This is a genomic window from Comamonas antarctica (genome assembly GCF_013363755.1).
GTDB classification, from domain to species: Bacteria; Pseudomonadota; Gammaproteobacteria; order Burkholderiales; family Burkholderiaceae_C; genus Comamonas; species Comamonas antarctica.
In genome coordinates this window covers 650593-707161 of record NZ_CP054840.1, presented here as the reverse complement: position 1 = coordinate 707161, position 56569 = coordinate 650593, and the positions used below count along the sequence as shown (strand labels likewise).

The window sequence follows — 56569 nt, the reverse complement described above, 5'->3', positions numbered from 1 at the left end:
TGCCCCCAGGTCCAGGCCTCGGTGGTATCGGGCAGGTATTCGACCAGCAGCAGATACCAGACCAGCAATTGCACCAGCAGCGGCACATTGCGAAAGACTTCGACATAGGCGCGGCACAGCGCGCGCACCGGCAGGTTGCGCGAGAAGCGCCCTATGCCCACGGCGGCGCCCAGCAGCGTGCACAGCACGATGCCGGCCAGCGCCACGCGCAAGGTGTTGAGCAGGCCGACGAGAAACGCGCGCCAGTACGGATCGCTGGATTCATACGCGATCGGCTGCTCGCCGATGTCGAATCCCGCCGTCTGGCCCAGGAAGTCCCAGCCGCTCTGGATGCCGCGCGCGGCCATGTTGGCCTGGGTGTTGAAGACCAGCCAGCAGAGCAGCACGGCCACGCCCAGGAGCGCCAGCAATTGCCAGACGCGCGCGCGCGTGGCCGGGTGGTGCCACGACCAGCCGGCGCGCGCACGCGGCGGCGCGGGCCGCGCGGCAATCAGGGGCGACGGGCGCTCGGCGGGCATGGCTCAGCGCACCGGCAGCGCGTACATCAGGCCGCCCTCGGTCCAGAGCTTGTTCTTGCCGCGCGCCAGGCCCACGGGCGTCTTCTCGCCCACGTTGCGCTCGTAGATCTCGCCATAGTTGCCCACGGCCTTGATCGCGCGCACCAGCCATTCCTTGTCCAGGCCCAGCAGCTTGCCGGTGTCCTCGGTCTTGCCCAGCAGGCGGCCGATGGTCGGGTCGGTGGTCTCGGCCTTGAGCTTGTCGACATTGGCCTGGGTGATGCCGTTCTCCTCGGCTTCGACCAGGCCGTGCACGACCCAGCGCACCACGGCCAGCCACTCGTCGTCGCCGCGGCGCACCAGCGGGCCCAGCGGCTCCTTGGAGATCAGGTCGGTGAGGATCACATGTTCCTTGGCATCCTTGGCTTCCTTGGCGCGCACCGAGGCCAGGCCCGACGCATCGGTCGTATAGGCCTGGCAGCGGCCCGCGAAGTAGGCGGCGTTGGCGGCGTCGAACTTGTCGAACACCACGGGCTTGAGATTGAGCTTGTGGATGCGCGAGAAGTCGGTCATGTTCTTCTCGGAGGTCGTGCCCGCCTGCACGCAGACCGTCGCGCCCTTGAGCTGCCTGGCGCTCGTGACCTTGGTCTTGGCCGGCACCATGAAGCCTTGGCCGTCATAGAACACCACGGCGGTGAACGCCAGGCCCATCGAGGCGTCGCGCGTCAGCGTGACCGAGGTATTGCGCGACAGCACGTCGACTTCGCCCGACTGCAGCGCGGTGAAGCGCTGCTGCGAGACCAGCGGCACCCACTTGACCTTGCTGGCGTCGCCCAGCAGCGCCGCGGCAATCGCCTTGCCCACGTCCACGTCCAGCCCGGTCCACTGGCCCTTGCTGTCGGCCGCCGAGAAGCCCGGCACGCCGCTGCTGATGCCGACGCTGATCTGGCCGCGCTGCTTGATGGTGTCGATGGTCTTGCCGGCATGGGCCGAGCTCAGCCCGCCCAGGGCCAGGGCCAGCAGCGAAAAACGGAGAAATTTCATGGATCCACCTGTCATGTGAGTCAAGCCAATGGCACGGAGCCGCCTGCGCGCAGGTTACCGCAATGTGCCGCGCGCCGCGCTATGCCGGCAGCCGCGTAGGGTAGCGCGGTTTGGCGCCAGCTCCTTGTGCGAAAAACGACTAAGAACGCCTCAGACGTTCGACCTCGGCCTGCAAGTCCTGTGCCCAGGCACGCCGGTCGCGGCCCTGCGCGGTCTGCGGCGTGCCGTAGACGACGCGCGCGACGATCGCCGGCGCGCTGATGGTGCGCCATACCGAAGCCAAAAGCGTGGTGTCGCCCGCATAGATCGGCGCCGCGCTGTCGGCGCCCGTGGCCGGATCGATGAAGCGCAGGCCCAGCGGCTGCACCGGCGCATCGGCCTGGATCGCGGCTTCGAGCAGATTGGCGCGAAACGGCAGCATCGCGCCGCCATCGCTGGTCGTGCCTTCGGGAAACACCGCCAGCACATCGCGCTGCGCCAGCGCATCGGCCATCAGCCTGACGATGCGCAGCGTGTCGCGGCGCGAGCCGCGGTCGATGAACAGCGTGCCCGCGGCGCGCGCCAGCGTCGACACCAGCGGCCACGACGCGACATCGGACTTGGAGATGAAGCGGCAATGGCGCGCCGCGTGCAGCACCGGAATGTCGAGCCACGACAGGTGGTTGGCCACCAGCAGCACCGGGCCGTTGGCCGGCGGCGTGCCCTGCACCTGCAGCTGCACGCCCACGCGCGGCAGCAGTCCGCGCGCCCAGGCCTGCACCAGCGCGTTGCGCTGCGTCACGTTCAGGCGCGGAAAGCGCCAGACAATGGTCCCCAGCCCGCGCAGCAGGTGGGCCGCAAGGCGCAGCAGGCGCAGGCCGGCGCGCGTGCCGCGCTCAAGCACGCTCGAAGGCGATGCGCCCGGCCACCAGCGTGCAAAGCACGCGCGCCGGCAGTTCGTAGCCGCTGAACGGCGTGCACTTGCCCTGGCTGGCGAGCGCCTCGGGCTTGACTTGCCAGCGCGTGTCGGGATCGACGATGCACAGGTCGGCCACGCCGCCCACCGGCAGCTGGCCGATCTGGTCCTTGAGCTCGCCCAGCGCCGCGCCCAGCAGGCGCGCGGGCGCGGCCGTGACCACATCCAGCGCGCGGTGCAGCGGCACCTGCTGCTGCTCGGACCACTTGACGGCCAGCGACAGCAGCAGCTCGACGCCGGTGGCGCCGGGCTCGGCTTCGGCAAACGGCAGCACCTTGGCGTCGTCATCGACTGGCGTATGGTCGGAGACCAGCGCATCGATGGTGCCGTCGGCGAGCGCGGCCGACAGCGCATCGCGGTCGCGCTGCTGGCGCAGCGGTGGGTTCAGGCGCGCGCTGCTGTCGAAATAGCCGATGTCGGTATCGGTGAGGTGCAGCGAATTGATGCTCACATCGGCCGTGACGTTGAGGCCTTCGGCCTTGGCGCGGCGTACCAGTTCGACCCCGGCGGCGCTCGACAGGCGGCACAGGTGCACGCGCACCGAGGTGCCGCGGATCAGCTCGAAGATGGTGTGCAGCGCAATCGTCTCGGCCGCCACGGGCACGCCCGACAGGCCCATGCGCGTGGCCAGCGGGCCGCTCGCGGCGACGCCCTTGCCCAGATGCGTTTCCTGCGGCCGCAGCCACACCGTGTAGCCGTAGGTGGCGGCGTACTGCAGCGCGCGCTGCAGCGTCTGGGTGCTGGCCAGCGGCACATCGGCCTGGCCGAAGCCGATGCAGCCCGACTCCGTCAGCTCGTTCATCTCGGTCAGCACTTCGCCCGACAGGCCGCGCGTGAGCGCGCCCAGCGGGAACAGCCGCGACTGGTGCAGCTTCTCGGCGCGGAACTTGAGCATCTCGACCAGGCCCTGCTCGTCGAGCACCGGGTCGGTGTCGGGCGGGCAGACCAGGCTGGTCACGCCGCCGGCCACGCTGGCCGCCATCTCGCTTTGCAGCATGCCTTCATGTTCATGGCCGGGTTCGCGCAGGCGCACCGACAGATCGACCAGGCCGGGCAGCACCCAGCAGCCGCTGGCGTCGATCACGCGCGTGGGCGTGAAACCTTCGGGCAAGCCGCCGATGGCAGCAATGCGGCCGTGGTCGATGGCGATATCGCAGACCTGGTCGAAACCGCGGCCCGGGTCCATGACGCGGCCGTTCTGGATCAGAATTTTCATGGTGTTTCAGGCTTCATTGCCGGCAACGATGGACATCACGGCCATGCGCACGGCAATGCCGAACGAGACCTGCGACAGGATCACGGCCTGCGGGCCGTCGACCACCTCGGAGTCGATCTCGACGCCGCGGTTGATCGGCCCGGGGTGCATCACGATGGCATCGGGCCGGGCCAGTCGCAGCTTCTCGGCCGTGAGGCCGAAGGCCTTGAAATACTCCTGGCTCGAGGGCAGCAGCGCGCCGGTCATGCGCTCGTTCTGCAGGCGCAGCATGATGATCACGTCGGCATCGCGGATGCCTTCTTCGAGCGTGTGGAACACGCGCACGCCCATCTGCGCCAGATCGGAGGGCACCAGCGTGCGCGGGCCGACCACGCGCACCTCGGCTGCGCCCAGCGTTGTGAGCGCATGGATGTCCGAGCGCGCGACGCGCGAGTGCAGCACGTCGCCGACGATGGCCACGCGCAGGTTGGAGAAGTCCTTCTTGTAGTGGCGGATGGTGTACATGTCCAGCAGCCCCTGCGTGGGGTGGGCATGGCGGCCGTCGCCGGCATTCACCACGTGCACATGCGGCGCCACATGCTGGGCCACCAGATAGGGCGCGCCCGACTCGCTGTGGCGCACCACGAAGATGTCGGCGGCCATCGCCGACAGGTTGGCAATGGTGTCGAGCAGCGACTCGCCCTTGCTCGCCGAGCTGCGCGCGATGTCCAGGTTGAAGACGTCGGCCGACAGGCGCTTGGCGGCGATCTCGAAGGTGGTGCGGGTGCGCGTGCTGTTCTCGAAGAACAGGTTGAACACGCTCTTGCCGCGCAGAAGCGGCACCTTCTTGACTTCGCGGTCATTGACGCTCACGAAGTTGGCGGCGGTGTCGAGGATATGCGTCAGGATGTCCTTGGACAGGCCTTCGGTCGACAGCAGATGGATCAGCTCGCCATTCTTGTTGAGCTGGGGATTGCGCTTGTACAACACGTTCAGGCCTCCTGAATGCGGAACTGGAAGCGGCCCTGCTCGTCCTGGGCCAGCGCCAGCGACTGCGTATCGGGCAGCGCGATGCGCGCCGCGGCGAAGTCGGCCTGGATCGGCAGCTCGCGGCCGCCGCGGTCGACCAGCACCGCCAGGCGCACGCAGTTCGGGCGGCCGTAGTCGTAGAGTTCGTTGAGCACGGCGCGGATGGTGCGGCCGGTGTAGAGCACGTCGTCGAGCAGCAGGATGTCGGCGCCGTTGACGTCGAAGTCGATCTGCGTCTGCGCGCTGCTGGCCATGCCGCGCTGCGCGAAGTCGTCGCGGTGCAGCGCCGAGGACAGCACGCTGGGCGTGCCGTCCAGGTTCAGGTCCTTGTGCAGGCGCTCGACCAGCCAGGCGCCGCCCGAGGTGATGCCCGCCAGCCGCGTCGAGGCTCCCATGAGGCTGCGCACGCCGCGCAGCAGTTCACGGTACAGCGCCTCGGCGTCAAGCACCAGGCTGCCGGTACCGGCAATCGGATCGTTCATGGAAGACTCCTCAGAAACTGTTCAAGAATGATGCAGGCCGACGCGGCATCGGCATCGCGCGCGCCACCGGACAAGGCTTCGGTGGTGCTGTAGCGTTCGTCGACTTCGAACACCTGCAGGCCGAAGCGCCCGCGCAGCTGGCGGCCGAACTTGAGCGCGCGCGCGGTGTTCTCGTGCGCCGCGCCATCGGGGTGGTAGGGCACGCCGATCACCAGCGCGTCGGGTTCGAATTCCTTGATGCGCGCGGCCACCTGCAGCATGCGCGCGTCGGCGCCCTCGGCCTTGATCGTCGCCTGCGGCGTGGTCAGCCCCAGCATGCGGCTGCCGGTGGCGACACCGGTGCGCTTGGTGCCGAAGTCGAAGGCCAGAAAACTCTGGAAATGCGCGGGCACCACGACCGGCGCGCGCGCGGGCGCAGCGGGCGCGGGCGCGCCCTGCGGTACGGCGTCGCTCATGCGTGCCCCACTTCCCGGGACAGCGTCCAGGCCTGCAGGCCCAGCAGCGCCAGCGCGCGGTCGTAGCGCTCGGCCACGGGCGCGTCGAAGATCAGGCCGATATCGGCGCCCACGGTGAGCCAGGTGTTTTCCCCCAGCTCGGACTCGAGCTGGCCCTCGCCCCACGAGGCATAGCCCAGCGAGACGAACACGCGGCGCGGGCCGGCGCCATTCGACAGGGCTTCGAGCACGTCCTTGGAGGTGGTCATCTCCAGGCCGCCGGGAATGGTCAGCGTCGAGGCGTAGATGGATTCATCGGAGGGAACGCTGCCTTCGGCCGAGAAAGCCTCGTGCAGCACGAAACCGCGGTCGGTCTGCACCGGGCCGCCCCGGTAGACCACGTCGGAGCGCAAATCTTCGCGTCCGAGGGAAAGATCGATCTTGTCGAGCAGGCCTTCAAGGCTCAATGGCATCGGCTTGTTGATGATCAAGCCGAGCGCGCCACGCTCGCTGTGCTCGCACAGGTACACCACGCTGCGCGAAAAAGACTCATCCTCGACGCCGGGCATGGCGATCAGAAAATGGTGCGTCAGGTTGATAGGCGCAGAATCAGCGGGCATTCTTTGATTTTAACGGTGAACCATGGCACTTTCGGGACCTGTGGGCTTGGTCTGGCTGCGCCGCGACCTGCGCGTGAGCGACCACGCCGCCCTCTACCACGCGCTGCGCAGCTGTGCGCAGGTGCATTGCGTGTTTCTTTTCGACGCGGCCATTCTCGCGCCGCTGCCGCGCGCCGACCGGCGCGTGGAGTTCATCCAGCGCAGCCTGGAGTCGGTCGATGCGGGCCTGCGCGCGCTGTCGGGCCACGCCGAAGCCGGGCTGATCGTGCGCCAGGGCCTGGCCGAGCAGGAAATTCCGCGCCTGGCGCAGCAGCTCGGCGCGAGCGCCGTCTTTGCCAACCACGACGATGAACCCGATGCGCTGGCGCGCGACGCGCGCGTGCGCCGCGCGCTCGAGGCCGCGGGCGTGGCACTGCACACTTACAAGGACCATGTGATTTTCGAGCGCAGCGAGGTGCTCACGCAGTCGGGCTCGGCGTTCAGCGTGTTCACGCCCTACAAGAACGCCTGGCTGCGCAAGCTCAACGCTTTCTATCTTTCGGCGTACCCCGTGGAGCGCTACGCGCAGCAGCTCGCGCCGAGGCCCGAGGGCGAGCGCCGGCGCGTGCCGTCGCTGGCCGACATCGGCTTCGAGCCCACGAACCTGCATGAACTGCCGCTGCCCACGGGCAGCGAGGGCGCGCAGCAGCTGCTGGCCGACTTCCTGCCGCGCATGGCCGACTATGGCGAGGCGCGCAATTTCCCGGCCGTGAAGGGCCCGAGCTATCTGGGCGTGCATCTGCGCTTTGGCACGGTGTCGATACGCGAACTCGCGCGGCTCGCATGGAACGCTGCGGCGCAGGAGCAGAACCCGGGCGCAGCGGTCTGGCTCAGCGAACTCATCTGGCGCGATTTCTACCACCAGATCCTGTCGCACCATCCGCATGTCGCGGTGCAGAGCTTCAAACCCGCGTATGACGCGATTGCCTGGGAGTCGGGCGCGCAAGCCGAGCGGCTGTTTGCCGCGTGGTGCGAAGGCCGCACCGGCTACCCGCTGGTCGATGCGGCCATGGCGCAGATCAACCAGACCGGCTACATGCACAACCGGCTGCGCATGGTGGTGGCCAGCTTTCTGGTCAAGGATCTGGGCATCGACTGGCGCTGGGGCGAGCGCTACTTTGCCGAGCAACTCAATGATTTCGACCTGGCGTCGAACAACGGCGGCTGGCAGTGGGCATCGTCGAGCGGCTGCGATGCCCAGCCCTATTTCCGCATCTTCAATCCCATCAGCCAGAGCGAGAAGTTCGATGGCGCGGGCCGTTTCATCCGGCGCTATCTGCCGCAGCTGGCCGGGCTGCCGGACAAGCTGATCCATGCGCCGTGGCTGGCCGGGCCCGTGGAACGCGCGGCCGCGGGGCTGGAGCTGGTGGCGGCCGGCACCGTGCCCGGGCCTGCAAGCTATCCGCGGCCGCTGGTGGACCATGCCGAGGCCAGGGAGAAGACGCTGGCGCGGTATGCGGTGGTGAAGGGGGCGGTGGTTTAGACCCGCTCTGGGTTTTGAGGCTGGGCCGTCCGTCCTTCGACGGGGCCGCCCAGGCAAGCTCAGGACGAACGGCCAAACGTCCATCCTTCGACGCAGCCGCCCAGGCAGGCTCAGAACGAACGGCTTCAGACGTTCATGGTTCGACAGGCTCACCACGAACGGTTCCGCCGCTCGCTCCAAGCTTGCCTGGGCGGCCCTGTCAAACCATAACGGCTCAACCGTTCGTCCTGAGCCCGTCGAAGGATGAACGGCCTGCCCTCAAGCCACCGCCAGCGCCGCGTAGTGCCGCACCAGCCCCAGCAGTTCCTCATCCGAATACGGCTTGCCCAGATAGTGGTTCACGCCGATCTGCTGCGCATGCTCGCGGTGCTTTTGCGCGATGCGCGAGGTGATCATGATGATAGGCAGGTCATGCAGCCGTTCATCGGCCCGGATCTGGCGCGCCAGGTCGAAGCCGTCCATGCGCGGCATCTCGATATCGGACAGCACCACGGCCGGGCGCGCGGACTGCAGCCGCTCCAGCGCCTGCATGCCGTCGGAGGCCACCTCGACGCGATAGCCTTCGCGCTGCAACAGGCGCTGCGTGACGCGGCGCACGGTGATCGAATCGTCGACCACGAGCACCAGCGGCACCTCGCCCGCGCCCGCAGCCTGGGGCTGGGCCAGCGCCACGCCATCGCCGCGCGTGGCCTGCGGCGCGGCCGCGGGCTGGGCGCGCAGCTGTTCGCGCACCTGCTCGCCATAGACCGTGGCCAGCGCCACCGGGTTGTAGATCAGCACCACCGCGCCCGAGGCCAGCACCGACATGCCGGTCAAACCCGGCAGGCGCGCGAGCTGCGGTCCGAGCGGCTTGACCACCAGTTCCTGGTTGCCCAGCACTTCGTCGACATGCAGCGCCAGCCGCTGCGAGGCGCTGCGCACGATCACCACGGCGCGCGTCTTGCCCACGCCCTCGACGCTTTGCGCCGATGACTGCCACAGCGCACCGCCCCAGAAAAACGGCAGGGCCTGATTGCCGCCCGGCTCTTCGAGACTGCCCGTGCGATAGGCCTGCTCCAGCGTGGCCAGCGGCACGCGGCGCACGATCTCCACCAGGTTGGCGGGCACGCCCACGGCAAACCGGCCCATGCGCAGCATGACCACCTGCGTCACGGCGGTGGTCAGCGGCAGCACCAGCGCGAAGGACGAACCCGCGCCCGGCGTGCTGTGCGTCTCGATGCGCCCGCCCAGCGCATTGACTTCGGCGCGCACCACATCCATGCCGATGCCGCGCCCGGACACGCCCGTGACTTCGCTGGCCGTGGTGAAGCCGGGCTCGAAGATCAGCTGGCCGGCTTCGAGCGGCGTGATCTGCGCATCTTCGGCGGCCAGGCCGCGCGCCACTGCCACGGCATGGATGCGCTTGAGATCCAGCCCCGCGCCGTCGTCCTCGACGCGCACGCGCACATCGTTGCCTTCGTGCTGCAGCGTGATGCCAATGGTGCCGGTGGCGGGCTTGCCCTGCGCCTCGCGCTGCGCCGGGCTTTCAATGCCATGGGCCACGCAGTTGCGCAGCAGGTGCTCGAAGGCCGGCACCATGCGGTCGAGCACGCCGCGGTCCATTTCAATCGTGCCGCCGGCAATGTTCAGCCGCACCTGCTTGCCCATTTCCTTGGAGGTCTGGCGCACCACGGCGTAAAGGCGCTCGGAGATCGCATCGAACTCCACCATGCGCGTGCGCAGCAGGTCGCGCTGCAGGTCGCGCGCCTGGCGCCCCTGGGCCACGAGATCGTCCTCGGCCGCGGCCAGATCGCGCTGCAGGTTGCGCTGCACCGTGGCTACGTCGTTGACCGACTCGGCCATCATGCGCGTGAGCTCCTGCACGCGCGTGAAGCGGTCGAACTCCAGCGGATCGAAGCCCGCGGCCGAGTCCTTGGACAGCGCCAGGCGCGACTGCATCTGCGTCTCGGCTTGCACCTCGATGTCGCGCAGCTGCTGGCGCAGGCGTTCGAGGTTGCCGTTGAGGTCCTGCAGCGAACTGCGGGCCTGCACCAGCCGCGCGTCGATGCGCGAGCGCGCGATCAGCACTTCGCCGGACTGGTTGATCAGACGGTCGAGCAGCTGGCCGCGCACGCGCACCGACTGCTGCGATGCGGAGCGCGCGCTGGCCAGCGGCGCGATGGGCGTGAAGGTCGGCGCGCGCAGGCCGTCCCGAATGGCGGCCGGTGCCACCTCGGGTGGCGCCGCCTCCGCGGCCGGCTGCGGCGCGGCGGCTTCGGCCGCTGGCGCGGCCGCTGCGTTCTCCGCGAGCAGGCGCAGCGCCGCGAAATGCGCATGCAGCGTGTCGAAACTGCCCAGCAGCGGCTCGATCTGCGCGGCCTGTGCGGCCTGCGCATCGATCTGCTCGATGGCCGACTCCAGCCGGTGGCTGATATCGCCCAGGCGCATCGCGCCGGCCAGGCGCGCGCTGCCCTTCAAGGTGTGCAGCGTGCGCAGGCTGGCGTTGCGCGCTTCCAGCCGCTGCGGGTGCGCGGCCCAGTCGCGCAGCGCCGTGCCCAGCTGCGGCAGCAGCTCGGCGGCCTCTTCCTCGAAAATCGGGAACAGGTCGGGGTCCAGCGCATCGAGCACCTCGATATCGTCATCGATATCGCTGTCGGTGCCGACCGCGGCGGCCATGGCCGCGTCGAAGCGCTGCTGCTGCGCGGCCGCGTCCGCGGCCTGCTGGGCCGCCGCCGCGTCGGCGCGGATTTCCTGCGCCCAGAGCGCATCCTCGGCATCGAGCGGCCCGGGGCCTGCGCCCGGCGCACTGTGGATCTCGGACGCCAGCACCTGCTGCAACGCCGCCTCCACGGACGGCTGCGGCGCCTTGAGAAAGCCCGCGGCAAACTGGTGCAGCAGGCGGCGGATCTCGTTGGCCGCGGCCTGGAACGTCGCCAGCTGCTGCACTTCGCCCGCGCCCTGCGCACGCACATGCATCAGCGCATGCTCTAGCGTGCGCGCGAGCCGCGACAAGTCCTTGAAGCCCACCGTGGCCGAACTGCCGGCCAGCGAATGCGCCCAGCCCACGGCCTCCTCGGGCTGGGGCCGGTGCGGCTCGAGCGCCCATTCCTGCAGGCACACATCGAGGCAGCGCGACCATTCATCGGCTTCGTTGAGATAGACGTTGTACAGCGGCAGATGAATGCGCAGGCCGTCGATCAGCTTGAGGTTGTCGTCGACGGGCTCGGGCTCGGGTTCCGGTTCATTGGCTGCTTCGGCCGGCGGCGCGGCTTCGGCAACCGCTTCCTCAGGCGCGCGATCCCATGGGGCGAAGCCCTGCGGCACCTCTTGATCGATGTGCGTGTCTTCCCATTCGGGCGTGTCGTGCGCTTCATCCTGCGCCAGCAGGGGTTCGGCCACCGGCGCGTCTTGCGGCAACTGCTCGCTGGCATCGAGCGCCGAGGCAAACGCCGCAAAATCGATTTCCTCGGCAATGCCGGGCAGTTCGGGCGGGGCGATGCTGTCCTGTGCCGGTGCGGCCACCTCGTCGGGGCGGCGGCGCAGCGACGGCCGCAGCGCGACCTCGGCGCGCCGGCCCTCGAGGCGCAGCGCATCGGCGGCAGCCCGGAACGGCGTGGCCGACCAGGCTTCATCCTGGCCGTCGGCAATGGCCTGGGTCCAGGCCGCAAACGCCTGCAGGGCCTCGCGCGCCAGCGCCTGCCAATCGGCCGGCATGGGCTTTTGCTCGGCCAGCCAGGCATTGAGCAACTGCTCCATGGCCCAGCCGGCCTCGCCGAATTCATCGAGCCCGACCATGCGCGCGCTGCCCTTGAGCGTATGGAACGCCCGGCGCAGGCTCGTCTGGGCACTCCACTGGCCCGCATCGAGGGCCAGCGTCTCGAGCGCTTCGAGGCCCTGGGCCACGACTTCGCGCGCCTCGTCGAGAAAGATGGCGCGCAGTTCTTCGTCGGAATCTTCGGGCAGCAGGCTCAAGGGCACGGCCGCGGCCAACGTGGCTGGCGGCTCGGAAGGGATGTCAGAGACGGGCGGCGCGGGGGCTGGCTCGGGCTGCGGCTGGGCAGCGCGCGCCTCGACATGCTGCGCGCGCTGCGCGGGCGCATCGCCGGCGCGCGCGCGCTCGCGGCCCATGATGATGCGCAGCTCGCCCAGCGTCTCGTCGTAGACGAACAGCGTGCGCGCGAGATGGCGCTGGTAGCTGAGCATGTCGATCAGGAACCCCAGCGCGCCGAGGTTGCTGCCGACGCGTGCAAAGACCTGGGGCTGCTGGTCGGCCGCAATCTCGCCCCGCATCAGCTGCTCGACGGTCTCGCGCATGCGCACCACCGCCAGGCAGGCCTGGTCCAGGCCCAGCAACGACAGCACGCCGCGCATCTGCGCCATGTGGCCCGCCACATGGGCCAGCACGCCCGCGTCATCGGGCGCGCGGAAGAACTGGTCGAGCAGGTGCTCGGTTTCGGCCAGCGTCGCGCGCAGTTCGCCCACCACGCTGCCCATGGTCTGGTGGTCGCTGACGCGCCGGTACAGGTCCTCCATCCACGCCTCGAGCGGCTGGGATTCCTGGCCCTGGCGCACCTCGTCGAGGCGCTGCGCGAGCCGGCCCGCATGCGCGCCCATCGACTCTTCGGCCAGCTCCGGCGCGGCCAGGGCGGCCTGCAGATAGAGCACGGCCGTGGCGACCTCGAGCGCCAGCGCCGGCGCCGGCGCCGGCGGCTCGCCGCTGCGCGCCAGCGTTTCCATCACGCGCTGCAGCGCGCGCGCCAGCGCGGTGCTGTCGGGATAGAGCCGGTTGAGCGAATCGCAGACCTGGCCGAACTGCTCCACCACGGGCTTGATCTTGCTGCGGTCGCCACCCGCCAGCGCCGACCAGCATTCGGCCGCCCCGGCCACGCGCTTGCGCGCCTGCGCCAGCAGCGCGGGATCGAAACGGCCAAAGCGCGGCTTGTCGTAATCGACGGGCATATGGCGCTCAAGGCCGAATGCCGTGCGCACCGCGTGCAGCACCGGCGCCCGGGCGGGCGCCTCCCCGGTGTCGTCCCGCGGCATGGCTGCCTGCGCGCAGAAAAACAGCAGGTCCTGGGTCAGCCGGTCGGGCAGTCGATCATCGCCCTTGGCCATGGCCGCGTACTGCAGCAGCACGCGCGAGCCCGCGCGCTTGGCGTAGACATCGGGCTTGACCAGCCCGTGCGCCAGGCCGTCGAAGAACCCCGCCGCGATCTTCCAGAAGCTGCGCGCGCCCGATGCTTGCTGCGCCGCGGCCAGCCCCAGGCAGGCGCCGCGCAGCTGGGCCGCGCCCGCGGCATCGCCGCTCTTGACCAGCGCCAGCACGCCCGCATCGAGCAGCGCGCGCGTCTGCGGGCCATAGGCCAGCACCGGGCCGAGCTCGTCCAGTGCCGGCTCGTGCAGGCGCCGCTCGGCGGGCCACAGGTCGCCCGGATGCACCTTGTCGTTGCCCGCCAGCGCCTGCACGGCGCGGTATTGCGGAAACAGCGCCACGGCCGGCACGTTCCTGCCGGCCAGCACCGTCTCGAGGTATTCCAGCAGCGCGAAGCAGGCGTTTTCCAGCGCCGCGGCGGCTTCGGGCGTGCAGCGCCCCGGCTCCTGCGCCAGCCGCAGCAGCGCGGCTTCGAGCGCCTGCACCAGCAGCGCGGGCGCGCGCATCTCCACCATCTCGAGCGCGCCGCCGGCCTGGTGCAGCGCCTGCTGCAGGGCCAGCGTATCGAGCGCCGGCTGGGCTCCGGGCTCGACGCCCGGCTCGCGCGCGAAGCGCCCCAGCGTCCGGGCCGCGCCCTCGAGCGACCTGCGCAGTTCGTCGATGACCCATGCCAGCGGCCCCAGGTCCTGCTCGCCCGGCAGCGCACCGGCAACCGGTGCCGCATCAGGGGGAAGGAAGACATCAGTGGAAGACATGCGGAACTCCCCGGCAGTCTGGCGCCGGCATGGGAAAGGGAAAACGCCTCAGGCGATCTTGAAGCGGGCCACCGACTGGCGCAGCTCCTCGGCCATGTGCGACAGCTCGCGCACCTGCTGCGCCGTGCTGCGCGTGCCTTCGCCGGTCTGCTCGGTCACCACGAAGATGTGCTGGATATTGTCGGCCACGCCGTTGGCCAGGTCGGCCTCGCGCGAGGTGGATTGCGAGATCTGCTCGATCAGCTCGGCGAGCCGGCGCGACACGCTGTCGATCTCGCTGAGCGCGGTGCCCGCGGTATCGGACAGCTGCGCGCCCTGCACCACGCCCTGGGTCGAGCGCTCCATGGCCGCGACCGCATCCTGGGTGTCGGTCTGGATGGCCTTCACCAGCACCGAGATCTGCCGCGTCGCATCGGCCGAGCGCTCGGCGAGGCGCTGCACTTCTTCCGCCACGACCGAGAAGCCGCGGCCCGCCTCGCCGGCCGAGGCCGCCTGGATGGCGGCGTTCAGCGCCAGCACGTTGGTCTGCTCGGTGATGTCGGAAATCAGTTCGGTGATTTCGCCGATCTCCTGCGAGGACTCGCCCAGGCGCTTGATGCGCTTGGAGGTGTCCTGGATCTGGTCGCGGATCGAGTTCATGCCGCCAATGGTGTTCTGCACCGCCTTGAGCCCCTGGTCGGCGGCTTGCAGCGACTGGCGCGCCACCGCCGCCGATTCCTGCGCCTGGGCCGAGACCTCGTTGATGCGGGTGGCCATGTCGAGCACCGAGCGGCCGGTCTCGCGGATCTCGCGCAGCTGTTCGGTCGAGGCCGCGAGCAGCTCGGTGGACTTGCTGTCGACCTGGGCCGTGGTCTGCGCCACGCGCGTCGCGGTGTTCTGCACGCTGCCCACCAGCACACGCAATTCCTCGACGGTGTAGTTGACCGAGTCGGCAATCGCGCCGGTGATGTCCTCGGTCACCGTGGCCTCCTGCGTCAGGTCGCCCTCGGCCACCGACTGCAACTCGTTCATCAGCCGCAAGATGGCGGCCTGGTTGGCGTCGTTGACGCGCCGCGCCTCATGCTCCTGGCGGCGCGCATCGCGCTGCTGCAGCTCGGCCGCGCCCTGGCGGTTGCGGCTGTCGGCCAGCTGCACGCGCGAGATGCCCACGCCGCACAGCAGCACGAACAGGCCCAGCAGCGCCAGCAGCGCAAACTGGCCCGCGCCGAGCCCGGCCGTCTCGCGCAGCTGGGTCTGCAGTCCCTCGAGCGCGCGGCGCAGCGCTTCGCTGTCGTTGTTGATCGTGGTCTGGCCCTCGCGCGCGGCCACCAGGCCCTGCAGGTTGCCCAGGATGGCGCTGGCGCCGGTGCGCGTCTGCTCATACAGCGCAATCAAGGCCTGCAGCTGCTCGCGCGTCTGCGCATCGCGCGTCGCGGGCAGGCGCAGTTCGGCGTTGCCGTTGAGCAGGCTTTCGGTGATTTCCTTGAACGAGTTCAGGTCCTTGCCGAGCAGGAACACGGCTTCGGGGCTCACGCCTTCGGCGGTCTGGAATTCATTGGCCGACTTGCCGATGCGCTGGGTCAGCATCACCAGCTGGCCGGCCGCGGAAATCTCGGCCGGCGAGGCGCCCTGCTGCAGCTTGAGCGAGGCCACGGTCTCGGCCACTTCGAGCAGCTCGGACGACTGGCGGTTGACCGCGCGCAGCGCGTCGCCGACCTGCGTCAGCACCTGGCGCTGCGCCAGCACCTTCTGCGCACCGCTCTCGGCGCGTTCCATCAGCGGCGTGATCTCCGCCAGCGCCGGTGCGTACTCGCCGCCCAGCGGCTGCACGCCCAGGCCGGCATCGCCGCCAGCCAGCGCGCGCACGCTGCGCGCCAGCACGCCCGCGCTTTCCTGCACGCCGTCAAAGGCCGGGCCGTTGCCGGTCATGGCCTGCGACGCCGACTTCGCCAGCCGCTGCGACTGCATCAGCGCCTGGCCGTTGGCGGCCAGCTGCTGGGCCGAGCGCTCCGACTGCTGCAGCAGCCAGCCGGCCATCAGCGCCAGCAGCACCACGCCCAGAGCCAGCAGGATCAGCAGGCGGCGCTGCTGCTGCGCCGCGTTGGCGCTGCCCAGCAGCGGCAGCGCCACCCGGTCCGCATCGCGCGGCGGCTCGCCGGCCGCGGCGGCCAGGCTGTTGTCGCCATAGAGGCTCGACGGCGCGGCGCTGTCAGGCAGCTCGTCCTGTGCGGCGCCCCGGCCTTCCGAACGGCGCGCAAACAGGGTTCCAAATTTCTGGGCAAAAGACATGACGCAGCCTCACAGGAGAAAACTCAGGCACGGATATGGAGGAATCCAGGGTCTTGCGCGAGATGGCGCAGGTCGATTTCGCGCCAGTCGTCGCCGGCTTCATCGACATAGGTCGCGCCCAGGTAGGCGGGCGCGTCGGCGGCTGCATCCTGCATGCCGGTGAAATCCTGCGCGCCGCGCAGCCCCAGCAAGCGGTCGACGAGCAGCGCCGCATGCACCTCGAGCGCGGGATTGAACGCCAGCAGGCTGGCATCGGCCAGCGACATCTCGGTGCGCGCCACGTCCTGCCCGAGCAGGCCGGGGAAATCGACCACCGCGGCCAGTGTGCCGCGCAGGTTGGCCACGCCCAGCAGCCAGGGCCGGGTATAGGGCACGCGCAGCACGCCCGACCAGGGAAAGATCTCGCCCGCATGTGCCAGCGGCATCAGGTAGCGGCGGCCGCCGGCCTCGACGGCCAGCCAGCGCGCGCTGGCCACGCCTTCGCTGCGTGCTTGCTGCAGACGCGCGGCCAGCCGCGCATGCAATTGCCTCAGGGCTTCACGGTTTGCCATCGCCGGGTGCTGCTCAGCCGAGCGCGTCGATCTTGGCCTGCAGCTCCGCCGGATCCACGGGTTTGGTGATGTAGGCGCGCGCGCCCTGGCGCAGGCCCCAGACGCGGTCGGTCTCCTGGCTCTTGCTGGTGCACATGATGATCGGCACATCGGCGTACTGCGGATCGCGCGTGATGGCGCGCGTGAGCTGGAAGCCGTTCTGGCCGGGCATGACCACGTCCATCAGGATCAGGTCGGGCTTTTCCTCGGCCAGGCTGCGCAGGGCCTGCTCGCCGTTTTCGGCGCAGCGCACCTGCAGGCCCTTCTTCTGCAGCAGGTCGGTCAGGAACATCAGTTCGGTCTTGGAGTCGTCCACCACCAGCACCTTCTGCACAGCCATCACATCGCTCCTTCGGAAATCTTGCCGAACTGCCGCACGGCCTGCAGCAACTGGTCTTTGGTAAACGGTTTGGTCAGATACTCCTGGCAGCCGACCATGCGGCCCCGGGCCTTGTCGAAGACCCCGTCCTTGGACGAGAGCATGACCACCGGGGTGTCGGAGTAGCGCGCATTGCGCTTGATGATGGCGCAGGTCTGGTAGCCATCGAGCCGGGGCATCAGGATGTCGCAGAAGATCAGCTGCGGCTGGTGGTCGTTGACCTTGGCCAGCGCGTCATAGCCGTCGTCGGCCAGAAGCACTTCATAGCCGCCCTGGCGCAGGAAGATTTCGGCACTGCGCCGGATGGTGTTGCTGTCGTCCACCACCAGCACCTTGATGGGTGCGTCCGCTGTTGTTGTCACTTGAGAATCCTCCCGGTCCGACCATGGCACAGGTGCATCCTGTGCTCAAATTTCAACCATCTCGAAGTCTTCCTTGCGGGCGGCGCATTCTGGACAGGTCCAGTTCATCGGTACGTCTTCCCAGCGCGTCTGCGCGGGAATGCCATGCTCCGGACAGCCCAGCTCCTCGTGGTAAAGCCAGCCGCAGATCAAACACATCCAAGTCTTAGGGTTCGTCACAGCTTAAAGGGCCTTCACATAGAATGCAACGATTGTATCGAGTCATCACCCTGACACATCCAGGCATTGGCGCAGGGGCAAACTAAGGCCCATCATGGCAACCACTCCCACCCCCACTTCCGAGCCGGAAACCGAAGACCTCGAGGTCGCGCAGCCGGTGTGCGTGCTGATCTTCAACGCCAACGACCCCAGCGGCGCGGGGGGCCTCACCGCCGACATCACCACCATTGCCTCGGTCGGCGGCCACCCGCTGGGCGTCGTCACGGGCACCTATGTGCGCGACACCTCGCGCATTTTCGAGCACCACAGCTTTGCCGACGACTGCATCGACGAGCAGGCCCGCGCGGTGCTCCAGGACTTTCCCGTACGCGCGATCAAGGTCGGCTTCGCGGGCAGCCCCGAGAACCTCGCGGTCATCGCCGAGATCTCCTCCGACTACCCCGAGCTGCCCATCATCAGCTACATGCCCGAGCTGTCGTGGTGGAGCGACGACAAGCTCGACCAGTACCTCGATGCGTTCCGCGAACTGGTGCTGCCGCAGACTTCCGTGTTGGTCGGAAACCACAGCACGCTGTGGCGTTGGCTGCTGCCCGACTGGGACGCCAGCCGCAGCCCCAGCGCGCGCGACCTGGCCATCGCCGCCGAGGAAGTCGGCGTGCCCTATGTGCTCGTGACCGGCATTCCGCTGCCCGACCAGTTTCTCGACAACGTGTTGTCGACCCATCACGCGGTGCTGGCCAGCCACCGCTTCGAGATGTTCGACGGTTCGTTCATCGGCGCCGGCGACACCCTGTCGTCGGCGCTCACGGCGCTGGTGGCCAGCGGCAACGACCTGATCAGCGCGACGCAGGAATCGCTCGAATACCTCGACCACAGCCTGGACAACGGCTTTCGCCCCGGCATGGGCCATTTCCTGCCGGACCGCATGTTCTGGGCCCAGCCCGAAGACGATGAACTCGATGCCGAGGCCGCTGACGGCGCCGCCGCGCCCGCGCCCGCCGCCCCCTCCGGCCGCTCGATCAATGAACCAATGCCCCTCGAGGGCTTTGTGATGCCTCCCCATGACACCAAACACTGACCTGAATCTTCCCTTGTTCGAACGCGCCAAGGCCGTGATCCCCGGCGGCGTGAATTCCCCCGTGCGCGCCTTCAACGCCGTCGGCGGCACGCCGCGCTTCGTGCAGCGCGCCCAGGGCGCGTATTTCTGGGATGCCAACGCGCAGCAGTTCACCGACTACATCGGCTCCTGGGGCCCGATGATCCTGGGCCACGGCCATCCCGAAGTGCTGGCCGCGGTGCAGCAGGCCGCGCTCGACGGCTTCAGCTTCGGCGCGCCGACCGAGCGCGAGGTCACGCTGGCCGAGAAGCTGATCGCACTGCTGCCGTCGATGGAAATGGTGCGCCTGGTCAGCTCCGGCACCGAGGCCACGATGAGCGCCATCCGCCTGGCGCGCGGCTTCACCGGCCGCAAGAAGATCATCAAGTTCAACGGCTGCTACCACGGCCACTCCGACGCGCTGCTGGTCAAGGCCGGCTCGGGCCTGGCCACCTTCGGCAATGCCACCAGCGCGGGCGTCACGCTCGAAGCCGTGCAAGACACCCTGGTGCTCGAGTACAACGACATCGCCCAGCTCGAAGAAGCCTTCCAGCTCTACGGCGAGCAGCTGGCCTGCGTGATGATCGAGCCGATTGCCGGCAACATGAACTTCGTGCGCGCCAGCGCAGAGTTCACGCGCCGCATCCGTGAGCTGTGCTCGCAGCATGGCGCGCTGCTGGTCTACGACGAGGTCATGACCGGCTTTCGCGTCGCGCTGGGCTGTGCGCAAAGCGTGTACGCGAAGCAGATCCCCGGTTTCGCGCCCGACATCACGGTGCTGGGCAAGGTGATCGGCGGCGGCATGCCGATGGCCGCGTTCGGCGCGCGCCGCGAGATCATGGAAAAGCTCTCGCCGCTGGGCCCGGTCTACCAGGCCGGCACGCTGTCGGGCAATCCCATCGCCACGGCCTGCGGCCTGAAGACACTGGAGCTCATCAGCCAGCCCGGCTTCCATGACAAGCTGGGCCGCCAGACCGGCCGCCTGATGGCGGGCCTGGCGCAAGCCGCGCACGAAGCCGGCCTGCCCTTCAGCACCGATTACGAAGGCGGGCTGTTCGGCTTCTTCTTCCTGCCCGAACTGCCCACCACCTATGCCGAGGTGATGCGCACCGACGGCCAGCGCTTCAACAAGTTCTACCACGGCATGCTCGAGCGCGGCCACTACTTCGCGCCCGCGCTGTACGAGGCCGGCTTTGTCAGTGCGGCGCATACCGACGCCGACATCGACCAGACCATCGAGGCCGCGCGCGCGGTGTTCAAGACCTTGTAAGGTCGCTCACCGGACCGGCCCCTCGAAGCCCTGCAAGCCCCTGGCTTGCAGGGCTTTTCAATAGCCGGACTCGCCAGCGCCGCACACGCCGACCAGTCCGGCCTTGTCGTGGACCGAGGTATCGAAGATCTCCTCGTAAGGCGCATTCCACAGCCCGCGCGCTGCGCCCACCACGGAACCCAGGAAGAAGCCCACGCACGAACCTGTCTTCACCATGACGGGAAACAGCGGGTCGAGCACAGGATCTTGTACGTATGCCATGACACCTGTGCCAATAAGAGCTGAGTATCCTGCGCCGTGCACAATCTGAGCTATATGCTTGTACGACAGGAAGTACGTCATTCCCCCGACAATTGCACCGCCGGCCGCGCCATATCCACTACCTTGGGTCGCCCCGGCGACCGCGCCCGCAAAACCGCTGAATACGACATTGCCAATATGAGGGAGCGTGCTGACCGCCGCGTCTTTGTGCACGGCATTGCCCGTCGCACAACGGCTTGCCTCCTGCCCTGGGGACCCCTGGCTCTTGACGTGATGGGGCATCTCTTTTTCATGGAAGTGCGCGGGATGACATTGAGGAGCGTTTGCAGTCATGATTCCATTCCAGTCTTCGGTTGTTCCATCGCTTGCATGCGTTGCCGGCACACACTGCCCGCCGCGTATTGCAAACGGCGTGAGCCACGTCTATGCGCCAAGGGCGCAAGATAGGCAAATACTATGTATCATTATTGATAAATAGGTTCCCACTATTTAACGACGAGATTTCAAGCATCCGCCGCCCGACAAATCCCGCACTTTTGTCGTAATGAGAAGCATTCCTTAAAATAGCGATTCGCCGCCACCTCTCCATCGCCGGGTCCACCTTTTCCGCTGAACGCCATGTCCCATTCCCTGTATCCCGATGTGTTCAGCAACAGCTACTCGGCGCTGATCGGGTTTGTCGCCCGGCGCACCGGCAACCGGCAGACGGCGCAGGACCTGGTGCACGACACCTGGCTGCGGCTGGCCGAGCGCGAAGCGCGGCCCCGCGAAGAGAGCCAGGCGGCGTCGCGCGCCTACCTCTACACCGTGGCCGACCACATTGCCATCGACCATCTGCGCCGCGCAGGCCGCACCGCCGAGCGTTTCGATGCCAGCGGCGATATCGATCTGCCGTCGGCGGCCTCGGTACGCGATGTGGCCGAGCGCCACCTGCACCGCGAGGCGCTGGCCGCCGTCGACGCGGCGCTGGCCGCCCTGCCCGCGCGCTGCCGCGCCATCTTCCTTGCCGACCGGCTCGAGGGCATGGCGCATGCGCAGCTGGCGCGGGAGCATGGCGTGTCGGTCAAGACGATCGAGCGCGAAGTGATGCGCGCGCTGGATGCCGTGGAAGCCGCGCTGCTGCGCTGGCGCGGCGAGAGCGCGGCGCCGCGGCGCGGCCGCCGGCGCACGCTGTCGACGCTGCTGGGGCTGGCGGGCATGGGCATGGCGGGCAGCGCCGCCTGGCAGGCCTGGCGCCAGTGGGTGCCCGGCTGGCAATTGGCGTTGGCCACGCGGCGCGGCCAGCAGCTGGAGCACGATCTGCCCGACGGCAGCCGCATCGCGCTCGATGCGCTGGGCCGCGCCGAGCTGCGCTATTACGCGGGCCGCCGCGAGGTGTCCTTGCTGGCCGGCACGGCCTTCTTCAGCGTTGCCTCCGATGCCGCACGGCCGTTTGTCGTCGAGGCACGGGGCGCGCGCGTCACCGTGGTCGGCACGCGCTTCGAGGTGGCCGTGGACGATGACGGCGCGCTGCGCGTGGCTGTCGAGGAGGGCCATGTGCAGGTGCAGGCACCGGGCGCCGCACGGCACGACCTGCATGCGGGCGATGCGCTGCGCTGGTCGCCGGATGCCGGCGTGGAGCGCGCACCGGCCCGGGGCGAGGTGGGGCCCTGGCGCAAGGGCTGGCTGGACTTTCGCGATGTGCCGCTGTCCGAGGCCGTGCAGCGGCTGGCGCGCTACAGCCCGGTGGCGCTGCGCGTCGCGCCCGATGCCGCGGATCTCCCGGTGTTCGGCCGCGTGCGCATTGCCGAAGCCGGCACCTGGCTGCGCCTGCTGCCCTCGAGCCTGCCGGTGACGGTGCGCGATGACGGGCCTGGCGCCGAACGGCGGCTGCTGATTTCACGCCGCTAGCCCAGCTTTCGCAAAAAGCGTGAGGGAACTCGCGCGCCCGTTCGTTTCAACCCTGGAAGCCACGCCAATGCGTGGCCCGTCGCTTCATCACCAGGGTTTCTTCACATGCCATTGCGTTCCTTCCATCCCCGCCGCCACCTGATTGCCGCGGCCATTCTGGCGCTGGCCGCGCCCGCAGCCTGGGCCCAGCCTGCCGCGCCCGCGGCCGCCACCGCCGCGCGTTCCTTCGATATCGCGGCCCAGCCGCTGGACGCGGCGCTGTCCGATCTGGCACGCCAGGCGGGCATGCAGATGCTGGCCGCGCCCGCGCTGCTGCAGGGCCGCACGGCGCCCGCGGTGCGCGGCACGCTGGCGCCCGCCGCGGCGGCCGAGCGCCTGCTGGCCGGAAGCGGCCTGGCCGCGCGCATCGATGGCTCGACGCTGGTGATCGAGCGCGCCGGCCCCACGGCATCGCTGGCCGAAGTGCGCGTCGCGGCGCGCCGCGCCGCCGATGGCACGACCGAAGGCACGGACTCGTACACCAGCCGCGTGACCAGCATCGCGTCGAAGACCGACCAGTCCTTCCGCGAGATTCCGCAGTCGGTGTCGGTGATCACGCGCCGCCAGATCGAAGACCGCCAGATGCTCGACATCCGCGACGCGCTCGCGGCCACGCCCGGCATCACGCGCTCCCAGCCCAACTTCGACTCCAACTACTATTACGCGCGCGGCTTCCAGATCGACAGCATGCAGATCGATGGCGGCGCGCCGCTCAACATCGCCAGCTACACCTACGGCGTGAACCAGAACATGGCGTTCTACGACCGCGTGGAAGTGATGCGCGGCGCGTCCGGCCTGCTCGGCGGCGTGGGCGACCCGGGCGGCATCATCAACGTCGTGCGCAAGAAGCCGCTGGCCGAGCCGCGCTTCATCGTGCAGCAATCCGTGGGCAGCTGGGACGACTACCGCACCATGGTGGACGCCACGGGCCCGCTGGCGCTGGACGGGCGCGTGCGCGGCCGCGCCGTGCTGTCGTACCAGGATTCGGGTTCGTATGTGGACATCAAGCACGCGCGTTCGCCGCAGATCTATGGCGTGATCGAGGCCGACCTCTCACCCGATACGCTGCTCACCGCCGGCCTGACGCGTGCCAATACGAAACTCAAGGGCGTGGGCGGCGGCGACGTGCCGCGCTATGACGATGGCAGCGATATCGGCTTGCCGCGCAGCACCGCGCTGACCCAGCCCTGGGCCACCAGCGAGCAAAAGGTCAGCGAGGTCTTTGCCGGGTTCGAACACCGCTTTGCCAACCGCTGGAAATTCAAGCTCAACGCCACGCGCGCCACCGCCGACTATGACGGCAGCACGGCCTTCGGCTACGGCGCGGTGAACCGCGCGACCGGCGCAGGCTCGACCTGGAACGGCGGCGGCCACTACCTGTACGAGAACCAGCAGACCGTGATCGACGCCAACCTGTCCGGCACGTTCTCGCTCGCCGGCCGCCAGCATGAATTCCTGCTGGGCGTGGACCAGCAGAAGGTGGACAGCTTCTGGAACGTCGGCTACTCCAGTTCGCCCGCATACACCGACGCCATCGACGTGTTCCATCCAGGTGCGTGGAACCCGACGCCGGCCGGCGCGGTCTCGCGCCGCTACAACCCCTGGGGCCAGGAGCAGCGCGGCGGCTACGGCCTGCTGCGCCTGCACCCGACCGACCGCCTGCACGTGATCCTCGGCGCGCGCTATGCGAAATACAAGTTCAACCAGGTGTATGAGAGCCTGGGCGCGGACGGCAGCTGGAGCCTGGCCTCGGGCAGCCGCTTCACCGAGCCCGCCAAGGCCACGCCCTATGGCGGCGTGATCTACGACCTCGACGGCCAATGGTCGGCCTATGTGAGCTATGCATCGATCCTCCAGCCCCAGGCCTTGTCGAAGGCCGGCCCGCCGCCGGGCAACTCGCTGGCCCCGATCAAGGGCAAGAGCTATGAAGCCGGCGTCAAGGGCGAGCTCGCCGACGGCCGCCTGAACGCCACCTTCAGCGTGTTCAATGTCGAGCGCACCGGCACCGCCGTGCTCGACACGCGCTACCCGTCGAACTACGAGGAATGGTCGGGCAACTGCTGCTACCTGCCGCAGGGCAAGGTCACGAGCCGCGGCTTCGACGTGGAGCTGGGCGGTGAAGTGCAGCCGGGCTGGCAGGTGAGCGCGGGCTACACCTATGCCAGCACCAGGGACGAAAGCACCGACACCGCCTACAGCAGCATCACGCCCCGCCATCTGCTCAAGCTGTCGACGGCCTACACGCTGCCGGGCGAGCTGTCGCAGTGGCGCGTGGGCGGCAGCGCCCATGTCCAGAGCAGCCAATACAAGGCCGACACGCTGTACGGCCCCAACTGGACGCCGATCCGCGACTATGACTTCACGCAGGGCGGCTATTCGGTCTGGAACCTGATGCTGCAGTACCGCATCGACCCGCGCTGGACGGTCACGCTCAACGTCAACAACGTGTTCGACAAGGTCTACTACCAGACCCTGGGCTATGCCTCGGGCAGCAACTACTACGGCGCGCCGCGCAATGCGGTGCTGACCCTGCGCGGCCAGTTCTAGGCGCGGTTGGGCGCCAGGCGCGAGTGGCGCGCGCCATAGGCGAAATACACCGCCACGCCCAGCACCAGCCAGACGGCGAAGCGCACCCAGGTGAGCGTCGTCAGGTTGAGCATCAGGTAGAAGCACAGCGCCGCCGACAGCCAGGGCAGCACCGGCACCAGCGGCACGCGGTAGCTGTGGGCCTGCGCCAGGTCGGGACGCTTGCGGCGCAGCAGCGGCACGGCCAGGCTCACCATCACGAAGGCCGACAGCGTGCCGATGTTGATCATTTCCTCCAGCAGGCCCACATTCGTGAAGCCGGCCAGGAAGGCCACGACCACGCCGCACATCAGTTGCAGCCGCACCGGCGTCTTGCGTTTGGCCGAGGTCGTGCCCCAGGCGCGCGGCAGCAGGCCGTCGCGGCACAGCGCCAGCAGCACGCGCGAGGTGCCCATCAGCAGCACCATGACCACCGTGGTCAGCCCGGCCAGCACGCCCACGGCAATCACCTGCGCGGCCCAGTCGGCGCCGACCAGCTGGAAGGCCGTGGACAGCGACGGGTGCTCGGCCTTGGCGAGTTCGGTATAGGGCACCATGCCCGTCAACGCCAGCGTCACCAGGATGTACAGCAGCGTGACCAGCGCCAGGCCGCCGAAGATGCCGCGCGGCAGGTTGCGCTGCGGGTCGCGCACTTCCTCGGCCGAAGTGGCGACGACATCGAAGCCGATGAATGCAAAGAACACCAGCGCCGCGCCCGAGATCACGCCGGTCCAGCCGTATTGGCTCGGCACGGCGCCCGTGAGCCATGACAGCAGCGGCTGTGTCCAGGCACCGGCGCCCACGCCGCCCGGGCCCGCCAGCGGCGGCTGGGACGGCGGCACGAAGGGCGAGAAGTTCGCGGTGTCCATATAGCTGAAGCCGACGGCAATCACGAACAGCGTGATCGCCACCTTGATCAGCGTGAACACGCTGTTGACCCGGGCCGAGACCTGGGTGCCGGCAATCAGCAGCGCGGTGAACACGCTCACGATCAACAGCGGGCCCCAATCCATCGCGACGGAGCCGAGGTAGACCGTGCTCGGCACATGCCAGCCGCCCAGGCTGAACACCGTGCTCAGGTAGATGCCCCAGTACTTGGCGACGACGGCCGCGGCGGCGACCATCTCCAGTAGCAGGTTCCAGCCGATGATCCAGGCCAGGCCCTCGCCCATGGTCAGATAGGTATAGGTGTAGGCGCTGCCCGTGACCGGGATGCTCGATGCGAACTCGGCGTAGCACATCATGGCCAGCGCGCAGGTCATGGCCGCCAGCACGAAGGAGAAGATCACCGCCGGGCCGGCAAAGCTGCCCGCGGCGCGTGCGCCGACCGAGAAGATGCCGGCGCCGACGGCCACCGCGACGCCCAGGATCATCAGGTCAAAGACGCCCAGGCTGCGCTTGAGCTGGCGCCCGGGTTCGTCGGAATCGGCCACGGCCTGTTCCAGGGATTTGATTCTGAGCCACTGCATGCGCGTCCTTTGCCGGTGCCGGCCGGCGCCGTGAAAAATGCGCAAGCATAGTGACTCGCACATTCCCACACAGGAGAAATGCGTCATTTCCGAAAAAAGCGTTGGTTTTCTGCGCGGGGTTTGCAACCGCCCGCGGATTCGGATAGTAGCGCCATCGCGTTGCACGATGGCACGCACTGCTATGGCGCAGGGTCCGGCTGGGCCAGTATCCAGACAGCAAGCGCCTTTGCCTGTTCGGCAGAGATGCCCGGCTGGCGCGGCATCAGCTTGCGGCCCCAGCGGCCGGCGCTGCCGTGCTGGATGCGCTCGGCCAGTTGCGCGGGCGCGCCGGCGTCATGGCGGTAGCGCTGGGCAATCTGCGCAAAGCCCGGACCGACATGGGTCTGCTCCATGCCGTGGCAGCGCAGGCAATACTGGCTCTGCACCAGCGCCCAGCCTTCGCTGGCCGACGGCAGCGCGGCGCCAGCCACCGGCGCGGCCGGCGGCGGCGGCTTGCGGCTGTTGATGCTTTGCCACGCCAGCCACGCAAACAAGGCCGGCACCATGGCAGCGGCCACGCCCAGCGCCACCAGGCGCCAGCGCCTGGAGGCAGGGGCAAGCGGCTGCACCATCGCGCCGGATCAGTGGCGGAAGTGGCGCACGCCGGTGAAGACCATGGCCACGCCGCGCTCGTTGGCGGCGTCGATGACTTCCTGGTCGCGCATCGAGCCGCCGGGCTGGGCCACGCAGGTCGCGCCCGCATCCACCACCACGTCGAGGCCGTCGCGGAACGGGAAGAACGCATCGCTGGCCACGACCGTGTTCTGCAGCGACAGCTTCGCGGCTTCGGCCTTGATCGAGGCAATGCGCGCCGAATCGAGGCGGCTCATCTGGCCCGCGCCCACGCCCATGGTCATGCCGCCCTTGCAGAACACGATGGCATTGCTCTTGACGTACTTGGCGACCTTCCAGGCAAACAGCAGATCCTGCAGTTCTTCCTGGGTCGGCTGCATGATGGTCACGACCTTCAGGTCGGCGAGTTGCAGTTCATGGTTGTCGGCGGTCTGCAGCAGCATGCCCGAGCCCACGCGCTTGGTCTCGATGGCGTTGCGCACCTGGTTGTAGTCGGCCGGCAGCGCGATCTTCATCAGGCGCACATTGGCCTTGGACTTGAACACTTCGAGCGCCTCGGGCGTGAAGTCAGGCGCCATCAGCACTTCGGTGAACTGCTTGGCGACGGCCTGGGCCGCGGCCAGGTCGACGGTGCGGTTGAAGGCAATGATGCCGCCGAAGGCGCTGGTGGGGTCGGTCTGGAAGGCCTTGGCATACGCGTCATGCGCGTTGCCGGCCACGGCCACGCCGCAAGGGTTGGCGTGCTTGACGATCACGCAGGCCGGCGCCTCGAAGCTCTTGACGCATTCCCAGGCGGCGTCGGCATCGGCGATGTTGTTGTACGACAATTCCTTGCCCTGCAGCTGCACGCCGGTGGCCAGCGAACCCGCGGCGGGTGCCAGGTCGCGGTACCAGGCGGCCTGCTGGTGGCTGTTCTCACCATAGCGCAGGTCCTGCACCTTGATGAACTGGCTGTTGGCCTGGCCGGGGAAGGTGGCGCGCGTGGGCACGTATTCTTCCGACAGCTTCTCCTGCTCGAAGTTCACGCTCGACAGGTAGTCGCTGATCGCGCCGTCGTATTGCGCGATGCGGTTGAAAGCCGCCACGGACAGCTCGAAGCGCAGCTTGTGCGACAGCTTGCCCCCGGCTTGCAGTTCGGCCAGCACGGCCGGGTATTGCGAGGCATCGGTGAGCACGCCGACATCGGCCCAGTTCTTGGCCGCCGAGCGCACCATGGCCGGGCCGCCGATGTCGATGTTCTCGATCGCGTCGGCCAGCGTGCAGCCGGGCTTGGCGACGGTGGCCTCGAACGGATAGAGGTTCACGACCAGCAGGTCGATGGTGTCGATGCCGTGTTCCTTGAGCGCGGCCATGTGGGCCGGCAGCTCGCGGCGCGCCAGCAGGCCGCCATGCACCTTGGGGTGCAGCGTCTTGACGCGGCCGTCGAGCATTTCGGGGAACTGGGTCACTTCGGCCACTTCGGTGACGGGCAGGCCCTTGTCGGCGAGCAGCTTGGCGGTGCCGCCGGTCGAGAGCAGGCGAATGCCCATCGCGTGCAAGGCCTGGGCGAATTCAACGATGCCGGTCTTGTCGGAGACGGAAAGAAGTGCGGTGAGGGACATGGTGGGAGCTCTTCAAAAGGAAAAAGGGGTGGCGGCGTGCGGCCGGCGGCTCAGAGCAGCTGGTGCTCGACCAGCTTCTTGCGCAGCGTGTTGCGGTTCAGGCCGAGCCATTCGGCGGCGCGCGACTGGTTGTGGTCGGCCTGGCTCATGACCACTTCCAGCAGCGGCTTCTCGACGACGCGCAGCAGCATGTCATACATGCCGTTCGGCGCTTCGCCATCCAGGTCGCGGAAATAGCTCTCGAGGCTGTCGCGCACGGTTTGTTCGATGTTCTGGTTGCTCATGCAGTGTGTCCTGCGGATTCTTCAAGAGGCTGGGCGTCGCTGGCTGCGGCCGCCACCGGCAGCCGGTCCATCTGCGTGGCCAGCTGCTCCAGGTAGTCGGCCACGGCCTGCCATTGCTGGCCGCAGTCCTCGATGGTGTTGATGTGTTGGCGCAAGGTCTCCCCGCCGGGCAGGCTGCGCAGGTACCAGGCAATGTGCTTGCGCGCGCTGCGCACGCCCGTGCCTTCGCCGTAGAGGCGGTAGTGGTCTTGCAGATGGTCGAGCAGCAGGCGGCGCAGCTCGGCCACCAGCGGCGGCGCCATGTGCTCGCCCGTGGCCAGGAAATGGCCGATCTCGCGGAAGATCCAGGGCCGGCCCTGGGCCGCGCGGCCGACCATGATGGCGTCCGCGCCGGTATAGGCCAGCACGTCGCGCGCCTTCTCGGGCGAGGTGATGTCGCCGTTGGCGACCACCGGCACGCGCACCGCGGCCTTGACCGCGGCAATCGTGTCGTACTCGGCAAAGCCCTTGTAGCCCTGCTCGCGCGTGCGCCCGTGCACGGTGAGCATCTGGATGCCCACGCCCTCGAACGCGCGCGCCAGCACCTCGGCGTTCTTGTGGTCGTCGCTCCAGCCGGTGCGCATCTTGAGCGTCACCGGCACATTGGCCGGGGCGCAGGCCTCAACCACGGCTTCGGCAATCTCGACGGCCAGCTTCTCGTTTTGCATCAGCGCCGAGCCGGCCCACTTGTTGCAGACCTTCTTGGCCGGGCAGCCCATGTTGATGTCGATGATCTGTGCGCCGCGCTCGACGTTGTAGCGCGCGGCATCGGCCATCATCTCGGCATCGGTGCCCGCGATCTGCACCGCGATCGGCCCGGGCTCGCCTTCATGGTTGGCGCGGCGCGAGGTCTTGAGGCTGTTCCACAGGTCCTTGCGCGAGGTGACCATCTCGCTGACCGCATAGCCTGCGCCCAGCGCCTTGCACAGCTGGCGGAACGGCCGGTCGGTCACCCCGGCCATCGGGGCGACGAACAGGCGGTTCTCCAGCGGAATGTGACCAATGCGCAGCGCAGCCATTGAAGGATTCGGGAAGGGAAAGGAGGGAAAAAGAGGCAGGATTGTATCTGCTTAATTTTTCAGCAGAAAGAAACCGGCGCTAATGCCACCAGCGCCGCCTCAACTACCTCTTGCGCCGCGGCCGTTCAGCGCGGCGCGAATGCCCACCAGGTGTTGCCCACCGGACGCAGGCCCTGTCCGGCCAGGCGCTTGCGCAGCCATTCGCGGTTGAACAGCACATCGGGCGACAGCGCATCGTCGGGCGGCTGGGCCAGGCTGGCGGTGCCCACGCGCTGCATGCCGGCGGCGCCGGCCGCGGGGGCGGCACTGCCCATGTCGAGCAGTTCGCCATCGGCCAGCGGCCCGCGCACGCTGTCCGCAGCGCGTTCGCCATCGACCACCACCACGGCCAGCGCCAGCACCGGCTTGCCCGTGCCTGGCTTGCCCGCCACCGGCAGTTCGGGGCAGCCCAGCACGCGCAGCGCCATGCCTTCGCGCGCCAGATCCGCATGCACCTTCTGCAGGCGTGCGCGCTGGCCCGCCAGGCTGCGGCATTCGGGCAGCGACAGCACCTGCGCGATATCGCCGCCCGGCGACGCCACTGAGGCGATCTCGCCGGCCACGCCCTGGCCGGCCTCTCCCGGCGGCGGCACCACCGCGCAACTGGCCATGCCCAGCGCCAGCAGGCTCAGGCAGCTGTGTATCCATCCCCTACCCGTGGTCTGCATTTGCGGCATGGCGCGGCACCTCTTTTTATTTATCCAGTTGTTACCTTAACCTTGGACCACGCAAAGACAAGCCAGTGCAGGCCTACATTTGCACCGGCGGTCCCACCCTACACTTGCGCTCAAATGGAAATATGGTTGCATCAGCTGCTGGAGTATCTGTCCCTGCCCCAATTCGGGCTGAGCACGGTATTCCTGGTCGCCCTGATCTCGGCGACGCTGCTGCCGCTGGGCTCCGAACCCGCCGTGGCCGGCCTGCTGCACCTCAATCCCGAGCTGTTCTGGCAGGCGATCTTCGTGGCGACCGCGGGCAATACCCTGGGCGGCGCGATCAGCTGGTGGATGGGCCTGGGCGCGCACAAGGCCTGGGAGAAGGCCAGGCAAGCCCGTCTCGTCGAAGGCGCGGCGCCGCGCAAGGAGCCGCGCCAGCCCTCGCGCCATGAGCGCAAGGCGCGCATCTGGCTGCGCCGCTTCGGCGCCAAGGCCTGCCTGCTGAGCTGGTTGCCGCTGGTCGGCGACCCGCTGTGCGCGGTCGCGGGCTGGCTGCGCCTGCCGTTCTGGCCCTGCCTGTTCTATATGGCGATCGGCAAGTTCCTGCGTTACCTGGTCATGACCAGCGCCATCATGTGGGTCTGGCCGACTTAAATAGGAAGCACCCCCTGAGCGGCTGCGCCGCTTCCCCCTCTCAACCTTCGGTGGAGGGGGACGGCAGCCTCGGTGCGGGGCGGCCCTTCCTCGCTGCCCCCCTGCTGGACCATACCAGTTTGAGCGTTGTGAACTGAAGACCGCCCCAGATCGACGTGGACGACTACACATCCTTGCGGATCAGCGCCCCGGTGAACAGCACCGGTCCGGTCGGCCCGGTCTCGCTGGGCACGCCGCCCTTGGGCTCGAGGCTGATGGCCAGCGCGGGCACGGCCTGCACCTGGGCTTCCTGGGTCGGGATCTGCTCCAGCCGGCCTTCGCCCAGCACGCCCAGCGAACGCGGCGCGCCCTGGGGCGGCAGCGCCCAAAGCTGCAGCGATTGGTTCTCGCCCTCGCGGAAGCCGCCGACGCGCTGCAGCACCAGCCGGTTCTGGCGCGCATCGAAGGTCACCAGCATCGACGGATCCTGCTTGCCGTCGGCCAGCACGGCCACGTACTGGATCTGCGGCGCGGCCTGCAAGGCGGCCTGCGCGTTCTGCAAAGCCACCTGCGACGTCTGCACCTGGCCCTGCAGCTGCGCCAGCTGCTGCTGGCTCGACTGGCGCAGGTCCTGGTGCGCCCACAGGCCCACCGTGACTGCGGCCACGGTCGCAAATGCGCCGCCCCAGGCCGCGTTGCGCCACCAGGCAAGCGTGCGCGCGGGCGGCTGGCTGCGCCGGTGCGGCGACTTGTCGGCGCGCGCCTTCTCGGCCTGCAGCAGGTTGTCGATGCGAATCCACACGGCGGCATCGGGCTGCACCGGCGCCTGCACTTCGGACAGCGCGCTCCAGCGGCCCTGCCACAGCAAGGCGGTGGCACGCACCTGCGCGTGTTCGCGCGCGAGTTGTTCGAAGCGCCGGCGCGCGCCGCCACGCAGCGTGCCCAGGGCGTAGCAGGCCGACAGGCGGTCGAGGAGTTCGGGGTTCTGGATCAGATTCATGGTGATGGCTCCCGCTCAGACGTGCCTCGCCAGGCATTTGCGCAGTTGTTCGAGGCTGCGGCGCATCCACGACTTGACGGTGCCCAGCGGCAGCTTGAGCTGGCTGGCCAGCTCGCTGTGGCTCAGGTCGCGCAGATAGGCCAGGCTCACGACCTCGCGCTGGGGCTGCTCGAGCCGCTGCAGGCACTGGTGCAGCACCAGCGCCTGCTCGCTGGCCTGCGCCAGCTGCATCGGCCCGAGCGCGTCGTCGGCCGGCAGCGCAGCCTCGGCATCTTCCAGGGTCACGCTCAGATGCATGCGCTCGGCGCGGCGCCGGCGCAGGAAGTCCAGCGCCCGGCCGCGCACGACCATGCCCAGCCAGGCCATGGGCGGACTCAGCGAGGCGCGGTAGCTGCCGGCATTGCGCCACACGCCGATGAAGCTGTCCTGCAGCACGTCCTCGGCCCATTCCTTGTTGCCGAGAATGCGCAGCGCCAGCCCGTAAAGGCGGGCTGAGGTGTGCTCGTAAAGCTGCTTCAGCGCAGCCTCCTCGTGCACGGCAATGCGGTCAAGAAGGTCCATCAACTCGCTGTCCGGTGTATTGGCGCTCATGCTGCCATTGTGCGTAAAACGCCCGCTTGCGCAGACGCTGTTGGTTCGATGCAAACCCGCTTGATCGGGGCTTGCATACCTTGCTATACGCAGGCAGGAGGCAATTGGATGCAGCCTCGATGACAGAGAGCACGATTGCGGTCGCGCAGCGATGCTTTTGCGCGAGCGCGCTCAATCCGCCTTGAGCCCAATGCTCTTCACCAGCTCGCCAAACCGCTGCGCCTCGACCGCATGGTGGTCGATGAACTGCTTGCGCGTCATCACTGCCGGCGTCGCGCCCAGGCCGGCGACGATGTCGCGCACGTTCTTCTGCTCCAGGGCCTTGGCCACGCCCTCGCGCACCTTGTTCACCACCACGTCGGGCACGCCCGTGGGCGCGTAGAGGCCGAACAGCGTGTCGGCATCGAAACCCGGCAGGCCGCTCTCGGCCAGCGTCGGCACGTTGGGATACTGCGGCGAGCGCTCGGCGCTGCCCACGGCCAGCAGGCGCAGCTTGCCGGCTTCCACATGCTTGAGGCCCGGACCCGGGTCGAACCAGTACTGCAGTTGCCCGCTGACCACGTCGTTGAGCGCGGGCGCGGCGCCGCGGTAGGGCGCATGCACCGCATCGACCTTGGCCATGCGCTTGAACATCTCGCCGGCCAGGTGCGGCGAGCTGCCCTGCCCCGGCGAGCCATAGCTGACCTTGCCGGGATTGGCCTTGAGGTACTGGATGAACTCCGCCACGTTCTTCGCCGGCACATCCGGGTGCGTCTCGAGGTAGACATGCACGCGCGCCACGGCCGCGACCGGCGTGAGATCGCGCCCCGGGTCGAAGCTGAGCTTTTCGTAGATCATCGGATTGATGGTGATCGCGCCGCCCGAGCTCAGCAGCAGCGTGTAGCCATCCTTGGCCGCGCGCACGGTTTCGGCGATGCCGATGTTGCCGCCCGCGCCGGGCTTGTTCTCGATGATCACCGGCTGGCCCAGGGTCTTGGCCAGCTGCGGCTGGATCGCGCGCGCCAGCACGTCGGCGGCGCCGCCGGGCGCGAAGTTCACGACCAGGCGCACCGGCTTCTCGGGCCAGTTCTGCGCCAGCGCGGGCAGCGCCAGCGCGGCCAGGGCCAGCGCCGAGAAAGCCTTCAGGCCCTGGCGGCGCGCGGCGTGGGAATGGGTTGTCATGGTGTTTGTCTCCTTGTAGATATTTCTTGTGGTGCGCGCGCGTTCAGCGCTCAGGCGACCTCGACTTCGACGAGTATCGGCCGTGGCGCGGCAATGGCCGATTCGAGCACGGCGCGCAGCTGCAGCGCATCCTCGACATGCACGCCGTCGCAGCCCTGGGCCTTGGCCAAGCCGACGAAATCGATGTCGGGCAGCTCCGTGCCCTCGACCTTCTCGCCGTCGCGGTAGCCAAACACCTTGGCGAACTCCTGCAGCGCCGCATAGCGCCGGTTCTTCAGGATCACGAAGGTGATCGGCAGCCGCAGTTGGGCCGCGCTCCACAGCGCCTGGATGGCATACATGCTCGAGCCGTCGCCGATCACGGCAATGACTTTCTTCGCGGGTTCGGCCAGCGCCACGCCCACGGCCGCAGGCATGCTGTGGCCGAGGCCGCCGCTGCACATGGTGTAGAAGGTGGCCGAATGGAAGATCGGCAGGTAGGCCTGGATGGTGGAGCGCGAGCTGGGCGCCTCCTCGACGATGATGCTGCGCGGGTCGCGCACCTCAGCCAGCGTCTGCATGGCCCAGGCCACCGACATGCGCTGGCCGGCTTCGGGCGGCTGCGCGCGCGGCGGCTGCGCGCGGCGCGCGGGTTCGGCGCGCGCGGCCGGCGCGGGCCGCGCCAGCAGCTCCTGCACGCCCAGGCGGATATTGCCGATGGCGGCCGTGCCCACGGGCGACCAGGCGGCAATCGCCGGGTCCTCGATCAGCTGGTACAGCGCGCTGCCTTCGGGAATGTGCGGGCCCTGGCCTTCGACGTGGTAGGTGAAGGTGGCGGCGCCCACGGCCAGCACCACGTCATGTCCGCCCAGCAGCTGCACGATGCGTTCGCGCATCGCGGGCAGGAAGCCTGCAAACAGCGGATGGTTCTCGGGAAAGCTGCAACGCCCCGACATCGGCGCCACGAACACGCGCGCCTGGTGGCGCTCGGCCAGCGCCACCACCGCGTCCCAGGCCGCGCCGCGGTCCACGGCCGCGCCCACGACCAGCGCCGGCGTGCGCGCGCCGTCGAGCGCCGCGCCGATCAGCGCCAGCACGCGCGGATCGGGCCGGCTTTCAAAACCGACTTCGCGCACCTGGATGGGTTCGGCCAGGTGGTCCCAGTCGTCGGCGGGAATCGACACCAGCACCGGGCCGCGCGGCTCCTGCATGGCGATGTAGTAGGCGCGCGCCAGCGCCTGCGGCACGTCCTCGGCGCGCGCCGGCTCGCAGCTCCACTTGACATAGGGCTTGGGCAGCTCGGCGGCTTGGTTCGAATGCAGGAACGGATCGAACTGCAGGATGGAGCGCGCCTGCTGGCCCGCGGTGATCACCATCGGCGTGCGGTTCTTGAACGCCGTGAAGATGTTGGCCATCGCATGGCCCACGCCTGCGGCCGAGTGCAGGTTCACGAAGCTCGCGCGGCGCGTGGCCTGGGCATAGCCGTCGGCCATGCCCACGACCACCGCCTCCTGCAGGCCCAGCACATAGGAGAAGTCCTCGGGATAGTCGCGAAACAGCGGCAGCTCGGTCGAGCCCGGGTTGCCGAAGATCTGCGTCATGCCCAGCTGGCGCAGCAGGTCGATCACGGCATGGCGCACGGTAAAGGGGGCGGAGTTCTGGGGGTGTGTCTCTTGCATTGGATTTCCTTGGCGTACAGCGCATCGTGCCCGCGGTGATAATTTCCAGCAATTGAATAAACCATCTAAGAGATATTCATCCGATGGATATGAACCAGCTCGATCTGAACCTACTGCGCGTGTTCGACGCCGTCTACCGCCATCGCAGCGTGAGCCGCGCGGCCGAGGAACTGGGCCTGTCGCAGCCCGCCGCGAGCCAGGCCGTGACGCGGCTGCGCCTGCTGCTGGGCAATGCGCTGTTCGAGCGCGTGCATGGCGGCGTGCGCCCCACGCCGCGCGCCGAGCGCCTGGCGCGCGTGGTGCGCGCGGCGCTGGCCGCGCTCGAGGTCGGCCTGGGCGAGGCGCGCGACTTCGATCCGCAGGCCGCGCAGCAGCGCTTTCGCATCCACCTGAGCGATATCGGCGAGGCGCGCTTCCTGCCGGCGCTGATGGCGGCGCTGCGCGCGCGCGCGCCCGGCATCCGCATCGAGACGCTGCCGCTGCCCGTCGAGGAGATTGCCGAGACACTCGACCGCGGCACGCTGGACGCGGCCATCGGCTTTCTACCGGGCGTGCTGAGCACCGAGCGCCGCGTGCTGCTGCACGACCACTACTGCGTGCTGCTGCGCAGCGCCCACCCGCTGCTCGCCGCTACCAAGGGCCGGCGCCTGGGCGTCGACGCATTGCGCCAACTGGAGTTCGTGGCCGTGCGCTCGCATTCCGAAACCCTGCGCATCCTGCAGGTGCTCGAACTCACCGACCGCATCCGGCTTTCCGCAGCCCACTTCCTTGCCGTGCCGGCCATCGTCAGCGAAACCGACCTGGCCGTGGTCATGCCCCACGAGATCGCCTGCGGCTTCGTGCGCCGCGGCGGCTACGCCCTGCTGGATGCCGACCTGCCCGGCCACCGCTTCGCGGTCTCGCTGCACTGGAGCCGGCGCTTTGCGCAGGAGCCGGCCAAGGTGTGGCTGCGGGAGTTCATCGGCGAGTTGTTCACGCAGCAGGGTGTGGCGCCGTCATAGGGCCACGGCCTGCTAACGCCCCACTTCCGCGCGCCGCAGCTTGAATGTCAGGCTGAAATGCGTCGATGCATAGAGATTGCGCGAAATCTCGACGACCTTGCCGTCGGTCAGGCGATAGACGCGCAGCAGCTCGACCACGGTGGCCTTTTTCGCCAGGCCCAGTAGCGCCGCCACCTCGTCGGTGGCTTCGCACATGCGGATGGTCTGCTCGGCTTCGCCGATGCGCACGCCGTAGGTTTCCTCGATGAGTTCGTAGACCGGCGTGCTGCGCTTGCCAATCAGGCGCGCGACGCCGGCGTGGTCGGGGTGCAGATAGACCTGGGTCCAGCAGAACGGCTGGGCATTGCCTTCCTCGAAGCGCACGCCTTCGAGGCGCAGCCACTGGGCCGGGCTGGCGCCGTTGAGGCAGGGCACGAGCGCCGCGGCGACATCGGCAATCCTGGTGTGCCGGATCTCGAGCCGGCTGGCGGCGTACTGCAGCAGGTCGTCGAGCGAGCCGGTTTCGTGCAGATACGACTGCGCGGTGGTCGAGCTCAGCACCACCGTACCCGAGCCGCGGCGCGAGGCCACCACGCCGTTGAGGCGCAGCTCGCGCAGCGCCTCACGGATGGTGTGGCGGCTCAGCTGGAAGCGCTCGGCCAGTTCGCCCTCGGTGGGCAGGTTCTGGCCGACGGGGTGCAGGCCCTGCAGGATCTCGCTGCGCAGCGCCGCGACCACCTGGCGGTACAGCGGCTCCTTGGCGCTGCCGGTCTTGGCCGGCGTGGCGGCAGATGGGGCGGTCTCCTTCAATCGAAACTCCTGGCTACGTCAACAAACGGCACTCAATTTTTTACATCCATGGCAGACCGCAAACCGTCGCTGAGCATATTGAAGCACGCGCTGGTGACGAAGATGCAGATGCCCGGCAGCATGGTGAGCAGCGGCTGATTGTAGATAGCCGTGCGCAGGGTGTTGAGCATCAGGCCCCATTCGGCATCGGGCGGGCGCGTGCCCAGTCCGAGGAAGGACAGGCCCGAGGCCAGGATCATGGCCACGCTGATCAGGCTGGTCGAGTAGACGAAGATCGGGCCCAGCACGTTGGGCAGCAGGTGCACGCGCACGATGGTCAGCACCGAGGCGCCGCTGGCACGCGCCGACTCGATGTAGTCGAGGTTGCGCACCGAAGTCGTGGTGCTCTCGGCAATGCGTATCACCTGCGGGATGAACACCAGGCTCAGCGACAGCATGGCGTTGGTGATGCCCGGGCCCAGTGCGCCGCTGATGGCCACGGCCAGAAGCACCGAGGGGAACGCATAGAACACGTCGGTGGTGCGCATGATCAGCATGTTGGTGCTGCCGCCCGCATAGCCGGCCAGGATGCCCAGCGCGGCGCCTATTACCACCGCGATCAGCACCGGCACGATGCCCAGGAACCACGACAGCCGGCCGCCGTAGAGCAGGCGGCTGAGCATGTCGCGGCCCAGCTCGTCGGTGCCCAGCAGGTGACCCGGGCTGCCTATGGGTTGCAGGCGCCGCAGCAGGCTGCCCTGCAGCGGGTCGTACGGCGCGAGCCAGGGCGCGGCGAGTATCGCCAGCAGCATCAGCAGCAGGATGGCGGCGCAGACCAGCGTCACTGGATCGCGCCCAACGCGCCGCGCCACGCCCTGCCAGTAGCTGTCGCTGCGTTCGGCGGGGAGTGCTGCCGGAGGCAGCGTGTGGGAAGTGATGGAAGTCATGAGCGCTTGATCCTTGGGTCGAGGGTGGTCTGCAGCAGGTCCACCGTGAGGTTGAGCAACACGAAAATCAGCGCCAGCACCAGGATCGTGCCCTGCAGCACCGGGATGTCGCGCTGGAAGATGGCGCCGTTGAGCAGTTGCCCCGTGCCGGGCCAGGAGAACACCGTTTCCACCAGGATGGAGCCGCCCATCAGATAGCCCAGCTGCAGGCCCATCACCGCCAGCACCGCGGGCGCGGCGTTCTTCAGCACATGCAGCGCGATGCGCAGCGGCTGCAGGCCCTTGCCATGCAGCGTGGTGGTGAAGTCCTGGTTCAGGATCTCGATGACCACGCCGCGCACGGTGCGCGTGACGATGCCCATGGGAATCACGCTCAGCGTGATGGCCGGCAGCACCAGGAACTGCACATGCTCCCAGTCCCACACCCAGGCTTCGGAGCCGCCCGCGCCAGCGCCAAGCGCCGGCAGCCAGTTCAGCGTGACGCTGAAGATCACCACCAGCACCATTCCCAGCCAGTAATGCGGCAGCGACACGCCGCCCGCGGCCAGCGCCGAGGCGATCTTGTCGGGCCAGCGGCCGCGGCGGATGGCGGCCACGATGCCCAGCAGCGTGCCGGCGGCAAAGCCGATCAGCGCCGCGACCAGCGACAGCATCAGCGTGTTCTTCACCGCCACCGCCAGCTCGGCGACCACGGGCCGGCCCGAGGACAGCGAGGTGCCAAGGTCGCCCTGCAGCACCCGGCCCAGCCAGAGGAAGAACTGCGCGGGCAGCGGCTTGTCGAGCCCGTACTCGGCGCGCACCTGGGCCACGACTTCGGCCGGCGCGTCGGGCGAGACGATGGCGTTCACCGGATCGCCGGGCGCGATATGCACCAGCAGGAAGCAGATCAGGCTCACGGCCAGCGCGATGGGCAGCGCATAGAGCACGCGCCGCAGGATGTAGAAAAGCATGGTGGGATTCCTTGTACGTGGCTCACGCGGCGAGGGGCTGGGCGCGTATGCAGCGCGCGCTGCGCCCGGCGTCGAGGGAGTGCAGCGCCGGCACGGCGGCCGTGCATTCGCTGCGCGTGTAGCTGCAGCGCGGCGCGAACGCGCAGCCCTGGGGCAGGCGTTCGAGATTCGGCGGGCTGCCGGGAATGGTGGTGAGGCGCTGGCCGCGCATGCCGGCATGCACCGTGGCGCCCAGCAGGCCCTGGGTATAGGGATGGCGGGCCGAGCGCATGATCTCGCCGGTCGTGCCCTCCTCGATGAAGCGGCCCGCATACATCACCGCAATGCGGTTGGCGACCTCGCAGGCCACGCCCAGGTCGTGGGTCACGAAGACCATGCCCATGCCCAGTTCGCGCTGCAGTTCCTTGAGCAGCAGCAGCACCTGGATCTGCACCGTGGCATCGAGCGCCGTCGTCGGCTCGTCGGCGAGCAGCAGCTTCGGGCGGCACGACAGCGCGATGGCAATCATCGCGCGCTGGCGCAGGCCGCCCGACAGCTCGTGCGGATAGGCATCGAGGCGGCGCGCGGCCGAAGGAATCTGCACCAGCTCCAGCAGCTCCAGCGCGCGCTTGCGCGCGGCCACGGCATCGAGGCCCTCATGCCGGCGCACGGTCTCGGCGATCTGCGTGCCGATGGTGAACACGGGATCGAGCGCCGTCATCGGCTCCTGGAAGATCATCGACACCGTGCCGCCGCGCAGCGCGCTCATCTCGCGCTCGCTGGCGGCGACGATGTCGTGGCCCGCGACTTTCACCGTGCCCTGCACCTGGGTGCGGGAGCCGGGGTTGAGGCGCATCAGCGCGCGCAGCGTCACGGATTTGCCCGAGCCCGACTCGCCCAGAATGCAGAGGGTTTCGCGCGCGGCCAGGTCGAAGCCGATGCCGTTGACGGCGTGCACCGTGGCATCGCGCGACACGAAGCGCACATTCAGGTCGCGTACATGGACCAGGGGTTCTTTCATGGCGGTTCTCCTTTCAGGCCGCGGCGGGCGCCAGGCTGTGGCCGCTGCCGGCCAGCGCCTTGAGGCAGGCGGCGGCGTGGTTGGCATGGCGCTGCGACAGCGGCGGCGGGGCCTCGGCGCACAGCGCCTCGGCATAGGGGCAGCGCGTGCGGAAGCCGCAGCCCGACGGGGGATTGATGGGATTGGGCGGATCGCCGACCAGCGGCGCATGGGTGCGCGAACGGTCCGGGTCATGCGAGGGCCGGCTGGCCAGCAGCGCCGTGGTGTAGGGGTGGATGGGGCTGGCGTAGATCGAGTCGACATCGCCGATCTCGGCCAGCCGGCCCAGGTACATCACCAGCACGCGGTCCGACACGTACTGCACGACGTTGAGGTCATGGCTGATGAACAGATAGGTCAGGCCGAACTTCTCCTTCAGATCCATCAGCAGGTTCAGCACCTGGGCCTCGACCGACTTGTCGAGCGCCGACACCGGTTCGTCCAGGATCACCAGCCGCGGCTGCAGCGCCAGCGCGCGCGCAATGTTCACGCGCTGGCGCTGGCCGCCCGAGAGCTGGTGCGCAAAGCGCTTGCCGAACTGCAGCGGGTTCAGGCCCACCGCATGCAGCATCTCGTGCGCGCGCTCCAGCGACTCGCGCCGGCGCAGGCCGTGCACCTGGGGCGCGAAGGCAATCGAGTCCTCGATGGTCAGGCGCGGGTTCAGCGAGGCAAAGCTGTCCTGGAACACGATCTGCACCTGGCGCCGGAAGTCCTTGAGCGGCAGCGCCACCGAACCCACCGTGAGACCGTCGAAGATGATCTCGCCGGCCGTGGGCTCCATCAGCGCCATGATCAGCCGCGAGGTCGTGGACTTGCCGCAGCCCGACTCGCCGACGATGCCCAGCGTCTCGCCCTTGCGCAGCTCGAAGCTCAGCGAATCGACGGCGCGCACGTAGCCGGTCTGGCGGCCCAGCAGATCCTTTTTCAGCGGGAAATGCTTGCTCATGTTGCGCACGGTCAGCAGCGGCTGGGCCGGGCCTCCGACGTCGGGCATGCGCTCCAGTGAACGCGGGGTGGAATCAGGCATGCGCGGTGCTCCGGTAGAGGGGGACGAAAGAACTCATGTCCGTAGACCTAAGCAATTGGCGGGCCAGCTTTCGCAAAATGTTGTACGTACTAGTTATAGCCATTGATCCATGCCGGACAAACTGCTGCACGTTCAAAAACAGGACAAACCGCACACAACTGGTGCCTCCAGCGCCTTGCGTGCACTGCAGCAATGCATGGCCATATTTGTCCAGACAGCTTTGCGAGAGACAGGTAAAGGTGGCCCGGAAGTTGCATGGACATCTTTATCCATCCCTCCAACGTCCGCCAGGAAAGACCCGCTCCATGTCCCTTCAGATCCAACGCCGTGAAATGCTTCTTGCCGGTGCCGCCTCACTCGCGCCTGCCTTCCTTGGCCTGCAGGTCGCGCAGGCCCAGACCGCCTCGGGCGTGCTGCGCGTGGGCATGACCGTGGGCGCCGTGCCCAGCGCCAACGGCGTGCCCGACCAGGGCGGCGAAGGCGCGCGCTTCATGAACATCACGCTCTATGACCAGCTCGTGGCCTGGGACCTGTCGCGCAGCGACAAGCCCGCGCAACTCACGCCCTGCCTGGCCACGGCCTGGAAGCCCGATGCCACGCGGCCCAAACGCTGGAACTTCACGCTGCGCGAAGGCGTGCGCTTCCACGACGGCCATGAGCTCGTGGCCGACGACATCGTGTTCAGCTTCGACCGCGCCTTCAAGCGCGACGCGCCCTGGTTCGACCTGCGCGCCTATGGCCAGGCGCTGCCGCAGATCCCGGGCGTGGTGGCCTGGGGCAGCGACGGCAAGCACCAGTTCTGGGTCGAGACCGCGACCATCGACGGCACCCTGCCCTATGCGCTGACCTGGCTGGGCATAGTCCACAAGGGCGCGTGGGAAGCCGCGGGCAAGGACTGGAATGCCTATGCTGGCAAGGCCGTGGGCACCGGCCCGTGGAAGATGGAAAGCTACAACCAGCGCGAGCGCGCGGTGCTGGTGCGCAACGACAAATACTGGAGCGCGGAACGCATTCCCAAGGCCGCCAAGCTGATCCTGCTGCCGATCCCCGACGCCAACGCGCGCGTCGCCGCCTTGCGCTCGGGCCAGGTCGACTTCATCGAGGCACCCGCGCCCGATGCCGTGGCCTCGCTGCGCAGCGCGGGCTTCAAGATCGTCACCAATATCTACCCGCACAACTGGACTTGGCAGCTGGCGCAGATTCCGGGCTCGCCCTGGCTCGACATCCGCGTGCGCAAGGCCGCGAATCTCGCCATCGACCGCACCGCCATGAAGTCGCTGCTGGGCGGGCTGATGATCGAAGGCCAGGGCCTGATTCCCGCCGGCCACCCCTGGCATGGCAAGCCGCAGTTCAAGCTGACGCACGACCCCGACGCCGCGCGCAAGCTGCTGGCCGAGGCCGGCTACAGCCCGCAAAAGCCGCTGCGCACCAAGGTCGCGATCTCCAACAGCGGCTCGGGCCAGATGCAGCCGCTGCCGATGAACGAGTTCATCCAGCAGAGCCTGCGCGAAGTCGGCATCGAGGTGCAGTTCGAGGTGTTCGAGTGGCAGGCGCTGATCGAGGTCTGGAAGGCCGGCGCGGGCGCGCAGGTGGCGCGCGGCTGCATGGCGCTGAACATCTCGCAGGGGCCGTTCGACCCGTTCCGCGCCTTCGCGCGCATCCTGCAGACCAATATGGCCGCGCCGGCCGGCGTCAACTGGAGCCGCTTCAGCGACCCTGAACTCGACAAGGTGTTCCTGCAGATCCAGCAGGAAACCAATACCGCCAAACAAGACGCGCTGATGGCCCAGGTGCACGCCCAGGTCGTCGACCGCGCGCTGTTCCTGTTTGCCGCGCATGACCTGAACCCGCGCGCCATCAGCCCCAAGGTCAAGGGCTTCGTCCAGGCGCAGTCGTGGTTCCAGGACCTGACGCCGATCAGCATCGGCTGAGCCGCCCGCCCTTTCGTTGCAACTGTCCTTGGCGCCTTCGCGGGCGCCGGGGACGGACACGCCCGTGCCGGTCAGCCATTGCCGTTCATCCTTCGACAAGCTCAGGACGAACGGTAGCGGATGCTGACTGGCAGAGGCCTTAACCCACTTCTCTGACCGCACCATGACCACTATCGTCGAACACACCGCACAGCAGCTGGCGCTGACCGAGGCCCTGAACCCCGCGCTCAAGGCCATGATTTCCACCAACCCGCAGGCGCTTGCCCAAGCGCGCGCCATCGAACAGCGCCAGGCCGCGGGCGCCACGCTGCCGCTGGCCGGCATGACCGTGAGCATCAAGGACAACATCGACACCGCGGGCCTGAGCACGACCATGGGCTCGGCGTTCTTCCGCGACCATGTGCCCACCAGCGATGCGCCCGTGGTGCAGCGCCTGCGCAGGGCCGGCGCGGTGATCATCGGCAAGGCCAACCTGCATGAGTTCGCGTTTGGCGGCACCACGCAGAACCCGCACCATGGCCTGGGGCGCAACCCGTGGAATGCCGATGCGATTCCGGGCGGATCGAGCGGCGGCTCGGGCTCGTCGGTGGCGGCGCACCTGTGCGATGCCTCGCTGGGCACCGACACCGGCGGCTCGATCCGCATCCCCGCCGCGCTCAATGGCGTGGCCGGGCTGCGCCCCACGCATGGCCGCGTGCCCAACAGCGGCTGCTTTCCGGTCAGCGCGGCCTACGACACCATCGGCCCGCTGGCGCGCAGCGTGGCCGACGTAGCGCGCGTGCATGAAGTCATTTCCGGCCCGGACCGCGGCGACGACTGCAGCGTCGACCAGCCCGTGACCAGTTGGGCCCAGCGCTACGCGCAAGGCGTCGAAGGCCTGCGCGTGGGCGTGCCCGAGGCCTGGGCGCTGGGCAATCTCGACCCCGAAGTCGAACGCCTGGTGCGCGCCGCGCTCGACGACCTGCGCGGCCTGGGCGTGCAGATCGTGCCCATCGAGTTGCCCGGTGCCGAGCTGGCGCAATCGCACCTGATGCCCATGGTGCAATCCGACGCCGCGGCCGTGCATGCGCAGCGCCTGAGCGATGCGCCCGGCACTTTCGGCCCCGATGTGCTCGAACGCCTGACCCAGGGCCGCGTGCTCAGCAGCCGCGAGTACGCCGACGCGATGCGCTTCAAGGAGCGCTGGCTGGTGACGCTGCGCGACACCTTCGACAAGGTCGATGTGATTCTCACACCCAGCTGCCCGGTCACCGCGCCGCTGTGCGCCGACACCGCACGCATGATCGAGACCACGCGCGGCATCTCGCGCTTCACCTATGCCTGGTCGCTGGCCGGCACGCCTGCGCTGTCCGTGCCCTGCGGCCTGGCCGCCAACGGCCTGCCCGCGGGCATCCAGCTGATCGCGCCCTGGTGGCAGGAGGCGCTGGTGCTGGCGCTGGGCGCGCACTACCAGGGCGGGACTGCGCACCATCTGGCCGTGGCGCCGATGGTGGCCGAGGCCCTTCAGCGCGCCGCTCGCCCATGAGCCATGACGTTGCCAGCGATGCCGCGCAGGCGCGCCACGGCTGGCGCGTGCTGTCGGTCACCGCGCTGGGCGTGGGCCTGTGCTTCATCAACGCCAGCACGCTGCACGTGGCGCTGCCGCTGCTGGCCCACGACCTGGGCGCGGGCCCCGAGGCCGCGAGCTGGATCCTGCTGTCGTACATGCTGGTGCTCACGGTGCTGATCCTGGTGTTCGGCCGGCTCGCCGATCTGTTTGGCCGGCGCCGGCTGTACCTGGCCGGGCTGGTGGTGCTGACCCTGGCCAGCGTGGGCTGTGGCCTGGCTGCCAGCACGCCCGCCATGCTGCTGTTCCGCTGCCTGCAGGCAGTGGGCGCGGCGGCGGTGATCGCCAACACCACGGCGCTGGTCACCGATGCGTTTCCGCCGCGGCTGCTGGGCCTGGGGCTGGGCTTCAACTCCACGCTGTCGTCGGCGGCGCAAAGCCTGGGGCCCATCGTCGGCGGCATGGTGGTGGCGACGCTGGGCTGGCGCAGCATCTTCCTGCTGAATCTGCCGCTGGGCATCATTGCCGTGCTCTGGGCCCACCGTACGCTGCGGGACGTGGTGCACCCCAGTCCCGAATCCTTCGATCTGCTCGGCGCGCTGCTGTCGATGCTGGGCCTGGGCGGTCTGGTCTATGCATTGTCGATGGGCGGACCCAAGGGTTGGGGCAGCGCGCAGGTGCTGGCCGGCAGCGCGGCCTGCGGGCTGGGCCTGCTGGGCTTCGTGTGGTCGCAGACGGTGCGCCGCCATCCCCTGGTCGACCTGCGGCTGTTTGCCGACCGCGAGCGCGCGACCTCGTACGCCAGCGTGTTCCTGTTGTGCATGGCACAGACCGCCAGCGTGCTTCTGATGGCGTTTTTCGTGCAGGCCGTGCAGGGCGCGGATGCGTTTGCCGCCGGCCTCAGCGTGGCGCCGGTGCCGGTCGGCATGATGCTGGCCTCGGCGCTGTCGGGCCGCTTCATAGGGCGCTATGCCACGCTCACGCTGCCCACGGCCGGCATGGTGCTGACCAGCGCCGGCCTGGTGCTGCTGGCCAGCCTGCTGCGGCCCGGCATCTCTGGACTGGAACTGGCCTGCGGGCTGTCGCTGATCGGCCTGGGCACGGGCCTGTTCCTGACCTCGAACAACAGCGCCATCATGGTCAGCGTCGCGCCCCAGCGCCGCGGCATCGCGAATGCGATCCGCTCGACCATGCAGAACACCGGCCTGGTGGTCGGCACCGCGCTGGCGCTGAGCATTGCCTTTGCGCCGCTGTCGCCGGCCGCGCAGCGCGCCGCCTATGCGGGCCAGCTGTCGGGCTCCAGTCCGGCCGATATCGCCGCCTTCGTCGGCGGCTGCCGCACTGCGCTCGCGGTGCTGGCCGCCTGCAGCCTGCTGGGCGTGGGCCTGTCGCTGCGCGCGCGCCAATTGCTCCAGGCCCCCCGCCCCTTCCCCGATCCCCGTTCCCATCGAAAGGACCTTGCTCCATGACTTCCTGCGTTGAACATACCGAAGCCTGCCTTGCGGCGGCGCATGAACACAACCCGCGGCTGCGCGCGCTGATCGATATCTACGACGACCAGGCGCTCGCAGCCGCGCATGCGGCCGATGCCGCGGCCGCGCGCGGCGCGAGCCTGGGGCTGCTGCATGGCATGACGGTGTCCGTCAAGGCCAACATCGACGTGGCCGGCCAGCGCACCTCGGCCGGCGCAGCGTTCCTCGCCGACAACATCCCCGCGGCCGATGCACCCGTGGTCGAGCGCCTGCGCCAAGCCGGCGCGGTGGTCGTCGGTTCGGCCAACATGGCCGAACTCGCGTTCGGCTCGCGCTCGTTCAGCGCCGTAGGCGGCCAGTGCCGCAACCCGTGGAACGAGCAGCGCATTCCCGGCGGCTCGAGCGGCGGCTCGGCGGTGAGCGTGGCCGCCAACATGTGCACCGGCTCGCTAGGTACCGACACCGGCGGCTCCGTGCGCCTGCCGGCCTGCTTCAACGGCGTCTCGGGCCTGCGGCCTACGCATGGGCGCATTCCCATCCGCGGCGTGCTGCCGGTAAGCGAGCACAACGACACCGTGGGCCCGCTGGCCCGCGACGTGCGCGACGTGGCGCGGCTGTTCGCGGTGCTGGCGGGCTTCGATGCCAAGGATGCGACTTCGGTCGATGCGCGGCTGGCGAACTTCCTGCCCACGCTGGGCGACGGCGTTGCCGGACTGACCATCGGCCTTCCCCGCAACCACTACTTCGAGTCGCTGGAGCCGGCGGTGGCGGAGGCGGTGATGGCGGCGGCGCGGCGCCTGGAGCGCGCGGGCGCGAAGCTGGTGGATGTCGACGTGCCCGGCGCCGAGCATGCGCACATGCACATGTCGCGCGCGGTTTTCTCCGATGTCTGCCATGTGTTCCACGACCGGCTGAAGAACCAGCCCGGGACCATCACCGCCTCGGTGGTGGAGCGCATGCGCCACGGCTTCGAAGTCACCGGCATCCAGTATGCCGAGGCCATGGCCTTTCGCAACCAGTTGCGGCTGGGCATGCGCGGCGTGTTCGCGCAGGTCGACCTGCTGCTGTCGCCGACCTCGCCGCTGGCTGCACCGCTGATCGAGGACGGCGCCAACCTGCTGGAAGCCACCAAGGCCGTCACGCGCAACACCTACGCCGGCGCCCTGGCCTCGCTGCCCGGGCTGTCGGTGCCCTGCGGTTTCACGCCCGAAGGCCTGCCCATCGGCCTGCAACTCGAAGCCGCATGGTGGAACGAGCCGCTGCTGCTGCGCGCCGGCGTGGCCTTCCAGCAGGACACGGACTTCCACCGGCAGCAGCCGCCGCTGCAAGGCTGAGCCCGCGCCCTCTTTGTAATGCGGCATCGGCTGACGGCGCCGCGGCCCGAAGCTGCGCAAGATCGTCCTCGAACCACATTCGAACAAGGGCGCGTGCACGATGGCCAAGCTGATCTATGTCGACGAGCAGACCGAAGGCTGGCGCCGCATGCGCCGCGGCAAGGGCTTTTCCTATGTCGCGCAAGACGGCAGCAGCATCCGCGACCCGGAGCAGCTGGCACGCATCCGCAAGCTGGCGATTCCGCCGGCCTATACCGATGTCTGGATCTGCCCCGATCCGCTGGGCCATCTGCAGGCCACGGGCCGCGACGCGCGCGGGCGCAAGCAGTACCGCTACCACGCGCTGTGGCAGGAGCAGCAGAAGCAGGCCAAGTTCGAGCGCATGCTGGAGTTCGGCCGGCGCCTGCCGGCGATCCGCCGCGCGGTGGAGCGCGATCTCGCGCAGCGCCGGCCCGGGCTGGAGCTGGTGGCGGCGGCAGTGGTGCGGCTGCTCGACCGCACCGGCATGCGCATCGGCAACGACGAGTACTCGCAGCAGAACGGCTCCTACGGCCTGACCACGCTGAAGAACCGCCACGCCAAGGCCAGCGCCACCCAGCTCACGCTGCATTTCAAGGGCAAGAGCGGCGTCATGCAGCAGGTGGCGGTGGCGGACCGGCGCGTGGCGCGCATCGTGCAGCGCTGCCAGGAACTGCCGGGCCAGCGGCTGTTCCAGTTCCTCGGCGAACAGGACGAGTTGCAGCATCTGCGCTCGGACCATGTGAACGACTACCTGCGCTCGCTGGCCGGCGAGGATTTCACCGCCAAGGATTTCCGCACCTGGCATGCGAGCGTCTGCGCCATGGAACTCGCGCTGCAGGCGCGCGCGGCCAATGCCGAGGCCGGGCGCCTGGGCGAGCCGGCGATTGCGGACATCGTCAAGCAGGTCGCGCAGCGCCTGGGCAATACCAGCGCGGTGTGCCGCAAGTTCTACATCCACCCCGAAGTGCTGAGCTATTGCGCCCGCGAGGCCGAAAGCGGCTCGCGCGCCACGCGCAAGAAGGTGGGGCTCAGCGCCACCGAATGCGCGCTGCTGCAGTTGCTAGACACCTGCAAGCCTGTGGTGCGCCGCAAGGCCGCGCCGGCGCTGGCGGCCGCATGACGGCATCGCTGCTGCGCTGAATGGCTTTGCGTCCTATGGCGCTTTGCGCGCGCCCGCGCTAGGCTCAAGGCATCCCCGGCCGGCACGGTCTTATCGTCTTCACCAACCAGAGGAGCTACGCAATGGATCCCTCCGATCACCGCGCCTATGGCGTATTCAAGCCCGTCGGGCATATGGTGGTTTCATTCCCCGATGAGGCCAGCGCCGCCAAGGGCAACGAGGCACTGACGGCGCTCGGCTACGAGCGTGCCGACATCCACCGCTACACCCCCGAGCAGATGGTGGCGCAGTGCGATGCCGACATTGCGCGCGCCAGTCCGCTGGCCGGTGTGGGGCAGGAACTGAACCTGGTCAAGGCCTACCGCGAACTGGCCGAACGCGGCTTTCACTGGCTGGTGCTGCGCGAGGACGATGACGACCGCGCACGCCGCGCCGCCGACGCCCTGCATGCCGAAGGCGCGGAACGCGCCCAGCTCTACGGCCGGTTCATCATCGAGGAGATGATCACGCGCTCGGCCGACATGCCGCAGGTGAAGGAATCGCCGGACAGCGGGCTCGATCCGCAGACGCCGTCGGGCCAGGAAAAGGAACGGGCGCATATGCGCCCGGCTGAATCATCTGACCGCGACCTGAAGCGTTGAACTCCAAGGCCGCTTGCGCGGCCTCGTGTTCTTACGCGTCGTGCGCGCGAGCTGCGTTGCGCAGCGTGCGGATCTCGTCGTGGTTGCGCTTGGCGCCTTCGTACTGGCGCTGCACCACGACGCGCACGTCGGCCGGCAGATCTTCCTTCAGCGCGTCGCGGTAGCGCTCGAGCGCCTTGTCCTCGCCGCGCTCGGCTTCCTCGAGCATGTTCAGGTCGCTGTAACCCGCCAGCGTGCCCTTGACCGCGACCCAGCCGCGGTGCGCGGCACCTGCAATCGTGCCGCCATCGGCCGCGCTCTTGCCGCCCAACTGGCCGACCAGGCCGCGCAGTTCCTCGGCGGCCTTGCGGCAGTCCTGCGAGCGTGCCAGGAAGGTCTGCTTCAGGCTGTCGGTGCGCGCATGTTCGGCGCTGGCATTGAAGCCGAATTCGCCGTCCTTGCAGTTTTCAATCAGGTCGTTGAGGGTGTCGATGACTTGCTTGTTGTCCATGGTGCGTATTCCTTTTCAATGGTTGAAACTGCCCGCTCTGCCGATGCGCCGATGAGAATCCGCTCGTGCTGAGCTTGCCTCGCCGGCCGCGTCGAAGGATCACGGTCCGGTTCTCCAGGACTGGCCCTTCATGGTTCGACGCGGCCGGTGAGGCAGGCTCACCACGAACGAGGGCCATCTGCCGTGCCTACGGCATCGGGTTGCGGGATAGGAATCATTTGACGCCAGCCCCCAGCAGCGCAGGGTCGGTCCAGACCTCAACATGGGCAAGTCCTGCGCCTACATGGACACCGTTGGCATCAGAAGCGGTGATTCAGCGTCAATTCGGTGCGCCGCCCCGTGCCCGCGAACCACTGGGTGGTGGTGTAGTAAGCCGTGGAGAAAAACGCCTTGTCGAACACATTGAACCCGCGCAGCGCCAGCGTGGTGCACGCGGTGGCCTGCCATTGCAGCGCCAGATCCGCGGTGGTGTAGGCCGGCAGCACGAGCGTGTTGGCGTGGTTGGCATAGCGCTTGCCGACATGGCGCAGTCCGCCCGACAGCACCCAGCCGGGCTGCAACTTCCAGTGGGCCCAGAGATTCGCGACCCGCTCGGGCACATCGGTGGGCACCATGCCATTGCGCGAAACCACACCGTTGCCCATGGCCTCGCTGAAATCGCCATAGCGCGCGCGCAGCAGCGCGAGATTGGCCTCGATCTGCAGCGCCTGCGTGGCCTGCAGCGACAGCGTGCTTTCCATGCCGCGTGACGAGCGCCTGCCGACCTGCAGGCGCCGGGCCGGGTTGCTGGCATCGCGCGTCACCAAGTTGTCCTTGGTGATTGCATAGGCGGCCAGGGTCCAGTCGCCGCAGCCCTGCCAGAAAGTCTGCTTGAGACCGACCTCGAACTGCCGGCCGCGGGAGACATCAAACCGCGCGTTCGCCGCCGACAGCATCAGCAGGCCGCTGACCGGGTCCGCCGCGCGCGCTACCTGCGCATAGAGCGACAGCGCGGGCCGCAGTTGGTAGACGCTGCCCAGCCGCCAGCCGACGTGCGCATAGCGGCGCTCGAACGCATCGGTTCCGGCCGCGAGGTCCTCGCGCGACAGCCGCGCATGGTCGAAGCGCGCGCCCGCCACCAGCGACCAGCGGTCCGAGAGCGCCAGCCGGTCCTCGGCAAACAGCGCGTACTGCTGCGCCCGGTTGCGCGCGCGCGGCAGGTAGGGCCCGGCGCTGAAGTAGTGGCCTGGCTGCGGGTGGAAGGGGTCCACCGGGGCGGCGCTGCCGGTGTAAGCGTCGTGGCGGTGCAGGAACGACGCCCGGTTGATGTCGAACCCCAGCGACAGCTGGTTGTCCTGCCCGAACAGCACGCTGCGGATACTCACATCGGTGGTATTGCCGGTCTGCGTCTGCGCATGGCCGATCTCGGTGTTCTCCGGCCGTTCGATCAGGCGCGTGGCGGTGTTGAAGGCATAGGTCTCGGCATTGCGCCAGTGCCGGTCGCTGGCGATGTGGTACAGCTTGCTGCGCACGATGACATGCTCATTCAAGGCCCATTGCGCGCCCAGCTCGGTCCAGCGGTCGCGCAAGCGGATATCGCTGTCTTCCACGTTGTAATTGCGCCGGCGCAGCGCCGGATCCTGCACCCCGTCGATCAAGGGCACGCCGAAATAGCGCGCCGGCGCCTGCCGGCCCTGGGCATGCGCCAGCTGCAGTTGCAGATCGGCGCTGGCATCCCAGCGCAGCGCCGCGCTCGCCATGCGGCTGCGGAAATCGCCACGCTCCACCCAGCCCCGGCCCTGCTCGCCACTCAGATCGAGCCGGTAGGACCATTGGCCGTCGATGGCGCCGCCGCTGCCCAGTGCGAATGCGCGCTGGTTTGCGCTGCCGGCCGTAGCCTGGACCTCGTTGCGCACCGGCCCGCGCGTGGGTTTCCTGGGGATGATGTTGACGACACCGCCAATTGCGCCATCGCCATGCACCACCGAGGCCGGCCCGCGCAGCACCTCGATGCGCTCGATGGCCCAGGTATCGAAGGGAAAGCTCAGGCCCACGCCGCCATACTGGCGCGTGCCGTCATACAGCCGCATCACCGCGCTGGTATGGGTGAAGCCGCGCGCCGACAGGCTCGCGCTGTTGCCGGTGTGGCCCAGGGCGGTCATGCCGGCGGCACGCGTGACGGCGTCGAGCAGCTGGCGCTCGCCGCGTGCCTGCAATTGCGCGCGCGTGAGCACTTCGGCGCTGGCCGGCGTGTCGCGCACGCTCAGGTCCAGGCGGCTGCCGGTGGCCAGCGTGCGCTCCAGCCGGCCCTCGCCCGAAGAATGGATTTCGACGGTGGGGAGTGGCGGGCGCGTCTGCGCCCAGCCCATAGGGGGGAAACCGCCCAGCGCCAACAGCGCGGAAATGGTCGAGAGCACACCGCAAGGCGATAGAAATGGACACCATGATTTCATAGTTCAAATCTATCATTTATGAAGATCAATAGCCATCCATTTCACACTGCGCCCGCAAGGCCCCGGGTGCGCCCGCCCTATGCGGCAGCCGCCGACGTCGCTCGGCGGAACTGGGGATAATCCCGGCATGCATTCCCCGCCGCCCTCCTCAGCCCTGCTGCGCCTCGTCCTGGCGTGCTATCTGCTGGTGCTGGGAGTCGCCGGCGCATCGCCGCTGATGCATCCGCAGCGCATGGAGATGGTCTGCCACGGCGACGGCGCGATGACGCTGGTGGCCGTGGACCATGACGCCGCCCAGCACACGCTCGATTGCGCGCTGTGCCTTGCGGCCTCGCTGCCGGCACCGCCGCCGCAGATGGCGCGAGCCGCCACGCAGCCGCTGGCGCCCGCGCCGGCACCGCGGCACACGGCGCAGGTGGCGGCGCGCAGCGGCGCGCGCTTTCCACCGCGCGGGCCGCCCGCACTGGCCTGAACTGCTTCCATCTGCCGCCTGGCCGCAAGCTCTGCGCGCCGCGGTCCGCATTGCGCCCTTTGCGCCCGGCCGACCGCGCCGCGCGCCGGGCGCAGGCTGTTGCATAGCAGCGCGTGCCTTCCTGTCTGCGGCGCGCGCGAACCCAGGATTTCCATGACGACCTCTCTCACGCACAACGGCCTGCGCGCCGAACGCGAACGTCGCTCCCCCGACCTCTACCGCGCGGTCTGGCGCTGGCATTTCTATGCCGGGCTGCTGGTGCTGCCGTTCCTGATCTGGCTGGCCGTCACCGGCGGCCTCTATGTGTTCAAGAACCAGATCGACGGCTTCTTCCACCAGCGGCTGCTGACCGTGGCCCAGGCCGCAACGCCGGCCCGCGCGCCCACCGAACTCGCGGCGGCGGCGCTCGCCGCGCACCCGGGCACATTGGTCAAGTACACGCCGCCGGCCAGCGCCACGCGCAGCGCCGAGGCGCTCGTGGCCACCACGGCCGGCGAACGGCTCGCGGTGTTCGTCGACCCCTACCGCGCGCAGGTGCTGGGCACGCTGCCCGACGGCGGCAGCGTGGCCTGGACCATTCGCAAGCTGCACAGCCTCAAGTACTTCGGCCCCGTGGCGCGCGGCGCGATCGAGATCGCGGCCGGCTGGGCCATCCTGCTGGTGCTGACCGGCATCTACCTGTGGTGGCCGCGCGGGCGCTCCGGCGGCGTGGTGAGCGTGCGCGGCACGCCCGCCAAGCGCCTGTTCTGGCGCGACCTGCATGCGGTCACGGGCCTGGGCGTGGGCGGCATGCTGCTGTTCCTGTCCATCACCGGCATGCCCTGGTCGGTCCTGTGGGGCAACCAGATCAACCAGTGGGCCAACGGCCACAACTACGGCTATCCGGCCGGCGTGCGCGTGCAGGTGCCAATGTCCGACATGAAGCTGGCCGATGGCGAAACGCCGGCGTGGTCGCTGCAGCAGGCGCGGCTGCCGGAATCAGGACATGAGGAACATGAAGGCCATGAAGACCACGACGGCCATTCCGGCCATGACGGCCACGAAGGGCACATGGCGCATGCGGGCCATGCAGCGCCGCAGATGCCCGCGCCGCCCTCGGCCCTGAGCCTCGACCAGGCCGTGGCCGCCTTCGACCGCCTGGGCCTCGCGCCCGGCTATGCGGTGCAGATGCCGCGCGGGGCGCAGGGCGTGTATTCGGGCTCGGTCTATCCGGGCGACCTGTCGCGCCAGCGCGTGGTGCATCTGGACCAATACAGCGGCAAGCCGCTGCTGGACATGTCCTATGCCGACTACGGGCCCATGGGCCGGGCGCTGGAGTGGGGCATCAATGTGCACCTGGGCATGGAATGGGGCGTGTTCAACCAGGCACTGCTGGTCGTGACCTGCCTGGGCATCGTGCTGCTGTGCGCCAGCGCCGCCGTGATGTGGTGGAAGCGCCGCCCCGCGGGCCGCCTGGGCGTGCCGCCGCAGCCGGCGAACCGCAAGCTGCAGGCGGGAGTGCTGGCGCTGCTGCTGGTGGGCGGTGCACTCTTCCCGCTGGTTGGCGCCTCGATGCTGGTGATGGCGCTGCTCGACTGGCTGGCCTTCGCGCGGCGCGTGCAGCCGGCCTGAGCCGGGCGCCCCTAGCCGGGTGCCCCTCGCCGGGCGCCCCTCGCCGGGCGCCCCGTCCGACATCGTGACGGCAGCCTTTCCAGCGCCATCCCGCTGGATAATGCATGGAGACGCCACTCCGGATTCTTCAGCGATGCAGAACAGCGAGCACTTGTTTCAGCAAAAGAGCTTCTCCCAGCTGCGGCCGGTGGCCATCCTGTGCAAGGTGATTGCCACGCTGGCGTGCCTGGTGATCCTGTTGCTGGTGGATATCCACCATGACGTACCCAGCGCGCTGTATCTGTGGGTGATTCTGGCGGGCCTGTGCTGCTGGGCCGCGACCAAAGTCCGCTCGGTGGGCACCCTGTTCATCCTGTCCACCACGGTGCTGGCCATCAGCGCGGGCTGCCTGGCGCAGGTGGCGCTGATCATCGGCCATCCCGATTACTGGCTGCTGCCGATCGGCTTGATGCTGAGCCTGCCCAGCGCCGCCATCCATATCCGGCCGCTGCACTACCTGCTGTCCGGCGCGTTGATCTGGGCCACCGACTTCTATGTCATCCAGCCGCAGTTCGAGCGCCCGCTCGACGCGCTGCTGACGCTGCTGGCCGTCGGCGGCGCGCTGCTCACGGGGGTCGCGGTCTGCAGCGCCTACCGCCACATCCGGCGCACGGTGTTCGAGTTGCAGCAGCAGCTGCATGCGCTCGCCTACCAGGATACGTTGACCGGCCTGCCCAACCGCCGGGCCTTCATGGAGGAAGTCGAGGGCACCGGCGGGCGCGGCTTCTTCCTGATGATAGACATCGACGACTTCAAGCAGATCAACGACAGGCTGGGCCATGCGGCCGGCGACCAGGTGCTGGTGGAAGTCGGCAAGATCCTGCGCGCCACCAGCCCGCGCCACCCGATCGCACGCCTGGGCGGCGAGGAGTTTGCGGTCGCGGCCAGCGTGCCCGACCTGGCCGGCGCGCAGTTGCTGGCGCAGGCCATTGTCGATGCCGTGCATGCGCTCCAGACGCATGGCCTGCCGCTGTCCGTGAGCATCGGCGTGGCCGAGCGCCGCCTGGGCGAAGCTGCGGCCAGCTGGATGCACCGCGCCGACGGCGCGCTGTACGCGGCAAAGATGGCAGGCAAGAACCGCTTTGTCGCGGTGGATTGAGCCGGCTCGGGGCGCCCTGCCGCTGCTCAATGCCATCACCACCGACCGGCACCTCGTGCATTCCCTGCGCGCCGGCGACTGGGTGATGGGCGGCTTCGACCTGTCCGCGCTGGCGCTGGGCCTGGCGTTTGCACTGTGGGCCTGGCGGGCGCGCATGGACTTCGCGCCCGCGCTTGCCACCTAGCTGGGACTGCTGGCGCCCGCCACGCTCTGCACCGCGGCCGCGCTTGCCTGGGCACAGCGCCCGCGGCACGCCCCGGTCAGGGCTCGAAGCGCCGCAGGATCAGCGAAGCATTGACGCCGCCAAAGCCAAAGCCATTGAGCATGGCGTGCTCGATGGCCTGCGTGCGCGCCGCGCCGCGCACCAGGTCCAGGCCCTCGGCCAGCGCATCGGGCTGCTCGAGATTGAGCACCGGTGGCACGGTCTGGTCACGCAGCGCCAGCACCGTGAAGATCGCGGCCGCGCCGCCGGCCGCGCCCAGCATGTGGCCCAGCGCGGATTTGGTGGCGGTGATCGACGGACCCTGGCCCGTGCCGAACACCTGGCGTATGGCGGCCAGCTCGCCGCGGTCGCCCACGGGGGTCGAGGTCGCGTGGGCATTCAGATGCTGGATGTCCTGCGGCTGCAGCTGCGCCTGGCGCAGCGCCATGCGCATCGAGCGCGCCGCGCCCGAGCCGTCTTCGGGACCCGACGTCACATGGTAGGCATCGGCCGAGGTGCCGTAGCCCACGACTTCGGCCAGCGGCGTGGCGCCGCGCGCCAGCGCATGTTCCAGCGATTCGAGCACCAGCAGGCCCGCGCCCTCGGCCATGACGAAGCCATCGCGCGCCGCATCGAACGGCCGCGAGGCCGTGGCCGGGTTGCCGGCGCCCGAATTCGACAGCGCCTTGGCCGCCGCAAAGCTGCCCAGCGCCACGCGGTCGATGGTGGCCTCGCTGCCGCCGCACAGCGCCATGTCGGCTTCGTCGTTGCGGATCAGCCGCGCCGCATCGCCGATCGCCTGGATGCTCGCGGCGCAGGCCGTGACCGGCGCGCCGATCGGGCCTTGCAATTGATGGCGGATCGACACCTGGCCCGCGGCCAGGTTGGCGAGAAACGCCGGCACCGTGAACGGCGACAGGCGCTGCGGCCCCTTGCCATCGGTGGTGCGCACCGCGTCGACAATGGTGCCGAAGCCGCCCACTCCGGAGCCGATGATGGTCGCCGCGCGCTCCTTCTGCGCGGGCGTGGCGTGCCGCCATTGCGCATGCGCCAGCGCCTGAT

50 protein-coding genes (2 of these 50 running past the window's edge) are annotated in these 56569 nt (G+C 68.8%); 17 read left to right on the top strand and 33 right to left on the bottom strand.

Features of this window, described 5'->3' with window-relative positions; all coding sequences use genetic code 11:
• The 8 genes from HUK68_RS03300 to HUK68_RS03265 form a co-directional block, all read right to left on the bottom strand.
• On the bottom strand, window positions 1-518 hold the 5' portion of the coding sequence (locus HUK68_RS03300; protein WP_175502907.1) for an amino acid ABC transporter permease. It extends 529 nt beyond the left edge of the window; only the first 518 of its 1047 coding nucleotides appear in the window; its start codon is at window positions 516-518; its stop codon lies beyond the left edge, outside the window.
• Window positions 519-521: 3 nt separating this feature from the next.
• On the bottom strand, window positions 522-1541 hold the full coding sequence (locus HUK68_RS03295) for an amino acid ABC transporter substrate-binding protein (RefSeq protein ID WP_175502906.1): 1020 nt from the start codon (window positions 1539-1541) through the stop codon (window positions 522-524).
• 139 nt (window positions 1542-1680) lie between these two features.
• Window positions 1681-2424: a lysophospholipid acyltransferase family protein gene (locus tag HUK68_RS03290; protein ID WP_175502905.1), complete on the bottom strand. Its 744-nt coding sequence runs from the start codon at window positions 2422-2424 to the stop codon at window positions 1681-1683.
• Window positions 2417-3712: a dihydroorotase gene (locus HUK68_RS03285; protein WP_175502904.1), complete on the bottom strand. Its 1296-nt coding sequence runs from the start codon at window positions 3710-3712 to the stop codon at window positions 2417-2419. The genes HUK68_RS03290 and HUK68_RS03285 overlap by 8 nt, the downstream gene beginning before the upstream one ends.
• A gap of 6 nt (window positions 3713-3718) precedes the next feature.
• Window positions 3719-4681: an aspartate carbamoyltransferase catalytic subunit gene (locus HUK68_RS03280; protein ID WP_175502903.1), complete on the bottom strand. Its 963-nt coding sequence runs from the start codon at window positions 4679-4681 to the stop codon at window positions 3719-3721.
• A 2-nt stretch (window positions 4682-4683) separates the two neighbouring features.
• Window positions 4684-5202: a bifunctional pyr operon transcriptional regulator/uracil phosphoribosyltransferase PyrR gene (pyrR, locus tag HUK68_RS03275; protein WP_175502902.1), complete on the bottom strand. Its 519-nt coding sequence runs from the start codon at window positions 5200-5202 to the stop codon at window positions 4684-4686.
• Entirely contained in the window at window positions 5199-5657 is a 459-nt protein-coding gene (gene ruvX, locus HUK68_RS03270; RefSeq protein ID WP_175502901.1) for a Holliday junction resolvase RuvX, read from the bottom strand. Before ruvX ends, pyrR begins: the two co-directional genes overlap by 4 nt.
• Window positions 5654-6256, bottom strand: coding sequence for a YqgE/AlgH family protein (locus tag HUK68_RS03265; RefSeq protein ID WP_175502900.1), 603 nt, complete (start codon window positions 6254-6256; stop codon window positions 5654-5656). The genes ruvX and HUK68_RS03265 overlap by 4 nt, the downstream gene beginning before the upstream one ends.
• A gap of 22 nt (window positions 6257-6278) precedes the next feature.
• Here HUK68_RS03265 and HUK68_RS03260 point away from each other — a divergent pair, with 22 nt between their 5' ends.
• Complete coding sequence (locus tag HUK68_RS03260; protein WP_175502899.1) at window positions 6279-7778, top strand: cryptochrome/photolyase family protein; 1500 nt, start codon at window positions 6279-6281, stop codon at window positions 7776-7778.
• A gap of 258 nt (window positions 7779-8036) precedes the next feature.
• On the opposite strand, the gene HUK68_RS03255 is transcribed toward HUK68_RS03260, so the two are convergent.
• The 6 genes from HUK68_RS03255 to HUK68_RS03230 are packed head-to-tail and all read right to left on the bottom strand — an operon-like array spanning window position 8037 to window position 17461.
• The gene (locus HUK68_RS03255) at window positions 8037-13664 is read right to left on the bottom strand and encodes a hybrid sensor histidine kinase/response regulator (protein ID WP_175502898.1); all 5628 of its coding nucleotides are present in this window, start codon (window positions 13662-13664) and stop codon (window positions 8037-8039) included.
• Window positions 13665-13712: 48 nt separating this feature from the next.
• The gene (locus HUK68_RS03250; protein WP_175502897.1) at window positions 13713-15932 is read right to left on the bottom strand and encodes a methyl-accepting chemotaxis protein; all 2220 of its coding nucleotides are present in this window, start codon (window positions 15930-15932) and stop codon (window positions 13713-13715) included.
• Between the two features lie 23 nt (window positions 15933-15955).
• Window positions 15956-16483, bottom strand: coding sequence for a chemotaxis protein CheW (locus tag HUK68_RS03245; protein ID WP_175502896.1), 528 nt, complete (start codon window positions 16481-16483; stop codon window positions 15956-15958).
• Window positions 16484-16496: 13 nt separating this feature from the next.
• Window positions 16497-16862 (bottom strand): response regulator, encoded by a 366-nt coding sequence (locus tag HUK68_RS03240; protein ID WP_175502895.1) that lies wholly within the window; start codon window positions 16860-16862, stop codon window positions 16497-16499.
• Window positions 16862-17263: a response regulator gene (locus HUK68_RS03235; protein ID WP_175502894.1), complete on the bottom strand. Its 402-nt coding sequence runs from the start codon at window positions 17261-17263 to the stop codon at window positions 16862-16864. The genes HUK68_RS03240 and HUK68_RS03235 overlap by 1 nt, the downstream gene beginning before the upstream one ends.
• 45 nt (window positions 17264-17308) lie before the next feature.
• Entirely contained in the window at window positions 17309-17461 is a 153-nt protein-coding gene (locus HUK68_RS03230; protein ID WP_159911299.1) for a rubredoxin, read from the bottom strand.
• A gap of 115 nt (window positions 17462-17576) precedes the next feature.
• Between HUK68_RS03230 and thiD the strand changes: the two genes are divergently transcribed.
• Complete coding sequence (gene thiD, locus HUK68_RS03225) at window positions 17577-18560, top strand: bifunctional hydroxymethylpyrimidine kinase/phosphomethylpyrimidine kinase (RefSeq protein WP_175502893.1); 984 nt, start codon at window positions 17577-17579, stop codon at window positions 18558-18560.
• The gene (gene hemL / locus HUK68_RS03220) at window positions 18544-19848 is read left to right on the top strand and encodes a glutamate-1-semialdehyde 2,1-aminomutase (RefSeq protein WP_175502892.1); all 1305 of its coding nucleotides are present in this window, start codon (window positions 18544-18546) and stop codon (window positions 19846-19848) included. The genes thiD and hemL overlap by 17 nt, the downstream gene beginning before the upstream one ends.
• Window positions 19849-19905: 57 nt before the next feature.
• On the opposite strand, the gene HUK68_RS03215 is transcribed toward hemL, so the two are convergent.
• On the bottom strand, window positions 19906-20442 hold the full coding sequence (locus HUK68_RS03215) for a hypothetical protein (RefSeq protein WP_175502891.1): 537 nt from the start codon (window positions 20440-20442) through the stop codon (window positions 19906-19908).
• Window positions 20443-20727: 285 nt separating this feature from the next.
• Between HUK68_RS03215 and HUK68_RS03210 the strand changes: the two genes are divergently transcribed.
• A complete protein-coding gene (locus HUK68_RS03210) occupies window positions 20728-21999 on the top strand; it encodes a sigma-70 family RNA polymerase sigma factor (protein ID WP_175502890.1) in 1272 nt (423 codons plus the stop codon).
• A 105-nt stretch (window positions 22000-22104) separates the two neighbouring features.
• Window positions 22105-24585 (top strand): TonB-dependent siderophore receptor, encoded by a 2481-nt coding sequence (locus HUK68_RS03205; protein WP_175502889.1) that lies wholly within the window; start codon window positions 22105-22107, stop codon window positions 24583-24585.
• Here the strand turns inward: HUK68_RS03205 and HUK68_RS03200 are convergent.
• From HUK68_RS03200 to HUK68_RS03175, 6 genes are all read right to left on the bottom strand, one after another.
• Entirely contained in the window at window positions 24582-26072 is a 1491-nt protein-coding gene (locus tag HUK68_RS03200) for an amino acid permease (protein WP_175502888.1), read from the bottom strand. The two genes, HUK68_RS03205 and HUK68_RS03200, sit on opposite strands and share 4 nt — an antisense overlap.
• Window positions 26073-26251: 179 nt before the next feature.
• Entirely contained in the window at window positions 26252-26683 is a 432-nt protein-coding gene (locus tag HUK68_RS03195) for a c-type cytochrome (protein WP_244146240.1), read from the bottom strand.
• Window positions 26684-26692: 9 nt separating this feature from the next.
• Entirely contained in the window at window positions 26693-28285 is a 1593-nt protein-coding gene (gene purH, locus HUK68_RS03190; protein ID WP_175502887.1) for a bifunctional phosphoribosylaminoimidazolecarboxamide formyltransferase/IMP cyclohydrolase, read from the bottom strand.
• 50 nt (window positions 28286-28335) lie between these two features.
• Entirely contained in the window at window positions 28336-28569 is a 234-nt protein-coding gene (locus HUK68_RS03185; protein ID WP_175502886.1) for a Fis family transcriptional regulator, read from the bottom strand.
• Window positions 28566-29627 (bottom strand): tRNA dihydrouridine synthase DusB, encoded by a 1062-nt coding sequence (dusB, locus tag HUK68_RS03180; protein ID WP_175502885.1) that lies wholly within the window; start codon window positions 29625-29627, stop codon window positions 28566-28568. Before dusB ends, HUK68_RS03185 begins: the two co-directional genes overlap by 4 nt.
• Before the next feature lie 125 nt (window positions 29628-29752).
• Entirely contained in the window at window positions 29753-30343 is a 591-nt protein-coding gene (locus tag HUK68_RS03175; protein WP_175502884.1) for a hypothetical protein, read from the bottom strand.
• Between the two features lie 126 nt (window positions 30344-30469).
• Here HUK68_RS03175 and HUK68_RS03170 point away from each other — a divergent pair, with 126 nt between their 5' ends.
• A complete protein-coding gene (locus tag HUK68_RS03170) occupies window positions 30470-30976 on the top strand; it encodes a YqaA family protein (protein WP_244146239.1) in 507 nt (168 codons plus the stop codon).
• Between the two features lie 163 nt (window positions 30977-31139).
• Here the strand turns inward: HUK68_RS03170 and HUK68_RS03165 are convergent, their stop codons facing one another.
• The 4 genes from HUK68_RS03165 to mdlC all read right to left on the bottom strand — a co-directional run bounded on the left by HUK68_RS03165 (window position 31140) and on the right by mdlC (window position 35365).
• Window positions 31140-31955 (bottom strand): anti-sigma factor, encoded by an 816-nt coding sequence (locus HUK68_RS03165; RefSeq protein ID WP_175502882.1) that lies wholly within the window; start codon window positions 31953-31955, stop codon window positions 31140-31142.
• Between the two features lie 15 nt (window positions 31956-31970).
• Complete coding sequence (locus tag HUK68_RS03160; RefSeq protein WP_175502881.1) at window positions 31971-32546, bottom strand: RNA polymerase sigma factor; 576 nt, start codon at window positions 32544-32546, stop codon at window positions 31971-31973.
• Between the two features lie 171 nt (window positions 32547-32717).
• A complete protein-coding gene (locus HUK68_RS03155; protein ID WP_175502880.1) occupies window positions 32718-33707 on the bottom strand; it encodes a Bug family tripartite tricarboxylate transporter substrate binding protein in 990 nt (329 codons plus the stop codon).
• Window positions 33708-33757: 50 nt separating this feature from the next.
• Complete coding sequence (gene mdlC, locus HUK68_RS03150) at window positions 33758-35365, bottom strand: benzoylformate decarboxylase (protein WP_175502879.1); 1608 nt, start codon at window positions 35363-35365, stop codon at window positions 33758-33760.
• Window positions 35366-35448: 83 nt separating this feature from the next.
• Between mdlC and HUK68_RS03145 the strand changes: the two genes are divergently transcribed.
• Window positions 35449-36366 (top strand): LysR family transcriptional regulator, encoded by a 918-nt coding sequence (locus tag HUK68_RS03145; protein WP_175502878.1) that lies wholly within the window; start codon window positions 35449-35451, stop codon window positions 36364-36366.
• A 12-nt stretch (window positions 36367-36378) separates the two neighbouring features.
• Here the strand turns inward: HUK68_RS03145 and HUK68_RS03140 are convergent, their stop codons facing one another.
• Genes HUK68_RS03140 through HUK68_RS03120 form a run of 5 tightly spaced genes read right to left on the bottom strand, consistent with a single transcriptional unit; the run spans window position 36379 to window position 41097 of the window.
• On the bottom strand, window positions 36379-37155 hold the full coding sequence (locus tag HUK68_RS03140) for a GntR family transcriptional regulator (RefSeq protein WP_175502877.1): 777 nt from the start codon (window positions 37153-37155) through the stop codon (window positions 36379-36381).
• A gap of 32 nt (window positions 37156-37187) precedes the next feature.
• Window positions 37188-38081 (bottom strand): ABC transporter permease, encoded by an 894-nt coding sequence (locus HUK68_RS03135; RefSeq protein ID WP_175502876.1) that lies wholly within the window; start codon window positions 38079-38081, stop codon window positions 37188-37190.
• A complete protein-coding gene (locus HUK68_RS03130; protein ID WP_175502875.1) occupies window positions 38078-39031 on the bottom strand; it encodes an ABC transporter permease in 954 nt (317 codons plus the stop codon). Before HUK68_RS03130 ends, HUK68_RS03135 begins: the two co-directional genes overlap by 4 nt.
• A gap of 22 nt (window positions 39032-39053) precedes the next feature.
• A complete protein-coding gene (locus HUK68_RS03125; RefSeq protein WP_175502874.1) occupies window positions 39054-40031 on the bottom strand; it encodes an ABC transporter ATP-binding protein in 978 nt (325 codons plus the stop codon).
• A gap of 13 nt (window positions 40032-40044) precedes the next feature.
• On the bottom strand, window positions 40045-41097 hold the full coding sequence (locus HUK68_RS03120; RefSeq protein WP_175502873.1) for an ABC transporter ATP-binding protein: 1053 nt from the start codon (window positions 41095-41097) through the stop codon (window positions 40045-40047).
• A 305-nt stretch (window positions 41098-41402) separates the two neighbouring features.
• On the opposite strand from HUK68_RS03120, the gene HUK68_RS03115 reads away from it, so the two are divergent.
• The 6 genes from HUK68_RS03115 to HUK68_RS03090 all read left to right on the top strand — a co-directional run bounded on the left by HUK68_RS03115 (window position 41403) and on the right by HUK68_RS03090 (window position 49162).
• Window positions 41403-43028 carry an ABC transporter substrate-binding protein gene (locus HUK68_RS03115; RefSeq protein WP_208458678.1) on the top strand — a complete coding sequence of 542 codons (1626 nt, stop codon included), beginning with the start codon at window positions 41403-41405 and terminating at the stop codon, window positions 43026-43028.
• Window positions 43029-43191: 163 nt separating this feature from the next.
• Complete coding sequence (locus tag HUK68_RS03110; RefSeq protein ID WP_175502872.1) at window positions 43192-44553, top strand: amidase; 1362 nt, start codon at window positions 43192-43194, stop codon at window positions 44551-44553.
• Window positions 44550-46043 (top strand): MFS transporter, encoded by a 1494-nt coding sequence (locus tag HUK68_RS03105; protein ID WP_175502871.1) that lies wholly within the window; start codon window positions 44550-44552, stop codon window positions 46041-46043. The genes HUK68_RS03110 and HUK68_RS03105 overlap by 4 nt, the downstream gene beginning before the upstream one ends.
• Window positions 46040-47380 (top strand): amidase, encoded by a 1341-nt coding sequence (locus tag HUK68_RS03100; RefSeq protein WP_175502870.1) that lies wholly within the window; start codon window positions 46040-46042, stop codon window positions 47378-47380. Before HUK68_RS03105 ends, HUK68_RS03100 begins: the two co-directional genes overlap by 4 nt.
• 100 nt (window positions 47381-47480) lie before the next feature.
• Complete coding sequence (locus HUK68_RS03095; RefSeq protein WP_175502869.1) at window positions 47481-48521, top strand: DNA topoisomerase IB; 1041 nt, start codon at window positions 47481-47483, stop codon at window positions 48519-48521.
• Window positions 48522-48643: 122 nt separating this feature from the next.
• A complete protein-coding gene (locus HUK68_RS03090) occupies window positions 48644-49162 on the top strand; it encodes a hypothetical protein (protein ID WP_175502868.1) in 519 nt (172 codons plus the stop codon).
• A gap of 31 nt (window positions 49163-49193) precedes the next feature.
• On the opposite strand, the gene HUK68_RS03085 is transcribed toward HUK68_RS03090, so the two are convergent.
• On the bottom strand, window positions 49194-49652 hold the full coding sequence (locus HUK68_RS03085; RefSeq protein ID WP_175502867.1) for a PA2169 family four-helix-bundle protein: 459 nt from the start codon (window positions 49650-49652) through the stop codon (window positions 49194-49196).
• Between the two features lie 299 nt (window positions 49653-49951).
• Window positions 49952-52000 (bottom strand): TonB-dependent receptor, encoded by a 2049-nt coding sequence (locus HUK68_RS03080; RefSeq protein ID WP_175505713.1) that lies wholly within the window; start codon window positions 51998-52000, stop codon window positions 49952-49954.
• Window positions 52001-52211: 211 nt separating this feature from the next.
• On the opposite strand from HUK68_RS03080, the gene HUK68_RS03075 reads away from it, so the two are divergent.
• The 4 genes from HUK68_RS03075 (at window position 52212) to HUK68_RS03060 (ending at window position 55489) form a co-directional block, all read left to right on the top strand.
• The gene (locus HUK68_RS03075) at window positions 52212-52556 is read left to right on the top strand and encodes a DUF2946 domain-containing protein (RefSeq protein WP_175502866.1); all 345 of its coding nucleotides are present in this window, start codon (window positions 52212-52214) and stop codon (window positions 52554-52556) included.
• 153 nt (window positions 52557-52709) lie between these two features.
• The gene (locus tag HUK68_RS03070) at window positions 52710-54167 is read left to right on the top strand and encodes a PepSY-associated TM helix domain-containing protein (RefSeq protein WP_175502865.1); all 1458 of its coding nucleotides are present in this window, start codon (window positions 52710-52712) and stop codon (window positions 54165-54167) included.
• A 151-nt stretch (window positions 54168-54318) separates the two neighbouring features.
• Window positions 54319-55305 (top strand): GGDEF domain-containing protein, encoded by a 987-nt coding sequence (locus HUK68_RS03065; protein WP_175502864.1) that lies wholly within the window; start codon window positions 54319-54321, stop codon window positions 55303-55305.
• Window positions 55289-55489, top strand: coding sequence for a hypothetical protein (locus HUK68_RS03060; RefSeq protein ID WP_175502863.1), 201 nt, complete (start codon window positions 55289-55291; stop codon window positions 55487-55489). The genes HUK68_RS03065 and HUK68_RS03060 overlap by 17 nt, the downstream gene beginning before the upstream one ends.
• Window positions 55490-55565: 76 nt before the next feature.
• On the opposite strand, the gene fabF is transcribed toward HUK68_RS03060, so the two are convergent.
• Window positions 55566-56569: the 3' portion of a beta-ketoacyl-ACP synthase II gene (fabF, locus tag HUK68_RS03055; RefSeq protein WP_175502862.1), read on the bottom strand. Its footprint extends 268 nt past the window's final position; only the last 1004 of its 1272 coding nucleotides appear in the window; its start codon lies beyond the right edge, outside the window; its stop codon occupies window positions 55566-55568.

What these genes read in the sequence shown, in the direction of transcription:
- HUK68_RS03070 (WP_175502865.1), top strand. Translation starts at nt 52,710, where the DNA reads ATGACGACCTCTCTCACGCACAACGGCCTGCGCGCCGAACGCGAACGT.
- HUK68_RS03215 (WP_175502891.1), bottom strand. Translation starts at nt 20,442, where the DNA reads ATGACTGCAAACGCTCCTCAATGTCATCCCGCGCACTTCCATGAAAAA.
- hemL (WP_175502892.1), top strand. Translation starts at nt 18,544, where the DNA reads ATGACACCAAACACTGACCTGAATCTTCCCTTGTTCGAACGCGCCAAG.
- HUK68_RS03255 (WP_175502898.1), bottom strand. Translation starts at nt 13,664, where the DNA reads ATGTCTTCCACTGATGTCTTCCTTCCCCCTGATGCGGCACCGGTTGCC.
- HUK68_RS03095 (WP_175502869.1), top strand. Translation starts at nt 47,481, where the DNA reads ATGGCCAAGCTGATCTATGTCGACGAGCAGACCGAAGGCTGGCGCCGC.
- HUK68_RS03175 (WP_175502884.1), bottom strand. Translation starts at nt 30,343, where the DNA reads ATGCCGCAAATGCAGACCACGGGTAGGGGATGGATACACAGCTGCCTG.
- HUK68_RS03230 (WP_159911299.1), bottom strand. Translation starts at nt 17,461, where the DNA reads ATGTGTTTGATCTGCGGCTGGCTTTACCACGAGGAGCTGGGCTGTCCG.
- HUK68_RS03125 (WP_175502874.1), bottom strand. Translation starts at nt 40,031, where the DNA reads ATGAAAGAACCCCTGGTCCATGTACGCGACCTGAATGTGCGCTTCGTG.
- HUK68_RS03135 (WP_175502876.1), bottom strand. Translation starts at nt 38,081, where the DNA reads ATGACTTCCATCACTTCCCACACGCTGCCTCCGGCAGCACTCCCCGCC.
- HUK68_RS03155 (WP_175502880.1), bottom strand. Translation starts at nt 33,707, where the DNA reads ATGACAACCCATTCCCACGCCGCGCGCCGCCAGGGCCTGAAGGCTTTC.
- purH (WP_175502887.1), bottom strand. Translation starts at nt 28,285, where the DNA reads ATGTCCCTCACCGCACTTCTTTCCGTCTCCGACAAGACCGGCATCGTT.
- HUK68_RS03185 (WP_175502886.1), bottom strand. Translation starts at nt 28,569, where the DNA reads ATGAGCAACCAGAACATCGAACAAACCGTGCGCGACAGCCTCGAGAGC.
- HUK68_RS03160 (WP_175502881.1), bottom strand. Translation starts at nt 32,546, where the DNA reads ATGAGCGCCAATACACCGGACAGCGAGTTGATGGACCTTCTTGACCGC.
- HUK68_RS03245 (WP_175502896.1), bottom strand. Translation starts at nt 16,483, where the DNA reads ATGGCAAACCGTGAAGCCCTGAGGCAATTGCATGCGCGGCTGGCCGCG.
- HUK68_RS03130 (WP_175502875.1), bottom strand. Translation starts at nt 39,031, where the DNA reads ATGCTTTTCTACATCCTGCGGCGCGTGCTCTATGCGCTGCCCATCGCG.
- HUK68_RS03285 (WP_175502904.1), bottom strand. Translation starts at nt 3,712, where the DNA reads ATGAAAATTCTGATCCAGAACGGCCGCGTCATGGACCCGGGCCGCGGT.
- HUK68_RS03090 (WP_175502868.1), top strand. Translation starts at nt 48,644, where the DNA reads ATGGATCCCTCCGATCACCGCGCCTATGGCGTATTCAAGCCCGTCGGG.
- HUK68_RS03295 (WP_175502906.1), bottom strand. Translation starts at nt 1,541, where the DNA reads ATGAAATTTCTCCGTTTTTCGCTGCTGGCCCTGGCCCTGGGCGGGCTG.
- mdlC (WP_175502879.1), bottom strand. Translation starts at nt 35,365, where the DNA reads ATGCAAGAGACACACCCCCAGAACTCCGCCCCCTTTACCGTGCGCCAT.
- HUK68_RS03110 (WP_175502872.1), top strand. Translation starts at nt 43,192, where the DNA reads ATGACCACTATCGTCGAACACACCGCACAGCAGCTGGCGCTGACCGAG.
- HUK68_RS03210 (WP_175502890.1), top strand. Translation starts at nt 20,728, where the DNA reads ATGTCCCATTCCCTGTATCCCGATGTGTTCAGCAACAGCTACTCGGCG.
- HUK68_RS03260 (WP_175502899.1), top strand. Translation starts at nt 6,279, where the DNA reads ATGGCACTTTCGGGACCTGTGGGCTTGGTCTGGCTGCGCCGCGACCTG.
- HUK68_RS03265 (WP_175502900.1), bottom strand. Translation starts at nt 6,256, where the DNA reads ATGCCCGCTGATTCTGCGCCTATCAACCTGACGCACCATTTTCTGATC.
- dusB (WP_175502885.1), bottom strand. Translation starts at nt 29,627, where the DNA reads ATGGCTGCGCTGCGCATTGGTCACATTCCGCTGGAGAACCGCCTGTTC.
- HUK68_RS03105 (WP_175502871.1), top strand. Translation starts at nt 44,550, where the DNA reads ATGAGCCATGACGTTGCCAGCGATGCCGCGCAGGCGCGCCACGGCTGG.
- HUK68_RS03080 (WP_175505713.1), bottom strand. Translation starts at nt 52,000, where the DNA reads ATGGGCTGGGCGCAGACGCGCCCGCCACTCCCCACCGTCGAAATCCAT.
- HUK68_RS03145 (WP_175502878.1), top strand. Translation starts at nt 35,449, where the DNA reads ATGGATATGAACCAGCTCGATCTGAACCTACTGCGCGTGTTCGACGCC.
- HUK68_RS03120 (WP_175502873.1), bottom strand. Translation starts at nt 41,097, where the DNA reads ATGCCTGATTCCACCCCGCGTTCACTGGAGCGCATGCCCGACGTCGGA.
- HUK68_RS03115 (WP_208458678.1), top strand. Translation starts at nt 41,403, where the DNA reads ATGTCCCTTCAGATCCAACGCCGTGAAATGCTTCTTGCCGGTGCCGCC.
- HUK68_RS03240 (WP_175502895.1), bottom strand. Translation starts at nt 16,862, where the DNA reads ATGGCTGTGCAGAAGGTGCTGGTGGTGGACGACTCCAAGACCGAACTG.
- thiD (WP_175502893.1), top strand. Translation starts at nt 17,577, where the DNA reads ATGGCAACCACTCCCACCCCCACTTCCGAGCCGGAAACCGAAGACCTC.
- HUK68_RS03195 (WP_244146240.1), bottom strand. Translation starts at nt 26,683, where the DNA reads ATGGTGCAGCCGCTTGCCCCTGCCTCCAGGCGCTGGCGCCTGGTGGCG.
- HUK68_RS03075 (WP_175502866.1), top strand. Translation starts at nt 52,212, where the DNA reads ATGCATTCCCCGCCGCCCTCCTCAGCCCTGCTGCGCCTCGTCCTGGCG.
- HUK68_RS03200 (WP_175502888.1), bottom strand. Translation starts at nt 26,072, where the DNA reads ATGCAGTGGCTCAGAATCAAATCCCTGGAACAGGCCGTGGCCGATTCC.
- HUK68_RS03250 (WP_175502897.1), bottom strand. Translation starts at nt 15,932, where the DNA reads ATGTCTTTTGCCCAGAAATTTGGAACCCTGTTTGCGCGCCGTTCGGAA.
- HUK68_RS03100 (WP_175502870.1), top strand. Translation starts at nt 46,040, where the DNA reads ATGACTTCCTGCGTTGAACATACCGAAGCCTGCCTTGCGGCGGCGCAT.
- HUK68_RS03205 (WP_175502889.1), top strand. Translation starts at nt 22,105, where the DNA reads ATGCCATTGCGTTCCTTCCATCCCCGCCGCCACCTGATTGCCGCGGCC.
- ruvX (WP_175502901.1), bottom strand. Translation starts at nt 5,657, where the DNA reads ATGAGCGACGCCGTACCGCAGGGCGCGCCCGCGCCCGCTGCGCCCGCG.
- HUK68_RS03085 (WP_175502867.1), bottom strand. Translation starts at nt 49,652, where the DNA reads ATGGACAACAAGCAAGTCATCGACACCCTCAACGACCTGATTGAAAAC.
- HUK68_RS03165 (WP_175502882.1), bottom strand. Translation starts at nt 31,955, where the DNA reads ATGAATCTGATCCAGAACCCCGAACTCCTCGACCGCCTGTCGGCCTGC.
- pyrR (WP_175502902.1), bottom strand. Translation starts at nt 5,202, where the DNA reads ATGAACGATCCGATTGCCGGTACCGGCAGCCTGGTGCTTGACGCCGAG.